This is a genomic window from Pseudomonas sp. 05N431 (assembly GCF_056397005.1).
In genome coordinates, this window is the sequence record NZ_JBFTMN010000011.1 from 1 (window position 1) to 56888 (window position 56888).

Consider the following 56888-nt stretch of genomic DNA (forward strand, 5'->3'; position numbering starts at 1 on the left):
GCCTCTGTTGCTGTCAAGTGGTTATTTTCAGAAGTTTTCAAAGTTTCCTTTGCAACTTCAACCACTTGCGCTTCCGATCTCTCGTTAGCGGGAGGCGAATTCTACAGCGTTACTCGCTGCTGTCAACACCTCTTTTTCTCCGCTTTCGATCGAGACGATCGAACCGTCAATAAGGCGAAAACACACTGCCTTACCAACTCCTTCAGGCTTCGATAAACTGAAGCGTAACCGCTGTCGAAAACTGCGTAACTCTTTGTTTACCAAGGAGTTTTCCGTTTCGACTGCGCCGGAAGTGGGGCGAATTATAGACTTCCAGAATCTGCCGTCAACACCTATTTTCATTAATCTGTCATATCAGTCAAAAAACCCCGAAAACACGAAGGCCGGTCCACCACTATAAAGAGATGGACCGGCCTTCTGCCCTTCTACTTACAAGCTAGGGAATGCGAACTGCGAGGCTTCATGGCTTGCACGTTGTGGCCAGCGCTGGGTAATCGCCTTGCGACGGGTGTAGAAACGTACACCATCCGGGCCATACGCATGCAGGTCACCAAACAGCGAACGCTTCCAGCCGCCAAAGCTGTGGTAAGCCACTGGAACCGGCAATGGAACGTTAACCCCAACCATGCCGACTTCGATCTCGTCGCAGAACAACCGCGCCGCTTCCCCGTCACGGGTAAAGATGCAGGTGCCGTTGCCATACTCGTGATCGTTGATCAGTTGCATCGCCTCTTCCAGGCTGTTGACCCGAACGACGCACAGCACCGGCCCGAAGATCTCTTCTTTATAGATGCGCATCTCTGGCGTGACGTTATCGAACAGGCAGCCACCCAGGAAGAAGCCGTCCTCATGACCGGCCACGCTCAGACCACGACCGTCGACTACCAGGGAAGCACCAGCAGAAACGCCGTCTTCTATATAGCCACTGACTTTGTCGCGAGCCTGACCGGAAACCAGTGGCCCCATGTCCAGACCACACGAAGTGCCGGCACCGATTTTCAGCGCCTTGATTTGCGGAACCAGTTTGGCCACCAGCGCATCCGCAACCTGATCGCCGACGCACACGGCCACCGAGATCGCCATGCAGCGCTCACCACAGGAACCGTAAGCCGCGCCCATCAGTGCACTGACTGCGTTATCCAGATCGGCATCCGGCATCAATACCGCGTGGTTCTTCGCGCCGCCCAGTGCCTGGACGCGCTTGCCGCGCTTGGTACCTTCGGCATAGATGTATTCGGCAATCGGCGTCGATCCGACAAAGCTCAGTGCTTTGACTTCAGGTGCTTCGATCAACGCATCGACCGCAGCCTTGTCGCCGTGAACCACGCTCAACACGCCTTTCGGCAGGCCGGCTTCGAGCAAGAGTTGAGCGATCAGCAACGTCGAGCTTGGATCACGCTCGGAAGGTTTGAGGATAAAGCAGTTACCGCAGACGATCGCCAGCGGATACATCCACAACGGCACCATCGCCGGGAAGTTGAACGGAGTGATACCGGCCACCACGCCCAATGGCTGGAAGTCCGACCAGGCATCGATGTTCGGGCCGACATTACGGCTATATTCGCCTTTGAGGATTTCCGGTGCCGCACAGGCGAACTCGACATTCTCGATACCGCGCTTCAATTCACCCGCGGCGTCTTCCAGCGTCTTGCCGTGTTCTTCGCTGATCAATTGAGCGATACGCGCTTCGTTCTGCTCCAGCAATTGCTTGAAGCGGAACATCACCTGGGCGCGTTTGGCCGGTGGCGTGTTGCGCCAGGCCGGAAATGCAGCCTTGGCCGAGTCGATGGCGTTTTGAATGGTTTCACGGCTGGCCAACGGCACTTTATGGATTGGCTGACCGGTAGACGGGTTGAACACGTCAGCAGTGCGAGCGTTATCGGTTACCAGTTCGCCATTGATCAAATGCGGGATGAGGCTCATGCGGGGCTCCTGAAAAATTGTCCACAGACGCGCATCGCTGCGCGTCCGTTGTTCGTTCTTATATAGAAGGGCTAATCAGTCGATCTTGTTCAGCACTTCGCCGACCGCATCGAACAGACGATCGAGATCCTGCGGCTTGCTGTTGAAGGTTGGACCGAACTGCAGGGTGTCGCCGCCGAAGCGCACATAGAAACCCGCCTTCCACAGCGCCATGCCCGCCTCGAATGGACGCACGATGGCGTCGCCGTCGCGCGCAGCAATCTGGATCGCACCGGCCAGACCGTAGTTACGGATGTCGATGACGTTCTTCGAACCTTTCAGGCCGTGCAGCGCATTCTCGAAATGCGGCGCGACTTCGGCCACGCTCTGCACCAGGTTTTCCTTTTGCAGCAGGTCGAGTGCCGCCAGGCCGGCAGCGCAGGCCACCGGGTGCGCCGAATAGGTGTAACCGTGCGGGAATTCCACCGCGTATTCCGGCGTCGCCTGGTTCATGAAGGTCTGGTAGATCTCCGAACTGGCGATCACCGCGCCCATCGGGATGGCACCGTTAGTGACTTGCTTGGCAATGCACATCAGGTCTGGGGTCACACCGAAGCTGTCAGCGCCGAACATCGAACCGGTACGACCGAAGCCGGTGATGACTTCGTCGAATACCAGCAGGATGTTGTGCTGATCGCAGATTTCGCGCAGACGCTTCAGATAACCCTGAGGCGGAACCAGTACACCGGCAGAACCGGCCAGAGGCTCGACGAACACCGCTGCGATGTTCGAGGCGTCGTGCAGCTCGATCAGCTTGAGCAGCTCATCGGCCAGGGCGATACCGCCCTCTTTCGGCATGCCACGGGAATAGGCATTGCTCGCCAGCAGAGTGTGCGGCAGGTGGTCGACGTCCATCATCGCCTGACCAAACAGCTTACGGTTGCCGTTCACACCACCCAGGCTGGTGCCAGCGATGTTCACGCCGTGGTAGCCACGGGCACGGCCGATCATTTTGGTCTTGGTCGACTGACCTTTCAGACGCCAGTAAGCGCGAACCATCTTCACGGCGGTATCGGCGCACTCGGAACCGGAGTCTGTGAAGAACACGTGATTCAGATTGCCCGGGGTCAGCTCGGTGATTTTCTCGGCGAGCTGGAACGACAGCGGGTGACCGTACTGGAAGCCCGGCGAGTAATCGAGGGTGCCCAACTGTTTGGCCACCGCTTCCTGGATTTCCTTGCGGGTATGCCCTGCGCCGCAGGTCCACAGCCCCGACAGCGAGTCATAGACTTTACGGCCCTTGTCGTCGATCAGGTAGCTGCCTTCAGCGGCAACGATCAGACGCGGGTCGCGCTGGAAATTGCGGTTGGCGGTGTACGGCATCCAGTGGGCATCGAGCTTGAGTTGGCTGGCCAGGGAGACCGGGGCGTTTTCAGGCACGTTCATGAGCAAAACCTCGCAGGGCAATAAGCGGCGTAGGGATTAAAAGCGTTCTTGCAGCTAAGTTGCCACGACGATAAAGTCGGTGAAATCCAACTCTTCTAACCTTCAGTCAGGCAATCACTAAACTATGAGCAGCCGCCGACCCGACCCACTGGCGCAAGTCAGTGACTTTGATATCCGTCTGCTACGGATCTTTCGCAGCGTGGTCGAGTGCGGCGGCTTCTCCGCGGCGGAAAGCGTGCTCGGGATTGGACGCTCGGCCATCAGCCAACAGATGAGCGATCTTGAACAACGACTGGGTCTGCGTCTGTGTCAGCGTGGTCGAGCCGGGTTCTCGCTGACCGAAGAAGGCCGCGAGGTCTATCAATCGGCGTTGCAGCTATTAAGCGCGCTGGAAAGTTTTCGCACCGAGGTCAACGGCCTGCATCAACACTTGCGCGGTGAATTGACCATCGGCCTGACCGACAACCTCGTCACCCTCCCCCACATGCGCATCACTCACGCACTGGCGCAGTTGAAAGAGCGTGGGCCGGACGTGCAGATTCAGATCCGCATGATCGCGCCCAATGAAGTCGAACAAGGCGTGCTCGATGGGCGCTTGCATGTCGGCGTGGTACCGCAGGCCAGCGCCTTGTCGGGTCTTGAGTATCAGCCGCTGTACAGCGAACGTTCGCTGCTTTACTGCGCGGTCGGCCATCCGCTGTTTTATGTCGACGATAAACAGCTGGACGATGAACGCCTGAATAGTCAGGACGCGATCGCCCCGACCTTCCGTTTACCGGCCGAGATCCAGGCGCATTATCAGGCGCTCAATTGCACCGCCAGCGCATCGGACCGCGAAGGCATGGCGTTTCTGATTCTGACCGGGCGCTATATCGGTTATCTGCCAGACCACTACGCCAGCCTGTGGGTGCAGCAAGGTCGTTTGCGCGCGCTCAAACCCGACGCACGTTTTTATGACCTGAGCCTGGCATCGGTGACACGCAAGGGGCGGCGCCCGCATTTGGTTCTGGAAAGCTTTCTGGAAAGCCTTGCCGCGACTCGATGATCCGCATGAAAGGCCCAGCGTTGACGCTTTTATAGCGACAAAGCTTGTCGGATTACCGTGGGTGCGCTATCAACGCACGGTGCACCCACTGACCAGCTCGGAACCGCCCATGACCTTTGAAGTCCCAGCCCACGCAGGTAAGCCTGCCAGCCGCATTCGTCAGAAGAACGAAGAGGCGATCCTCAAAGCCGCCGAAATCGAATTCGCTCGTCACGGCTTCAAGGGCACCAGCATGAACACCATCGCGCAGAATGCCGGGCTGCCCAAAGCCAATCTGCATTACTACTTCACCAACAAGCTCGGGCTGTACATCGGGGTGTTGAGCAACATCATTCAGTTGTGGGACAGCACCTTTAACACCCTTACTGCCGAAGATGACCCCGCCGAAGCGCTGACCCGCTACATTCGCGCCAAAATGGAGTTCTCCCGCCGCCAGCCACAAGCCTCGCGGGTGTTCGCCATGGAAGTCATCAGCGGCGGTGAATGCCTGACCGAGTACTTCAATCAGGATTACCGCGCCTGGTTCCAGGGCCGCGCGAACGTGTTTCAGGCCTGGATCGACGCCGGCAAGATGGACCCTGTAGACCCGGTGAACCTGATCTTCCTGTTATGGGGCAGCACCCAGCATTACGCCGATTTCGCCACGCAAATCTGCCGCGTCACCGGTCGTACCAAACTGACCAAGCAGGACATGGAAGACGCTGGCGATAACCTGATCCGCATCATTCTTAAAGGCTGCGGCCTCACTCCAGCCATTTAAGACGCTCAGCCATGCCTTTTACCCTTGCAGGCCTTTGCGAATACCGCGAAGAGATTCGCAAAAGCCGCTTTATCGCCCTCGCGGCACCGATCACCAGTGCTGCCGAGGCGCAGGCGTTCATCGAGCAGCACAGCGACCTGAACGCTTCACACAATTGCTGGGCCTGGAAACTCGCCGATCAATACCGCAGCAGTGACGACGGCGAACCGGGCGGCACCGCTGGCCGGCCGATACTCGCAGCGATCGAAGCGCAGGATTGCGATCAGGTCGCAGTCGTGGTGATTCGCTGGTACGGCGGCATTCAACTGGGCACCGGCGGCCTCGCCCGGGCCTATGGCGGCAGCGCCAATAAATGCCTGCAAGGCGCCGAGCGGATTGCCCTGATCAGCCGGGTGCCCGTCAGTTGTGCCTGTGGTTTCAGCGAGTTGGCCCTGGTCAAATTGCGCGTGACGGAACTGGGCGGGTTGGTGGTGGAAGAAACCTTCACCTCCAATGGTGTGGAACTGCAACTGGCCGTCGGTGAGGTGCAGATCGATACGTTGCAGAGCCAATTGGCGGATTTGAGTCGTGGACGGATTGTGTTGCAACGCTGAAAACAGGCTGCGATCTTTTGGGGCATTGACGCCATGCCAACATTTCCGACACTTGCCCACAACCGCTGTGCACCCGACTGTGGATAACCTGAGCACACAGCGCTGTAACCCTTCCGCCACGTGGCTTTGCGGCCATTGATCATTTTTCGTTCAACTGGCCATCCACAGGTTCAATTCCACAGCAAAACAAACAGTTAGAGCGGCATATCACCTTTAGAAGAAAGCCTTACAGTGTTTATGCCCGGGTTTTGAGCTTGCGCACAAATACTGTGGAGCAACCTGTGGATAACCCGTTCATGGCTGGCGCAGTCGCATAGCCGGCTTAGCCCGCAGCCACATGCTCATTTTTTAACCAGATTACCGTGTGCCAAATCTGCACCCGATATTGCACCTCGCCCTGAAGTAGTGCCCGATCGCAAATCAACCTTCTGCGTTGATCACCAAACGTCTGGGCTTTACGCTTGATGAGATCGGTAGCAGCGTGGCCGCGCTTTGGTAAGCCAAGGACCCGGACGGCTCGGGCAACGTTGCCCATTGAATCCATGACCCTCTTTTTTCAAGGAAGCCACTCATGTCTACGGAAAAAATCGCACTGATCATCGGCGCCTCACGCGGCCTCGGCCTGGGGCTGGTGAAAACCCTGCTGGCCGACGGCTGGCAAGTCACCGCCACGGTGCGTAACCCGCAGAACGCCGAGGCGTTGCAGGCGCTGGGCAAGGTACGGATTGAAAAACTCGACATGGACGATCAGCAAGCGGTGATCGCCCTCAGTCAACAACTCAAAGGCCAGGTGTTCGACCTGTTGTTCGTCAACGCCGGCGTCAAAGGCCCGGAAGTGCAAACACCCGGTGGCGCGACGCTGGCCGAAGTGGGGCAATTGTTCTTCACCAACGCCGTGGCGCCCATCAATCTGGCCCAGCGCTTCGTCGGGCAGATCCGCGAAGGCAGCGGCGTACTGGCGTTCATGAGTTCGGTGCTCGGCAGCGTGACCATGCCTGATGCGCCAGAACTGGCACTGTACAAGGCCAGCAAAGCGGCGCTGAACTCGATGACCAATAGTTTCGTCACACAGTTGGGCGAACAGAAATTGACCGTTTTGTCGCTGCATCCGGGTTGGGTTAAAACCGACATGGGCGGCGAAGGTGCGGACATCGATGTCGACACCAGTACCCGCGGGCTGGTCGATCAGGTGAACGCCTATGCCGGCAAGGGTGGGCATCATTTTGTGAACTACCGCGGTGAAACAATTCCCTGGTAAACACCACCCATCCCCCCTGTGGGAGCGAGCTTGCTCGCGATGACGACGGTACATTCAACGCAGATGTCGACTGTCAGTCAGCTATCGCGAGCAAGCTCGCTCCCACAGGGTCACACGTCGGTCTTGTAGTAGCGACGCTTGCCCGAAAAGCGCTTTTGTTCGAAACTTCGCACTTCGCCCCCCGCGGCGACCCTGGATCAGCAGACAGGGCAACACTGAGCTGGCGAACCTGAACCCAACTTTCAGAGGAGCCGGCAAATGCCTGCGACCCGTATCTGGTTAAAAAATCCCCTCGCGATCTTCACTGCCAACGACCTCGATGCCCGTGGCGGCCTGGTGCTGCAAGACGGTTTGATCGTCGAAGTACTCAAGCAAGGCCAACAACCCGCGACACCCTGTGGACAAGTGTTCGATGCCCGTGAGCATGTGATCCTGCCGGGGCTGATCAACACTCACCATCACTTCTATCAAACCCTGACCCGCGCCTGGGCACCGGTGGTCAATCAACCGCTGTTCCCCTGGCTGAAAACCCTCTACCCGGTCTGGGCCCGACTGACCCCTGAAAAACTCGCGCTGGCGACCAAGGTGGCCCTGGCGGAATTGCTGCTGTCGGGTTGCACCACTGCCGCCGACCACCATTACCTGTTTCCCGAGGGCCTGGAAAATGCCATCGACGTGCAAGTCGAAAGCGTCCGTGAACTCGGCATGCGCGCCATGTTGACCCGTGGCTCGATGAGCCTCGGCGAAAAAGACGGTGGCTTGCCGCCCCAGCAAACCGTGCAGCAAGGCGAAGTGATTCTCGCCGACAGTCAGCGCCTGATCGCCGAATACCACGAACGTGGCGAAGGCGCGCAAATCCAGATCGCCCTGGCCCCCTGTTCGCCATTCTCGGTCACGCCGCAAATCATGTCGGCCAGCGCCGAATTGGCGAACACGCTCGATGTGCGCCTGCACACCCACCTCGCCGAAACTCTCGATGAAGAAGACTTCTGCCTGCAACGCTTCGGTCTGCGCACCGTGGATTATCTGGACAGCGTCGGCTGGCTCGGCCCGCGCACCTGGCTGGCGCACGGCATTCACTTCAACCCCGACGAAATCGCCCGCCTCGGCGCAGCGGGTACCGGCATCTGCCATTGCCCAAGTTCGAACATGCGCCTGGCATCTGGCATTTGCCCAAGCCTGGAGCTGACGGCTGCCGGCGCACCGCTGGGCCTGGGGGTCGACGGTTCGGCGTCCAACGATGCCTCGAACATGATCCTCGAAACCCGTCAGGCGCTGTACCTGCAGCGACTGCGTTATGGCGCGCAGAAGATCACTCCGCAATTGGTACTGGGTTGGGCCACCCAGGGTTCGGCGAAATTGCTCGGCCGTAGCGACATCGGCGAACTGGCGGTGGGCAAGCAAGCCGACCTGGCGCTGTTCAAGCTCGATGAGCTGCGCTTCTCCGGCAGCCATGACCCGATCTCGGCATTGCTGTTGTGTGGCGCGGATCGTGCAGACCGGGTGATGATCGGCGGCAAATGGCGAGTGATCGATGGGCAAGTCGAGGGGCTGGACCTGAAAGGCTTGATTGCCGATCACAGCCAGGCGGCGCGGCAATTGATCGCCGGCATCTGACCGGACGCCATCGTGGGCAAGGGCTGGCCCTTGCCCACGCTTGCCGACACCCAGGCTTATGAGGTGGTTGGATGAACCGACCGGTCAGGTTTTGCTAATTGTTTCTACAGGCATCTGTAGAATGCTCACTATCTGCACCCTGATGAGAAAAGAATATGTACGACTGGCTGAACGCCCTGCCCAAGGCAGAATTGCACCTGCACCTGGAAGGCTCGCTGGAGCCTGAGTTGCTGTTCGCCCTGGCCGAACGCAACAAGATCGCCCTGCCGTGGAACGACGTCGAAACCCTGCGCAAGGCCTATGCCTTCAACAACCTGCAAGAGTTCCTGGATCTGTATTACCAGGGCGCCGATGTGTTGCGCACCTCTCAGGATTTCTACGACCTGACCTGGGCCTACCTGTTGCGTTGCAAGGCGCAGAACGTGATTCACACCGAACCGTTCTTCGATCCGCAAACCCATACCGACCGTGGCGTGCCGTTCGAAGTGGTGCTTAACGGCATCGCCAGCGCGTTGAAAGACGGTGAACAGCAACTGGGCATCACCAGCGGTTTGATCCTCAGTTTCCTGCGTCACCTGAGCGAAGAAGAAGCCGAGAAAACCCTCGACCAGGCGCTGCCGTTCCGTGATGCGTTTGTCGCCGTCGGCCTGGACAGTTCAGAGATGGGCCACCCGCCGAGCAAGTTCCAGCGCGTATTCGATCGCGCTCGACATGAAGGTTTCCTGACCGTTGCTCACGCTGGTGAAGAAGGCCCGCCGGAGTACATCTGGGAAGCCATCGACCTGCTGAAAATCCAGCGTATCGACCATGGTGTGCGCGCCATCGAAGACGAACGCCTGATGCAGCGGATCATCGACGAACAGATCCCGTTGACCGTTTGCCCGCTGTCCAACACCAAGCTGTGCGTGTTCGATGACATGTCCCAGCACAACATCCTCGACATGCTTGAGCGTGGGGTGAAAGTTACGGTGAACTCGGACGACCCGGCGTACTTCGGCGGTTATGTCACCGAGAACTTCCACGCGCTGTATACCCATTTGGGCATGACCCAGGATCAGGCCAAGCGCCTGGCACAGAACAGCCTGGATGCCAGACTGGTCAAGCCATAAGCTTCACCGCAAAACCAATGTGGGAGCGAGCTTGCTCGCGATGGCCGACTGACATTCAACATTGATATTGAATGTCATGGCCTCATCGCGAGCAAGCTCGCTCCCACATTGAATCGGTGTTTAACCGACTTGCGCGACCTCGCTCAACTCTTCCAGCGTCTTGCCCTGCGTCTCCATTCCGAACAACCAGACCACGCCCGCGGCAATGGCGAAACACATCGCGCCCAAGGCGAACACCCCGCCCTGCCCCGTTATCGGGAACACCAGCCCGGTGACCAATGGCCCGAGCAACGAGCCGACCCGGCCAATCGCCGAGGCAAACCCGGAACCGGTGGCTCGCGCTGAAGTGGGATAGAGCTCCGGGGTGTAGGTGTAGAGCACGGCCCACATACCGAACAGGAAGAACTGCATCAGCAGGCCCGAACTGATCAACAGGCTGACGTTGCCGCCAAACACCGCGCTCTGCCCATACAAAAACGCCATCACCCCACCACCGAGCAAGGTGATGATGCACACCGGCTTGCGTCCCCAACGCTCCACCAGCCAGGCAGCCATGAGAAAACCGGGAATCCCGCCAAGAGAAATCAGCACGGTGTAATACACCGACTGAGTCACCGCAAACCCCGACTGCTGCAACAATGCGCTGAGCCAGGAAGTCAGGCCATAGAAGCCAAGCAAGGCAAAAAACCAGACGCTCCAGATCATCATCGTGCGTTGGCGGTACAACGGTGACCAGATTTCATTCAAGGCCGAAAGAAAGTGCCCCGGACGACTCTCGATTCTGGGCAAACGAATCGGCTCCGGCAGATCGGCGCGCCCCAGCGAGCCCCGCACCTTGTCTTCAATACGCTGCAAAACCTTGTCCGCCGCCACATGATGTCCGGCCTGTTCCAGCCAACGTGGTGACTCGGGAATGAAGAAGCGGATCGCCAGGACAAACACCGCCGGCACCGCCAGCACCAGGAAGATGTCGCGCCAGCCAACCAGCGGTAACAGGAAGTAAGACAGCACGCCCGCCGCGACAAAACCCAGCGGCCAGAAGCCATCCATCAACGCGATGTAGCGCCCGCGCCGTTTGGCCGGGATCAATTCGGACAGCATCGATTGGGCAATCGGAAATTCCATGCCCATGCCGATCCCCAGAAGCACTCTAAACAGCGTCAGCGTCTCGACGCTTTGCGCCGTAGAACAGAGGTAACTGGCGATGCCCCACAACACGATGCTCCACTGAAACACCGGTTTGCGCCCGAAGCGGTCGGCAAGCATCCCGGACAACGACGCGCCAAGCACCATGCCGAAGAAGCTCGAACTGGCCAGCAACCCGGCCTGCGCCGTGCTCAGAGCGAACTCGGCTTTAATCGAGCCCAAGAGGAACGTCATCATTGCCAGGTCCATGGAGTCGAAGAAAAAAGCCAGGGCAATGATGATGAAAATGATCCGGTGATAACCGCTGACGGGCAGTCGTTCCAGACGTTCTGCCGCGCTATAGCCCTGCGTTTCCATACCCTACCCCCCATTCGATGATCCCCGAATCGAGTGTGCGGGATCGCCTGGGGTCACTATTGCTGGATACGACCTGGCCACAGCTCTGAGCGACGTCTGAAACCTCTGGCCACAGACGTCGATTTCAACGGTTGCTAAAGCGCCATTTCCAACTCGGCCTCTTTGGCGAACTGATCGATTTCACGCTGACCGGCCGCGGTGATCTGCAGAACACGCGTGTCGCTGGGCAGATTCAACCAGCCGGACTGCATGAACAGCTGCAATACCGCCGCCCCCAGTGTGCCGCCTAGATGCGGTCGGCGCTCGCTCCAATCCGGGCAGGCGCAGACAACGCGCGAGGTGCTGTGGGCCAGGGCCTGAATGAACACGCCGTGGGTTGCCAGCTGATTGGCGCCTTTGTGGGTCACGATGACACGCTTGTCCAGCTGTTCGATCCAGCCGGCATCGAGCATTCGCTGATACAGATCGGCTGCCAGGCTTCCCCCCAGATGGTCATCACAGAGCCTGGCCCGAAGCAATGACGAAGGCGCCGTACGCACTTTCGTCGATGGGCTGGTGCGCTTGAGCAACTCTGGAACCTTGCCTGGCAGGCTGGCCAGAGTGGCGCTGGCCAGCGCTTCAACCGCCGCACCGATTTCGGGAGCTGCAAGCCGGAAAAACCGCTTGCGCCCACGCTCCTCGACTTTCAACAGTCCACCGCTGGACAAACGCCCCAGGTGCGCATTGGCCGATGACGGCGACAAGCCTGCCAGCAAAGCCAACTCCTCGGATTGCCGTGCAGTACCGTCCATCAAGGCCCACATCATTGCGCTACGCTTCGGGTCTGCCAGCAACGTGGCTATCTGACTGATGCAAGGTGCATGTTCCATGTATTCACTCCCTGTTGAATCATTTGTCTACTGCTCTGGGACATCTTGACCAGTAATGTGCTGCCGGCCAAGGCGTGAAAACCGCCAAAAGCCGGGCGGTATAAGCAACGGATGCGACGAACCTCTTCGAAAACCCCGACCGGGCTCAACAACGATCAGCACAGCGTCCAACCGCTTTGAGCGAGACATCGCAACGTCGCCGGCAACGGTGCGACACCAGGCAGCCCCTAGTATATGCGCGATGATCTTCGGTTCCTGCCGGCCGGAAGCTTTTGGAGGTGATAGTTCCTGCCAGAATTTTCCCTATTTGCGTGCGACTACTCGCCCGCACCGATCATTGCTGGCGATTGAGCCGACAATTGGGCACATCGTGATTTGAGCATTTCACTCAGCAGGTTCACTGGCTTACTCAATTGAGCGCGATGCGCGCACAGCAAATTCAGCGGTGCACGCTCACAGCGCAGCGCCGGCATCAGCACTTTCAAGCGCCCGGCCAGGACATCGCCGGCTACATCCAGCCAGGACTTGTAGGCAATTCCGGCACCAGCCACCGCCCATAGACGCACTACGTCCGCATCATCACTGAAACGATCACCGCTGACGGTCAGGCTCACCTCCCGCTTGCCGTCATGAAAACTCCAGTGGTCGTGAACCCGACTGCCCAGCATGTACAACAGGCAATTGTGCTGGGCCAGTTGCTCCAGCTGGCGCGGTTCGCCATGCCGCGCGAGATAGTGCGGTGCAGCACACAACACACGACGGTTGTCCGGGGCGATCGGCAGCGCCACCAGGCTCGAGTCTTCCGGCTCCCCGTAGCGCAGGGCAATGTCCACCGGTTGGCGGAACAGGTCGGCAATCCGGTCGCCCAACAGCAGGCGTACCGTCAGTTTTGGATGCTCACGCTGGAATTCGTCCAGCCACGGCAGCAGCAAATTGCGACCGAAGTCCGAAGGTGCCGACAGCTGCAATACGCCGCTGACCTGATCCTGTCCGCTGGCCAGTAAACGACGTCCTTCATCCAGATTGCTCAGCGCCGCGCGGGCGTACTCCAAAAAGCCCTCGCCCTCTGCAGTCAGACGCAGACTGCGAGTCGAACGCGCCAGCAACCGCGCGCCCAATTGCTGTTCGATCCGCTTCAACGCGGCGCTGGCCACCGCCGCCGACAGGTCCATGACCCGCGCCGCCGCAGACAGACTACCCAGGTCCGCAGCCCGGACGAACAACTGCAAGTCATCGAAACGCAGCATCACCCCACCTGCATTATCAAAAAAATATTGAAAGAGACTGTTCTTTTAGCCGGTTTTATCTTCAAGAGAAATCACCAATCATCCATGCCATCGAATAACCCGTGAGAAACTCCCCATGAAATCCATTGCCTACTACCGTTCGCTGCCCATCAACGATCCAGAATCGCTGCAGGACATCGAACTGCCCGAGCCGGTTGCAGGCCCACGGGATTTGCTGGTTGAAGTCAAAGCCATCTCGGTCAATCCGGTGGACACCAAGGTTCGCCAGAATGTCGCGCCCGATGAGGGTGTCGCAAAAGTGCTGGGCTGGGATGTGGCCGGCGTGGTCAAGGCGGTCGGCAGCGACGTCAGTCTGTTCAAGGCCGGTGACAAGGTTTACTACGCGGGCTCCATCGCGCGCGCAGGCGGCAACAGTGAACTGCATGTGGTAGACGAGCGCATTGTCGGCCATATGCCCAAGTCCCTGAGCTTCGCCGAAGCCGCCGCGCTACCGCTGACCGCGATCACCGCATGGGAGTTGTTGTTCGAACGCCTGCAAGTGCGCGAAGGCAAAACCGATCAAGGCCAAAGCCTGCTGATCGTCGGGGCCGCTGGTGGCGTGGGCTCGATTCTGACTCAACTGGCCAGTCAGCTCACCGCACTGAAAGTCATCGGTACTGCCTCTCGCCCGCAGACCCAAAGCTGGGTACGCGAACTGGGCGCCGACCTGGTAATTGATCACAGCCAACCGCTGAGCGAAGAACTCAAGCGCGCCGGTCACCCTCAGGTGACTCACGTTGCCAGCCTGACCGAAACCGATCAGCACTTCGAACAACTGGTCGAAGCCCTCGCGCCTCAAGGCAAGCTTGCGCTGATCGATGATCCGAAGGCACTCGACGTGACCAAGCTCAAACGCAAGAGCCTGTCGTTGCACTGGGAATTCATGTACACCCGCTCGCTGTTCGAAACTGCCGACATGCTCGAACAGCACAAGCTGCTGAACCGGGTGGCCGAGCTGATCGACGCGGGCACATTGAAAACCACGGTCGGCGAACACTTTGGCACGATCAATGCCGCCAATCTGCGCCGTGCCCATGCACTGCTGGAAAGCGGCACGTCCAAGGGCAAGATCGTCCTCGAAGGCTTCTAGGGGTTTAGAAGACGGTGTGTTCCGCTTGCTGTTTCAGAAACGAAACGCACCGTCAGTCCGAGGAGTTGATACGCGTCACAAATCCTATTTGATTCAGGTCTACAATCGAGCCTCCCGCAGTGCAGTCTTTTAGGTGAGGAAGTCAGCAATGAAGATCCTGATAAAAGAATTGGCAAAATCCCAGTGGCAGGTCCGCCTGGACAACCACGCGGTGAACTTCCGCAGTGAAGCCGAAGCTCGCGCTTTTACCTCGACCCTCGAGGCTCGCTTGCACGCCCCTCATCAACTCCCCGAACGCCAGCAACGAGCAACCGGCTGACTCAAGTCACGGCTTGCGCTGCCCGGGCAACCTGCAGCCGGCGGGTGAGCATCGCGACGCTCACCACTAATATTCCGCACAGGCTGATGACCATCGCCATCGGCATCGCTGTGCCGTCGTGCAGCACGCCGACCAACGCCGCCGCGCCTGCTGCAACACTGAACTGCAAGCAACCGAGCATCGCCGAAGCGCTGCCTGCGCGCGCGCCCTGTCCGCTCATCGCACACGCCGAGGCATTGGGAATGATGCAACCCAGGCTTGCGATGCAGATGAACAGCGGGATCAGCAACGGCCACAAATGCTCGGTATGCAGTGAACTGACCGCCAGCAAGCTCAGGCCTGCCGCCAGATAAATCCATACGGTGCGCGCCAGCAAAAAGGCCGGGCCGCGTTTGGAGAGCAACCGGGCGTTGACCTGCGCCACCAAAATGAAGCCCGCCGCATTGGTGCCGAACAACCAGCCGAAGTGCTCGGCCGGGACACCGTATAGCTTGATGAACACGAAAGGCGAGCCGGCGATGTAGGCAAACATCCCGGCAATCGCGATGCCACCGGTCAAGGCATGACCGAGGAAGATCCTGTCAGTGAGCAGACGACCGTATTGACGCAAAGCACCCGACAACGGCTGTCGCGGCTGGTTGGCCGGCAAACTTTCCGGCAGGCCTAGCGCAACCGCCAGGGCCGACAATGCGCTGAACACCGTCAAGGCGATAAAGATCGACTGCCAGCCATACAGGTTGACCAGCAGACCGCCAAGCATTGGCGCAAGAATCGGGGCCAGGCCCATTACCAGCATCAGTTGAGAAAAGACTTTCGCCGAACCCACCGCGTCGCACTTGTCGCTGACCACCGCGCGGGAAATCACCATCCCGGCGCAGCCACCCAACGCCTGAACGAAACGGGCCGCGATCAGCCACTCAAGGCTCGGCGCAAACGCGCACACCAGCGATGCCAGGGTGAACAGACCGACGCCCACCAGCAATGGCATGCGCCTGCCGAAGCGATCGGCCACCGGGCCGTAAGCCAATTGACCAATCGACAGGCCGAGGAAATAAGCTGCCAGGGTCAACTGGACGTGTTTTTCATCCGTGCCGAAAGCTGCCGCCATGGCCGGGAAGGCTGGCAGATAGAAATCGATGGCCAGCGGCCCGAAAGCGCTCAGGGCGCCAAGAATCAGAATGGTACGGAGGTTCATCAGGCGTCCAGTTATACGTCAGTCAGCAGCCCGACAGTCTAGCCGCGCGTGGACGCCTTGAACATTCCGATAGGTCGCTAACTATTAAAAAGGTTCAGGCCAGCGTGACCGCGTAGCCTTCTTCGCTGATCAGGTTGATCACCTGCTCTGTCGACAACGCGCTCTCCACGCCGACTTCCTTCGCCGCGAGATCGACCCGGACACTGGCCGCCGGATCCTTGGCTTGCAGCGCCTCGGTAATGGCCCGAACACAGTGACCGCACGACATTCCTTGAACGTTGAATACTTGCATGAGGCAGCTCCTTTGATGAGATTGAAACCAGTCTTGAGCTTGCCACGGTGGCAAGGTCAAGTTCTGCTGTGATCTGCCGGGCTGGCAATCATCGTCGCGCTCGGCCAAGCTTCGCCATCAATGACTCAAAAGCAGGAGATGCAGCCATGCGCTGGTCAGCTTTCAGCCTATTCGGCATGCTCAGTCTTTTCGCCGCCGCGCCCTCGGCCAGCGCCGAAGACTACGGTGTGCTGATCATTTCTCGCGAGCGCCTGGAAGTCGCGACCTCGTGCGAGATTGGCGTGTACATCCAGGATCAGTTGTCGGCGCGGTTGTTCCAGGAACAAAGCACCTCGTTCAATTTGCCACCGGGCAACTACTCCTTGCGGCTAAAACTGCTGCCCGGCCAGGCGCCAGGTTGCAGTGCCGGGATGCTGGCCCCGGGTTCGCAGAACATCACGCTGCGGGCGGGTGACCTGTTGAAATTCCGCATCGCCATGAACCAGCAAGGCATGTACCTCAAGCCCGCCGCATTGGGGTATTGATCCACCCGTTTTCTGTGGGAGCGTGGCTTGCCCGCGATGCAGGCAACGCGGTGGTTCAGGCCAACCGCGTCATCGTTCATCGCGCGCAAGCCGCGCTCCCACGGTTTTGTAGTGCCCTTACGATGGCGCTTGACCTTGCCCGCGTGGCAAGGTTGATCCTGTAGGTCATCTCTACAGGGAGTAAGACCGATGTCCGATTCCACCACCTTCGATCTGCCGATATCCGGCATGACCTGTGCCAGCTGCGCGGGACGTGTCGAGCGTGCGTTGAGCAAAGTTGTTGGCGCAAGCAGCGTTAGCGTCAACCTGGCCACCGAGCAAGCGCGCGTCCAGGCCCCTCGCGACAGTTTGCCAGCGCTGATGGAAGCGGTGCAGCAAGCCGGATACAGCGTGCCCGCGCACAGCCTCGAATTGAGCATTGGCGGTATGACCTGCGCCTCGTGTGTCGGTCGGGTCGAACGTGCCTTGAAAAAAATCGCCGGGGTGAACAGCGTCAGCGTCAACCTCGCCAACGAACGCGCGCACCTCGAACTGCTCGGTCAGATCGACCCTCAAGTATTAATCGGCGCAGTCAGCAAGGCCGGTTATACCGCCAGCGTCTGGGAAACCGAGCAGTCCACTGACAACGATCAGCAACAACGGCTGCGCCATGAGCGCTGGAGCCTGCTGCTGGCAATCGTGCTGGCCTTGCCACTGGTGCTGCCAATGCTGGTGCAGCCGTTTGGCCTGCACTGGATGCTCCCGGCCTGGGCGCAGTTTGCGTTGGCGACGCCAGTGCAATTCATCTTCGGTGCACGCTTTTATGTCGCTGCATGGAAGGCCGTTCGCGCGGGCGCCGGCAACATGGACCTGCTGGTGGCCTTGGGCACCAGCGCCGGTTATGGCTTGAGCATTTATCTGTGGGCCACCGCCAGCGCCGGCAGCATGCCGCATCTTTATTTCGAAGCTTCGGCGGTAGTGATCGCGCTGGTGTTGCTCGGCAAATACCTCGAAAGCCGCGCCAAACGCCAGACCGCCAGCGCCATTCGCGCCCTCGAAGCCTTGCGGCCGGAGCGAGCAATTCAGGTGATCGATGGCCGTGAACAAGACGTTGCCATCAGCGCGTTGCGCCTAGGCGATCTGGTGCTGGTCAAACCCGGTGAACGTTTCCCGGTGGACGGTGAAGTGATTGAAGGCCAGAGCCACGCCGACGAAGCGCTGATCAGCGGCGAAAGCCTGCCGGTGCCGAAACAACCCGGCGACAAGGTGACTGGTGGTGCGATCAATGGCGAAGGCCGGCTGCTGGTGCGGACTCAAGCCCTTGGCGCGGAAACTGTCCTGGCGCGAATCATCCGGCTGGTCGAAGACGCACAGGCCGGCAAGGCACCGATCCAAAAGCTGGTGGATAAAGTCAGCCAGGTGTTCGTCCCCGTCGTGCTGCTTTTAGCACTGGCGACCTTGATCGGCTGGTGGCTGTACGGCGCACCGCTGGAAACGGCGGTGATCAACGCGGTCGCGGTGCTGGTGATCGCCTGCCCTTGCGCCCTCGGCCTGGCAACACCGACCGCGATCATGGCAGGCACCGGTGTGGCCGCGCGCCACGGCATTCTGATCAAGGACGCCGAAGCGCTGGAGCGCGCCCATGAAGTCAGCGTGGTGGTGTTCGACAAGACCGGCACACTGACGTCCGGCACACCGCGCATCGCTCACTTGAGTGCCATCGACGGCAACGAAGCGACCCTGCTGCAACAGGCCGGCGCCCTGCAACGCGGCAGCGAACACCCGCTGGCCAAAGCCGTGCTCGACGCCTGCGCCGAGCGTGACTTGCCGGTGGCCGATGTCAGCGCCAGCCAATCACTGACCGGTCGCGGCATTGCCGGCACGCTGGAAGGTCGCCAATTGGCGCTGGGTAATCGCCGTCTGCTGGAAGAAAGCGGCTTGAACGCCGGTCCCTTCAGCGAATCCGCCAACGCCTGGGAAGCCGAGGGTCGAACCTTGTCATGGCTGATCGAACAAAGCCCCGAACCCAAGGTGCTCGGCCTGTTCGCCTTTGGCGACACCCTCAAGCCTGGCGCGTTGCACGCCATCGAAGCACTCAATGAGCAACACATCGGCAGTCACCTGCTGACGGGTGACAACCGTGGCAGCGCCCGAGTGGTTGCACAAGCACTGGGCATCAGCAATGTACATGCCGAAGTGTTGCCAGCCGAAAAAGCCTCGACCGTCGCTGAGCTGAAAAAGACCGGCGTCGTGGCGATGGTCGGCGACGGCATCAACGACGCTCCGGCGCTGGCAGCGGCAGATATCGGCATCGCCATGGGCGGCGGCACCGACGTTGCGATGCACGCAGCCGGGATCACCTTGATGCGCGGCGACCCACGCCTGGTGCCGGCAGCACTGGAAATCAGCCGCAAGACCTACGCGAAGATCCGCCAGAACCTGTTCTGGGCCTTCGTCTACAACCTGATTGGCATTCCGCTGGCAGCTTTCGGCTTGCTCAACCCGGTGATCGCCGGTGCGGCGATGGCCTTGTCCAGCGTCAGCGTGGTGAGCAATGCTTTACTGCTCAAGACCTGGAAGCCGAAAGACCTGGAGGGCACGGAATGAACATCGGCCAAGCAGCCAGACACAGCGGCCTGAGCGCCAAGATGATTCGCTATTACGAATCGATCGGCCTGCTCAAGGCAGCCCATCGCACCGACAGCGGCTACCGCATCTATGGCGACGACGACCTGCACAGCCTGGCGTTCATCAAGCGTTCACGCGATCTCGGGTTTTCCCTGGAAGAGGTCGGCAAACTGTTGACCCTCTGGCAGGATCGCCAACGGGCCAGCGCCGACGTCAAGGCACTGGCCCGTCAGCACATCGACGAGCTGAACCAGAAAATCCGCGAACTCGGCCAGTTGCGCGACACCTTGCAGGATCTGGTGGAACACTGTCATGGCGATCACCGCCCGGACTGTCCGATTCTCAAGGAACTGGCGTCGGGCTGCTGCGTCGAGCCCGCTCGCTCCTGATCGCCAAAACCTTCAGCACCAGCAAGGTGCTGAGGGGGATCCCGTGAAACAGCAGTACCACCGCACCGGGTGTCCACACGTTATAGAACGGCGCGGCGATCAACATGCCGACGCCGAACCCGGTCATTTGCAGCAAGGTCAGAAAGCTGAAAATCGGCAGGCGCAGGCTGTCCGGTTCACGCTGCAAGCGCGACATCAGCCCGACCTCGGAAAAGCCATCCCCCAGCCCCGCCGGCAACGCAAACAGCAGCAAGCCGTAGAGGCTCTGTTGCTGGAACATCAGGATGAAGCCGCTGGACATCAACAACACGCCGAAAAAGAACCGCCGCTCCAGGTTCGAATTTTCCGAACCTGGCAAGCGGCTGGCCACCCGCGCCCCGATCAACTTGCCACACGCCCACACCGCCAGCATCAGGCCCAGCGTGGTACTGGCCGACTCGGGTGTCAGCAGCCTGGATATGATCGGAAAACCCACGTTGTGCGCGGCACTGCCGAGGGTGTCGGCCATCGCCAGCGCGAGCATCGCGGCGATGACCGGCGAGCCGCGCAGGCCTTGGCGTAGCGCGGTCCATTCGGCGCCCTTGTGGGTTGGCTCGGCATTCGGTGCAGATCTGGAGAACCGTAACGCCACGATGAATAGCGCCGCCAACAGATAAGTGACGACGTTCAGCGCAAACACCGTTTCGAAGCCGAAACCGGCCACCAACAGCCCGGACACCAGACTCCCACCAACCATCGCGGCGGACGACGCCGAAGTGATCCAGGCGTTGGTCTTGAGCAATTGCTCTCCAGCGATCATGTGCGGCAACTGACTGTTGAGGCCGATGGCAAACATCGAGTTGCCGAACCCCAGGCCGAAAGCGATCACCGGCAAGAGCAGCGCTTGCTGCGACACCGGCAGCACCAGCAACAGGCCTAATAGCCCGGCACGCAGCAGATCGAAGGCTATCAGCGGCAGGCGCCCGATCCAGCGACGATAAAATGTCGTGCCGATCAAACTGGCGAAAATCCCACCGGCCACGCGGCTGGCGAGAAAGATCCCGACACTCATGGCGCTGTTGCTGAGCAGGTAAACGTAAGTGGCCAGCGCCACCATATTGAGAAACGCACCGAAGTCCGAGACCAGTCGCGCCGCGATGATCAGTTGGGCGTTGCGGGTGGATTCTTCGTGCGTAAGGTCGGTGTTCACAATCATCCTTGACCGAGCGTTGCCTTGGGTGTCGTGCAGTTAACGCGATTTAACAACCTGCGGATACTCATGTGGGAGCGAGCTTGCTCGCGATAGCGGACTGACAGTCAACAATGATGTTGAAAGTAATGGCCCCATCGCGAGCAAGCTCGCTCCCACAGTGGTTCTGTGTTGAATTTCATTTTTGGGCAAGCACACACAAAAAACCCGGCCAAAGCCGGGTTTTTCGTCAACCGATCACTGCATCCACGGTGGAGGCGGTTCTTCGGTTTTGCCTGGCGGTGCGTCGTCTGCGGCGCGAACCGCTTGTCGACGTTCCTCGTCAAGGCGCGCGGCCTCGATCTCACGCATGATGCCGCCTACGTCCGCCAGCTCTTCCGGCTCGTCGAACTCACCGGTCAGGACGCTGGCCGGGTGCAGGGTGCCGGCTTCATACAGGGCCCACATTTCCTTGGCGTACTTGGTCCGCTTCAACTCCGGCGCAAAGCGCCCGAAGTACGAGGCCATGTTGCCCACATCGCGCTCCAGCATGCTGAACGCGTGGTTGTTGCCGGCAGCGTCAACTGCCTGGGGCAGGTCGATGATCACCGGGCCGTCCGGGGTCAGCAATACGTTGAACTCGGACAGGTCACCGTGCACCAGACCGGTACACAGCATCAGCACGATCTGCGAAATCAGGAAGGCGTGGTACTCACGCGCCTGATCCGCTTCCAGCACCACGTCGTTGAGACGCGGCGCGGCATCGCCGTACTCGTCCGCCACCAGCTCCATCAGCAGCACGCCTTCCAGGAAGTCGAACGGCTTGGGCACTCGCACCCCGGCACTGGCCAAACGGAACAATGCCGCAACCTCGGCGTTCTGCCAGGCGTCTTCGGTTTCTTTACGACCGAACTTGGAGCCCTTGGCCATCGCGCGAGCCTGACGGCTGTTACGGACCTTGCGACCTTCCTGATACTCGGCCGCCTGACGAAAACTTCGTTTATTCGCCTCCTTGTAAACCTTGGCGCAACGTAACTCGTTGCCGCAGCGCACCACATAAACAGCTGCTTCTTTACCACTCATGAGTGGGCGCAGCACCTCGTCAACCAGACCGTCCTCGATCAGCGGTTCAATGCGTTTTGGAGTCTTCATCAGCTTTTATTGTGGGTCCTTTATTACCAAACACGCGAATGTCATTCGTTATACGGCAATCCTCTCCTGTCGGGGAGGGGTTGCCGACCTATGAACGTTGCAGATGCACCCAATGTGCCAGATTAGTCAGGCAAATCCTGCTGAGCGACGAAGATCATAGCCGAGAGTCAGCCGCACGTTAGCGACTGGATCAGCAGGCATTTGCGACAGCGCCTGAGATCAGCCAAGCCATTCTTTGTAGGATTTTTACCAATAGCCCTTAATTTCCGCCCCAAGCAGCCGAAGTCCTAATAGAGAAAGGAATTTGTCCGACAATCCGCGAGTCATCAGCACTACGTGGGCTTAATAAGAAAAAAAATCTGGAGCGCGGATGAACATCAAACAAAAACTGACGTGGGCGTTCGCAGTCATCGCCTGCTTGCCGGTTGTGCTGGTCGCCACCCTGGTGGTCATGAACCTGCGCAGCGATGCCAAAGAAAACTTTGTCGACGGCAGCGGTCGAGAGATCCGCCAGGTCAGCAATGCCATGCAACTTTTCTTCGACGGCATCAGCCAGAACGTCAACTACCTGGCCTCCCAGCCGTTGATCAAAAACAGCGACGCCAGCCTCAAGACCTACATGAGCGCCAACGCAACGGAGATTCCGCAAGGCGAGATGGACAAGCAGGTGTTTGCCTTGCTGCAAGACCTGGGCGCCAGTCATCCGTCATACGCGTACGCCATCATTGGCACCAGTGCCGGGGGTTACGTGTCCTGGCCCGATGACCCGAAACTGGCCAACTACGACCCGCGCCAGCGTCCCTGGTACAAGGCAGCGCAAGCCAAACCGGGCAAACCGTTTCGCACCGAGGCCTATTACTGGGCCCAGGATGATGCGACTTACGTCAGTACCGTGCGCACCATTGATAACAAGCTCGGCACCAATGGCGGCGTGGTCAGCATCGACGTGACGCTCAAGCAGCTCACCGAGATCGTCAAACAGATCAAGCTCGGTGAATCCGGCTACCTGATGCTGATGGAAAACAACGGCACCGTGCTGGTCGACCCGAAACAGCCGGAGCACAACTTCAAAGCGCTGAGCAGCCTGGGCGACGGTTACGCACAACTGGCCAAGGCCGGCAAAGGCCTGGTCGAGGTCGAATTGAACGGCGAGCGCTACATGGCCAACGTCTGGCCGTCGGAGCAACTGGGCTGGACCTTCATCGGCCTGATCAAGCAAACCGACGTGATGAGCTCCGCCACTGCGCTGACCTGGTTGATCGCGATCATCGCCGCCGTACTGGCCGTATTCTTCGCCGTGGTCGGCGCCAGTTTCGCCAGCCTCATCGTGCGGCCGATCCGCAGCGTCGCCAGCGGTCTGGAAGGCATCGCCCAAGGTGAAGGCGACCTGACCCAGAACCTGCAGATCCGTGGCAGCGACGAAACCGCGCAACTGGCCAACTGGTTCAACCAGTTCCTCGCCGCGATTCGCAGCCTGATCCAGCACATCGGCGGCGCTGCGACCAAAATTCTCGCCAACTCGCAAAGCGCGACCCAGGTCTCCAGCGACATGGCCGACGCCGCCGGGCGCCAACGTGAAGCGGTGGACATGGTGTCTACGGCCTTCCATGAGATGGTCGCCACCGCCAACGAAGTCGCGCGCTCCTGCAGCCAGGCCGCCGAGTCGGCCGACAGCGGCCAGCGTCAGGCCCGTGAGGGTCAACAACAGATCGATGCCGCCGTGCACAGCGTCGACAAGTTGAGCCAGGAAATCGAACAATCGGCGCAGTCGATGCAGCAGCTGGAACGCGACAGCAATGACATTCAGTCGATCCTCGGCACCATTCGCTCCATCGCCGAACAAACCAACTTGCTGGCACTGAACGCCGCGATCGAAGCGGCCCGTGCTGGCGAGCAAGGTCGCGGTTTTGCGGTGGTGGCCGATGAGGTTCGCGCACTGGCCAAACGCACGGCCGACTCCACCGCGGAAATCGACGGACTGCTCGGCAACCTGGCCAAGCGCACCAGTCAGGTCACCCAGCAGATGCACGCCAGCCTTGAGGTATCGCAACAGTCGGTCAACCGGATCGGCGAAGCGCGCAACAGTTTCGGGCAGATTCGCGAATCGGTGGACGTGATCCGCGACATGAACACTCAGATCGCCACCGCCGCGGAAGAACAGCATCAGGTCGCCGAAGACATCAATCGGCACATCAGCCAGATCCATGGCGATGCGCAGCTGGTGGCCGAACTGGCCAACTCGGCACGGCTCGACTCGCAGAGTCTGGCGGGGTTGTCGAATGAGCTGGATGGGTTGGTGCGACGGTTCCGCACCTGACCTTCGCGGACAACACAGATCCAATGTGGGAGCGGGCTTGCTCGCGAAAGCAGACTGTCAGTCAACTGAGATGTTGAATGTGATGGCCTCTTCGCGAGCAAGCCCGCTCCCACATTAGTTTGGCGGTGTTACTGCTTGAACAACTCTCCCGGGGTAAACCCGAACAATCCTTTGAACGCTGCAATAAACGCCGACGTCGAGTCATAGCCGCTGGACAGCGCCGCCGTGGTCACGCTGTTGCCGTCTTCCAGCAAACTCAATGACGACAACAACCGCATACGCTGGCGCCAGCTGCGAAAGCTCAATCCGGTTTCACGCTGGAACAGGCGCATCAAGGTTTTCTCCGAAGTCCCCAATCGTTCGGCCCATACCTGCAACGTCACGTTCTGCCCGGGGCTTTCGATCAGTTCGTTGCACAGCCCAAGCAAACGCGGGTGACGTGGCAACGGCAGAGAGAACCCGACTTCCGGCAGGCTCGCCAACTGATCCAGCAGCACCTCGACCAGGCGTGCTTCGCGGCTGTCACCCTCCGGATAGTCCACCGGCAGCAGGCAAAAACTCTTGATCAGCTCTCGCGCCAGCGGCGTGACTTCCAGCACCCGGCAACGCTCGTCCGCCCAGGCACATGCCTCGCGCCGCACATAGAGGCTGCGCATTTCCGCACGCATCGAGGTCACCACCTGGTGTTCCAGGTCAGCCGGAATCCAGATCCCCCACTGCGGCGGCGCAAAGAAACTGCCCTCGGCGGTGTGTACGCCGAGCACGCCACTGATAGCGTAGGAAAACTGCACCCAATCGTGGCGATGAGGTGGCGTCCACGAGCCGGCGCTGAGGCTTTCCGCACGGGCAAACAGCGGGCGCGGCAACGCCGTCAGGGTCGGGATGGTCCGTTCGAGGGAAACTTGTCCGTTAGCCGGCATTGATTGGCCTTATGTCGCAAGACGGGCGGAAGTCTTGACCTTAGGCTAGGTCATCTCTTCTTACAATGCCTTCGGTGCCCGTCATGCATGCCTTCAAACACCTCAAACGCGTGGTCACCGACTGGTTCCTCTGCGGGATGCTGATCGCCACGCTGCTGTCGTACATCTTCCCGCGCTTCGGTGCGACGGGTGGCACGATGCACGCCGAGTGGGTGATCAATATCGGCGTGTTCCTGGTGTTTTTCCTGCACGGGGTCAACCTGTCGAGCGAGCAGATCCGCCACGGATTGAAAAACTGGCGCCTGCACCTGATGGTCCAGAGCTTCACCTTTCTGGTGTTCCCGCTGATCTGGCTGGTCAGCGACAAGCTGCTGGGTTCACACATTCCGTCGCTGCTGATGCTCGGGTTCCTCTACCTGTGCGCCCTGCCCTCGACCATTTCCTCTTCCGTAGCCTTGACCGGCAGCGCCGGCGGCAACGTGCCGGCGGCGATTCTCAACGCCAGCCTGTCCAGCGTGCTGGGGATTTTCCTCACGCCGTTGCTGGTGAGCCTGGTGGTGGGCAGCGGTGCCGGCGGCATCGATCTGGGCTCAACCTTGCTCGATCTCTGCGTCATGTTGCTGCTGCCGCTGGTACTGGGTCAGTTACTGCGGCCGCTGTTCGGCAAGTTTTTCAGTCGCCACAAGCGCTACACCAACATCGTCGACAAACTGGTGATCCTGCTGCTGGTCTACGCGGCGTTCTGCAACTCGATGGTTTCCGGGATGTGGCAGCAACAGGGCAACACGGTGATTCTCAGCGCATTGGTCGGCAGTGCCGTGCTGCTGGCGATCATTCTGTGGATGACCACCCGCACCGCCCGAGCCCTGAAGTTCAGCCCCGCCGACGAGATCGCCGCAGTGTTCTGCGCCAGCAAAAAGTCCCTGGCCGCCGGGGCACCGATGGCCGCGCTGATCTTCGGCGCCAACCCGGGGCTGGGTCTGATCCTGTTGCCGATCATGATCTATCACCCGCTGCAACTGGTCGTCTGTTCGGTGATGGCCGAGAGTTATGCCAATCGCAATCGGGTATTGGCCGAGCAACAAAATACGGCGGCCCTCAGCGCTCAATAATCGCCGTCACACCCTGACCGCCGGCGGCGCAGATCGAGATCAATCCGCGCCCCTTCCCGGCGGCGTCCAGCAACTTGGCAAGGTTGGCGACGATTCGCCCGCCGGTCGCGGCAAACGGATGCCCGGCCGCCAGTGAACTGCCTTTGACGTTGAGCCGGCTGCGGTCGATCGAGCCTAGCGCGGCGTCAAGGCCGAGTCGGGTTTTGCAGTAGTCCGGGTCTTCCCAGGCCTTCAAGGTGCAGAGCACTTGCGCGGCGAAGGCTTCGTGGATTTCGTAATAGTCGAAGTCCTGCAAGGTCAGGCCGTTACGTGCCAGCAAACGCGGCACCGCGTAGACCGGCGCCATCAGCAATCCTTCGGCGCCATTGACGAAATCCACCGCCGCCGCTTCGCCGTCGCGCAAGTAAGCGAGGATCGGTAAGCCGCGCTCTTTCGCCCATTCCTCACTGCCGAGCAGCACCAGCGACGCGCCATCGGTCAGCGGTGTCGAGTTGCCGGCGGTGAGCGTGCCTTTACCGCTCTTTTCGAATGCCGGTTTCAACGACGCAAGTTTTTCCAGCGTCACGTCCGGGCGCAGGTTGTTGTCGCGGGTCAGGCCGAGGAACGGGGTCATCAGATCGTTCTGCCAGCCTTCGGCGTAAGCCGCGGCCATTTTCTGGTGGCTTTCCAGCGCCAGTTGATCCTGCTCGGCACGGGGAATGTTCCAGGTCTGCGCCATCAATTCGCAATGCTGCCCCATCGATAGCCCCGTACGCGGCTCGCCGTTACGCGGAAACTCGGGGATCAAATGCCGGGGGCGCAATTGCAGGAAAGTTTTCAGCTTGTCGCCGGTGCTCTTGGCCCGGTTGGCTTGCAGCAGAATCTTGCGCAAGCCGTCGCTGACACTGATCGGCGCATCCGACGTGGTGTCGACACCACCGGCAATGCCGCAGTCGATCTGCCCCAGGGCAATCTTGTTCGCCACCAGCAACGCCGCTTCCAGCCCTGTGCCGCAGGCCTGCTGAATGTCGTAGGCCGGGGTGGTGGGTGACAACCGCGAGCCGAGCACGCATTCGCGGGTCAAGTTGAGGTCCCGGGAAAGCTTGAGCACCGCCCCCGCCACCACTTCGCCCATGCGCAGGCCATGCAGGTTGTAGCGCTCGATCAAGCCTTCGAGCGCCGCCGTCAGCATTGCCTGGTTGCTGGCGGTTGCATACGGCCCGTTGGAACGAGCGAAAGGAATGCGATTACCGCCGATGATCGCGACGCGGCGCAGCTGAGTCATGAAAAGCTCCCTATCAATATCTGAATGTAAAAACAGGACCTTGTGGGAGCGAGCTTGCTCGCGATGAGGCCGGCACATTCAAAGTTTTTGCCGGCTGACACACCGTAATCGCGAGCAAGCTCGCTCCCACAGGTACTGCATTCCCATGCCAGTTGCGCATTCACCCGAATGCCCTGCCAACCAACAAAAAACCCGGATTCAAACTAATCTGCTGTGATCAAGCGTAGGCCTTATCTCGCGGATCGAACGACTGATCGCGATTCATGGTCCACACCTTGAACCCCCACTGCCGGAGAGCCTTCCATGTCTGACCGCTATATCGACTTCGCCAATTCGGCCCTCGGCCACCGCCTGGTCGGGGCCCTTGGCCTGCCGTCGCCGGTTCGTCTGGAACGCTGGGAGGCCGGTCGCCTGCGCCCCGTCAATGGCGCGCTGCTGATCGGTGGCGGCTCGTTGTCACAGAACGTCAGCGCGTTCGCCAATAAACTCACCGAGCAGATTTACAGTTACGGATCGGAACCCTTGCTGGCCCAGGCGTGGATTCCAGGCCATGGGCCCAAGCTCAAAGCCGTGGTGTTCGATGCCAGTGACCTGATGCAGACCGGGCAACTCAAGCAACTGCGCGAGTTCTTTCAGCCGCTGATGAAAAACCTCGAGCACAGCGCCCATCTGGTGATTTTCGGGCGTGCACCGGAGACCTTGAGCGACCCGTTCGCCGCCAGTGCCCAACGCGCACTCGAAGGCTTCAGTCGCTCGCTGGCCAAAGAGTTGCGCAGTGGCGGCACCTTGCAGTTGCTGTATGTCGGGGCCGGGGCTGAAGACCAACTCGAAGGGGCGCTGCGGTTTTTCCTCTCGCCCAAAAGTGCTTATGTCTCGGGACAGGTGGTGCGGCTGAACGCTTGCGACACTCAGGTCCAGGACTGGACTCGGCCGTTGGCGGGACGCACGGCGCTGGTCACTGGTGCCGCTCGCGGGATCGGCGCGTCGATCGCCGAAACCCTGGCCCGCGATGGTGCGCAGGTGGTGCTGCTGGATGTGCCACCGGCCAAGACCGACCTCGATGCCCTCGCCGCCCGCCTTGGTGGCCACAGCATCACCCTCGATATCTGCGCCGAAGACGCCGCCACGCAAATGATCGAGCAATTGCCGAATGGCATCGACATTGTGGTCCATAACGCGGGCATCACCCGCGATAAAACCCTGGCCAACATGACGCCGGAATTCTGGGATGCAGTGCTCGCCGTGAACCTGAATGCACCGCAAGTGCTGACCAAAGCACTGCTCGACAGTGGCGCCCTGCACGATAACGGTCGGGTGATTCTGCTGGCGTCGATCAGCGGCATCGCCGGCAATCGCGGGCAAACCAATTACGCCGCGAGCAAGGCCGGGCTGATTGGCCTGGCGCAGGCCTGGGCGCCACTGTTGGCTGCGCGCGGAATCAGCATCAACGCTGTCGCCCCAGGCTTTATCGAAACTCGAATGACCGCGCAGGTTCCGTTTACCTTGCGTGAGGCGGGGCGACGCATGAGTTCACTGGGCCAAGGCGGACTGCCGCAAGACGTCGCTGAAGCCGTGGCCTGGCTTGCCCAACCCGGCAGCGGCGCGGTCAGCGGACAAGCGCTGCGAGTGTGTGGGCAAAGTGTATTGGGGGCCTGAACATGGAAACAGATTGGCATTCACAGAGCAGAACGCCGTACATGCCCGAGTTGTATTGGCGAGCGGCGACGCGGCGCAAGATCACCGGCACCACCTTGCCCGAGGATGGCTTTCGTTGCTGGGTCAACGTTGACCCCAAGCGCCTGGCCGCCTATCGCAAGGTGTGCGGGTTTACCGATAACGGCCTGTTGCCACCGACCTATCCTCATGTGCTGGCGTTCGCCTTGCAGATGCAATTGCTCACTGCCAGTGCGTTTCCGTTTCCATTGCTGGGGCTGGTTCACCTGGCCAATCGCATCCGCATTCTGCGTCCCTTGGGCGCAGTCGCTCGAGTACGGGTAAGCGTGCGGGTGCAGAACCTGCAACCCCACGCCAAGGGCGCGGTGTTTGAGCTGATCACCACGATTGACGACGCACTCGGGCCGCTCTGGGAAGCCGAAAGCCAGATGCTCTGCAAAGGCGTGAAGCTTCCCGGCGAGGTGATTGAGCCTACGACGGATTCTGCCCTGAGCATGAACGAGGTCACCCGCTGGTGGGCGCCCAGTGAAATTGGCCGGCGCTACGCCAGGGTTTCCGGTGACTACAACCCGATTCACCTGAGCGCTGTCAGCGCCAGACTCTTCGGTTTCCCCCGGGCCATCGCCCACGGCTTGTGGATCAAGGCCCGCACCCTCGCGGCCCTGAGCGGGCATCTGCCGACGTCGAACATCGAGATTGCCGTGCAGTTCAAGAAACCGGTGCGTTTGCCCAGCGAGGTCTACTTGCTGGCCAGCGCTGCCGGCTCGAGCGGTGACTTCAAGGTGATCGGCGCCGGGGATCTGGAACACATGCTCGGCACCTGGCGACCGCTTGCCTGAGGCAGCTCAGTCGCGCCGAATCAGCCGCGCCGGATAAAAAACACACCCGCCATGACCAACACCAGCCCGGCAATTTTGCCGGCGCTGACGGGGGCTTCGCGAAACCCGGCCCAGCCGAAATGATCCAGGGTCATCGCCATCCCCAGTTGCCCCGCCAGCACCAGCGCCATGAACAGCATGGCGCCAATGCGCGGCCCGGCGAAAGCGGCCGTGGTAATAAAAAATGCGCCGAGCAGACCACCGCTCCAGTGCCACCAGGTCAGGCTTTTGAGTGTCTCCAATGCCGGGGTTTCGCGCTGGATCAGGACCAGCAGCAACAACGCTACGGTGCCGACAAAAAACGAAATCAGCGCGGCGGCCAGTACGCTCGACACCTGTTTGGCCAGTTGGCCATTGATACCGGCTTGCAGCGGCAAAAACGCACCCGCGACAAAAGGCAGGCAAAGCAACCACCAGACGGGGGCCGGCATGCTGTTCTCCATTGAGTGAATGAGGCGCGCAGTATACGCCGCGCCTTATCCGCTACCGCCACAAACAAAACGACCCGCTCATGGCGGGTCGTTTGGGTGACAGTCAATCAATCAGAAGTCGTAGCGAACCTTGGCGGTAAAGGTGTCTGCATTGAAGTCGGCTCTGGTCAGGTAATCGTACGAACCGCCCACGCTCCAGGCACCAATCCGATAGGTGGCACCCAGACCCAGTTCATAACTGTCACGCGCAGGTTTCGCACCGCTGGTGGTGAACGGTGTGCCGCCGAGCACAAAGGTCGAGGTCGTGTTGGCCTGGTCACCGATGAAGTCGTGCCATGCCATGGCCTTGGCTTCGGGTTGGAGGCTGCCGGCGCCGACATCGAAGGCCGCGGCCAGGCGTGCACCGAGGCCCATCTCACCCACTTCATAACGCTGGCTGCCGACGCTCAGCGCGGCCGAACTACCTTTCTCGCGGTACGCATCGATCGCTACGTTGGCATAGCGCGCACCGATCTGCGGCTCCAGCAACACCTGCTGATTGAAGCGCAAGGTGTAACCGGCCAACGCGTTCACTCCGAAGATATCACTGTCGTAATCGCCCTTGGCACGAGTGCCGGCGATGTAGCGTTTGGACTCGTTGGTGTTCCAGCCATAGGTCAGCGAGGTGTCGACGAAGAAGTTGTCGTGGTTCCAGTTGCCGTACAGCGTCAACGCGTTACCGATGACGTCGGTCTTGCTCCCGGCGTCGGACGTCACGTTGCTGTTCAGGTAGCTGTAAGCGATACCCAGCGTGGTGTCGGCATTCAACTGACCGTCAGCCCCCACCGCGACACCCTGACTGTTGGCGCTATAACCGGCGACACCGCCGCGCGAACCTTGATCGGCGTCGCTGTTCAAGGCTTGCAGCCACACGCCTTTTTCGGCCAACACATCACCCGAGGACAAACCGCTGCGGGCACTGCTGGAGCGCGTGTTGATCGCGTTCGAGACCAGTGCCTGACCGTTGGTGGACGCCTGTATAACGCCACGGCTCACGTCCGGGCCGAGCTTTTCGGAAAGCTTCGCCAACTGCGCATCGCTGCTGGCGTTGGCGAAGGCGCTGAACACCGGGTCCTGATCGTTCAGTTGACTCATCACCGCGCTCGACACTTGCCCGACCGCCGCTGCACCGTTCGATGAACCACCGGCGTTCAGCACATTCTGTTTGACCACCTCCTCGCTCTTGGTGCTGACCAGCGCCTTCACGTCATTGCCTTCGACACCGTAGCTTTTGACTTCCAGCAACGCCGAGGACGACGACACTTTCAGGTTCTCGCCGCCTTCCAGCTTGCCCGAGCTGATCAAGGTGTAGCGGGTACCACCATCAGCCGTACGGAAGTCCTCGGAGCGCGCTTTCAACTCAAGGCGAGCACCTGGGCCGATGTCCGCCAGGCCGGTGACCTTCAGCACCGGAAGATTGGGGTTGGTGTCGTTGCCCAGGAACATATGCAACACCGATTCCGGCTCTTCCATATCAAATTCGCCGATGATCGTGGTGTGGGCTTGTTGCAGCGTCAGCTCGCCCTTTTCCACCGTGACGTAGCCGGCCTTGATGGTCGAACCGTCGAAATTCACATCGCCATTGATTTTCACGCCGGAAAGGCCCATCAGGTTGCCTTTGACGTTACCGCCATCCCAGTAGAAATAAGCTTTTCCGTCATCGACCTGAATGGCCGCGTCACCGCCCTCGATCGTGCCATAGCCTTGACCGATCGACAGGAGGCGGTCGGTGACCGGCTGGTTGCTGACATGAATGCCAAGACTTTCGCCAGAGATCAGGCCTCTGTTGTAAATGCTGTACGTTCTGATACTTGGGTCCGGCTTGAACGTAGCACCATCAAGTGTCAACGCCACGGCATTGGCGCCCGTGGCCTTCAGCGTACGGCTGTTGGACACCGGCATCCCTTGTGTGGTGCCTTGGAGCAACATCGCGCGCGCATTCGGGCCGCTGGCCGTGACGGAGCCTTCGTTGATAACCCCGTTGCCCATGCGGGAACCGATCAGGGCCACCCCCGTCGCGTTCATCCCGCTGACGGCGATATCACCTGAATTCTGGACGTTGTAGGTAACAATGCTGCCCTGATCCTTGATGCCATAAGACTCGCCGGCATCCGCCAGGCCGTTGACCTTGATCGAGCCTTCGTTGGTCAGGTTGTAGTTGAAACGTGAACCTCCCCAACGTCCCGGCTCGACGCTGATGCCGGTGCCGTGGGTTGCGCCGTCGATGCTGATCGAACCCTTGTTTTTCAGGTCGGACCCGGTCGTCACACCGATGAAGTGCGCCGCCGTGGTGGGTGTTTTCGGGTTGCTTTCAACAACGTTCGCGCTGCCAATGAGGTTGAGGGAATCGTAATACTGCTGGGTATCGGTCAACGGCCCCTTACCCAGATCGTAATTGACAGGTGCGGCGATGGCAGAGCCGTGAATGGCGGCGGCAGCCACGGAAAGCGCCAACAACGAGCGGCGCAGACAAGAGGTGTTCAATGCAGATTCCCTTCAGAAGCAGGTAGAGGATGCGTTTTCAGCACGCACGCCCAACTTCTTTCAGGCATCCATACCGGCCAACCAGCGAGGGCTGGTTCAGGCGCGGGGAATATACAGGTGCCATCATTTAGACACCACTGAAAAATGCCAAATGAATGACGTCAGTTTTTACATCAGGGAAAGACCCGAATGCTCAAGGACTGACCCTCTGAATCCTCGGCCGAGGAAAAAGATTGTCCAGGGTTTCCAGCAGGCGCACGTGATAGACAGGTTTGCGGAACAGGTCCAGAACCTGCAAACGCAACAGGTCGCTGACATCGTCCATCTCGGCATGACCCGAGGTGACGATCACGGGTAAGTGTTGGCGGGAAGTGTGTTCGCGCAGGCGCCGGATCAGCGACATGCCGCTTTCCTCAGGCATGCGCAGATCAGTGATGACCAAAGCGATATCGGGGTGGCGGGTCAGGTGGTCCAGGGCCAATTTAACCGAAGTCGCGCTGAAGCAACAAAAGCCCTCGCCTTCCAGCAGTTCCGCAAGCTCCAGCAACGCGTCCTCTTCATCGTCAACCAGAAGTAACTGTTGCCGTGGTGGTGAAGAGGAGTTCATGGCCGGTCACCTGAGTACGAAGTTTGGAACCGCGCGTAACGTGTCATCAGTAGCGCTAACCGGTGAGTCATTGCGTGACAATAACCAACGGCACCGTTTCGCCATGCCCGTCATAGTGGCGGTTTAGAAATTGCCTTACCGCCCAAAGACGTCAGAACTGTATTGAAAACAATCAGTATCTGATCACCGATCGGCCCCACGAAAGCCACCAGAACAAGGGCCACCATCGCCACTATCAGCGCATATTCAATTGCCGAGGCACCTTCCGTCCGCTTAAAGAACAGGCGGGCTCTGAGCAACAAATATTCAAGGATCATACAACTACTCCTTTGCGCCATTGGCGTTGCTGTAACGTTATTGCGGCATGATTCCGATATGCCACCAGAGCATTGTCAACAAACCTTCCTCCAGCAACTGTAATAAGCAATTAATCACAAAGTATTAGCCGGAATGTTGGCGCCTGAAATTCCACGGTTTGACCGGGGTTGTCATACGGTTGTGAGTTATTTTTTGACCAGTGATGGCATTTTGATTTAGCTGCGCTACTTTCAAATAGCCAAATAGTTGCATGTTCATAGCTGCCTGATTGCGAATTAACTCGTTGAACGTCACGAGCCGATGGTGCAGCAGGAAAGGGAGAGCCGTCATGAACAGCCGCGTCACCATGGGTCTGGCCGGGCTACTGTTGGTCGCGGCCATTATTGTCGGATACTGGGGGTTGCTGCTGAGCCGGCAACCGGTAGCGACCGCCCCTGTCACCGTTGCGGTGGAAAAAACCGTTGCTAGCGCCGAAGACCAGACGCGCCAGGCCGTCGTCGTTCTGGTGCATGATGTCCTGCCGTTTACCCCCCTCACCGCCGCCGACCTGACCCTGGAAAGACTCCGCAGCGCTCCCGTCGGCAGCTTGAGCAGCCTGGACCAGGCCGTTGGCCGCACACCCTGGCGGCGCCTGAGCGCGGGCACCTGGCTGAGCAACGAGAGTTTCGAGGCCGGCGGCGCGCTAGCACGAATGATCCACAGCGATGAACGCGCGCTGGCGGTGGCAGTAGACGAAGTAATCGGCGCTGCCGGACAACTGATCCCGGGGGACTATGTCGACGTGCTGTTGTTCCTGCGTCAGGACGCCATCAACACGCAGCAATCGGCACAAATCGTGATTCCGGCCATGCGTGTGCTCGGCGTCGGTGAACAGTTTGGCTTGACCAACGACGGCAAGCCCGCCTCCCCTGCCGCCAGCGCCGACGAAAAACTCAAACAGGATCAACGCCGCATCGCGGCCCGCAGCGTCGTGCTGGCGGTGCCCGAACAGCTGCTCAGTCGAATGATGCTGGCGACTCAGGTCGGTACCTTGCGCCTGGCCGTACGCAGCAGCGAAGAACAGCTCCTGGCCAAATACTGGGCCGGTGAAAACGACTCATCCACCCGCCTGAGTAGCGCCAACAGTCAGCTATTCCAGTTCAATCAACTGGCCCAGGGCATCGCACCGAAAACCATCGTCCACGCGCGTCCGGTGGAGGTGTCGCGGCGTGCCATCGAGGTCATACGTGGCAACCAGGTCACCCAACAAACCCCTTGAATGCGCAAGGGTGCATGGCCTCAAAAACGGCAACTTCGACACACGCAACGGACTCTCACCATGAGCCAGAATCTGAGCCAGACGTTCCTTGCGATTACTCGCAACAGTACTGACCTTGAATGGTTGCAAGGCGCACTGGCGCCCTTGGGCCAAGTGGTCGGCGCCGGTGGCGGAAGCCTCGACGAACTGCTCGCGCTGGTCGACGTGACCTTCGCCAGCCTGGTGTTCATCGGCCTCGACCGCGAGCATGTGGTGGCCCAGAGCGCGTTGATCGAAGGCGCGCTGGAAGCCAAACCGATGCTGGCCATCGTCGCGTTGGGCGACGGCATGGACAATCAGCTGGTGCTCAATGCCATGCGCGCCGGGGCTCGGGATTTTGTTGCCTACGGCTCACGCGCCAGCGAAGTCTCGGGCCTGGTGCGACGTCTGAGCAAACGTCTGCCGCCTGTCGCAGCCAATACCCAAATGGGTGGCCTGACGGTGCTCTTTGGCACCCAAAGCAACGCCGACGGTGCCCTGCTCGCCGGGCACCTGGCCCTGGTGATCCAGAAGAGTGGCCAGCAAACCTTGTTGCTCGACCTCGGCCTGCCTCGTGGTGACAGCCTGGCGCTGTTGGGGCTGGAGAGTTCGTTCCATTTTGGTGATGCATTGCGGCATCTGCGGCGCCTTGATGCGACGCTGATCGACAGTGCCTTCACCAGCGCCGAAGCCGGATTGCGAATCCTCGCCTACGCCAGTCATGACGAACCGCTGGAGCGCACCAGCGCCGCCGAGCTGTACATGTTGCTCAGCGCCTTGCGCCAACACTTTCAACACATCGTGGTGAACCTCACCGGCCAGCCTGACAGCGAAGCCCTGCGCACCTTCGTCAGCCATTGCGACAAATTACTGTGGTACACCGACCAGAGCGTGCTCGACTGCCGACGCAACCTCACGGTGCTCAACCTGTGGCGCGAAAAAGGCATGAAGCTCGAACACGCGCGATTGCTGGTCGACCGTTACCTGCGCCACTCCGCCCCGGACGCCGACACCCTGGGCAAGACCTTTGGCCTCGAAGTCATCGCCGTCCTGGCCTACAGCCCCGAGGTTCGGCTCAACGCCAAAAACCAGGGCGTGACCCTGTTCGACCTGGCCCCCCGCGAGGTCCTGACCCAAAGCTTGCGCACCTTGGGTGAACGTCTGGCCAAGCACTCTGAAACGCTGACCACCCCCAAAATCAGCTGGCTGAATCGCTTGCGAGGCCACAAATGAGCAGTGAACAACTCTTCGGCGCACAGACTCAAAGCCCGATCGGCAACACCGACCACGAGGGCCTGAAACTGGTGCTGCATCGTTATGTCATCGATGCCATCGAAGAGTCGGGGAAAAACCTGCTGGAAGGCTCGCGCCAACTCCTTTCGCAATTCATCACCGACAAGGTCGCCGAATACATTGCCCGTTTGCACCTGGCGATTTCGCGCTACGAAATGGAGCGTCTGGCGGAAGAAATCGTCGACGAGCTCACCGGTTTCGGTCCACTGGAAGTACTGCTTCGCGACCCCACCGTGACCGAAATCCTGGTCAACGGCCCACACCGGGTGTTCATCGAACGTGACGGTGTATTGCACCAAAGCGACCTGCGCTTCATCGACGCTCATCATGTCGAACGGGTCATGCAGCGGATCCTCGCGCCACTCGGGCGGCGTCTGGACGAGTCGTCGCCGATGGTCGATGCGCGCATGCCGGACGGCAGCCGGGTCAATGCGATCATCCCGCCCATTGCGCTGGACGGGCCGTGCCTGTCGATTCGTAAATTCCGCAAGGACATGCTTAAAAGCAGCGACCTGATGGCGATGCAAACCATTGACCAGGCGATTTTCGACTTCATCGAGAAAGCCGTCGGCAAACGCTGCAACATCTTGATCAGCGGCGGGACCGGCACCGGTAAAACCACACTGCTGAACATCCTCAGTCAACTGATCGATTCTCACGAACGCCTGGTGACCATCGAAGATGTCGCCGAACTGCAACTGGGCCACCCTCACGTCGTGCGACTGGAAACTCGCCCGCCGAACGCCGAGGGCCACGGCGAAGTGAAAGCCAGCGACCTGATCCGCAACGCCCTGCGGATGCGCCCAGACCGAATAATCCTTGGCGAAATCCGTGGCGTTGAAGTGCTCGACGTACTGACCGCCATGAACACCGGTCACGACGGCTCGATGAGCACCGTCCACGCCAACAATGCTCAGGACGCACTGTTGCGCCTGGAGACGTTGGTGGGCCTGACCGGACGTCAGATCGCCGAACGCACGCTACGGCAGATGATTTGCGCGGCACTCGACGTGGTGATTCAACTGACGCGCCTGCCCGATGGCCGGCGCTGCGTCAGCGAGGTGGTGGAAGTGGTGGGGATCCGCGAGGACATCTACGTCACCAACACCCTGTTTCGTTTCGATCGACGGACCGGTTTCGGCTTCCTGCGCGAGGCGCTCAACCCCGCCGGCGACAAGTTGCGCCATGAGTTGTCTCTGCCCCTTAACTGACTTGACGAGGCTTGCGCGATGATCGGCCCGATACTGCTGAGCCTGATGTTCGTGGTGTTGCTGGGGCTGTCGATGTGGCTGTTCTACCAAGGCCTGCGCAAGACCGGCAACGAACGCGTGCTGAATCGCCTTGCTCAGGGGCAACCGCAACTGATCGTCGAAAACCCGACGTGGGCCAACCTTGAGCGCACCTTTGTGCGCGCAGGCCTGGGCCGCCCGACCGAGCGTCTGCCGCTATGGCTGGGATTTTGGGTGTTTATCGGTCTGCTCGGTTTTATGCTGGACGGCTGGCTGGGACTGCTGACACTGTTAGTCCTGCAACCCTTGATTCTGCGCCTGTACATTGCCTGGCGTTATCGACGTCGCCTGAGGCGAATGATCGAGCAGTTGCCGCCGTTGCTCGATCACACCATACGCAGCCTCAAATCCGGCCGCACCCTGGCCGACGCGGTGATGGGCAGTATCGACGCCAGCGCCGACCCGCTTAAAAGAGCGATGGGACGAATTCAGCGCAACGTGCAATTGGGGATCAACCTGCCCGACGCCGTGCACGATTTTGCCGAGTTTTACGACCAGGACGAACTGCGCATGTTTGCCCTGGGATTGAAGGTCAATCACCGTTACGGCGGCAACGCCAGCGAGCTGCTGGAGAACCTGATGAAGCTGATTCGCGAACGCGAGCAAGGCGCCCGTCAGCTTCGGGCCATGACCGGCGAAACACGAATGACCTCCTGGGTACTGGGGGCCTTGCCCCTGCTCATTGCGAGTTACTTCATGCTGACCAACCCCGGTTACATGCTAAGCATGTGGCACGACCCTGCCGGCCAGCACATGCTGATCGCCGCGGTTGGCTTACAGATCGTCGGGTGCCTGGCGCTGTGGCGCATGTTACGGAGTGTCTGAGATGGCCTTACTGGTGAGCGCCTTGCTGTTTCTGGGAGCCATAGCGCTGGTGCTCGGCCATCTGCTGGAACAGCGACGACGCGCGCGGCACGTCACCCAACGCCTGCAAGGGCATGTGGCGCACGACAACACTTTCGGCACCTGGCTACTAGCACTCGGCAACAGCCGGTTTGGCCAACGCTCGCTCAGCATCGACAGTGAAACCCAGACCTTGCTCGCACGCCTGGGTTGGCGCAAATCCAGCGAGCGCTCCTTATTCGCCGCGTGCCAGGTCGGCACGCCTCTGCTGCTGCTCGGGCTGGCGGTGTTCTTTCAACAGGTGTTCTACCCCACCGTGCAAAACCACTGGCTTGCGCCGTTACTGGGCGCCGGCCTGGGTTATCTCTTGCCCAAACGGCTATTGGCCTATGCGGTAAAACGTCGGCAAAAAAACATTGCCATCGAGATCTCGACGTTCATCCCACTGCTGCGGATTCTCTTCGAATCGGGCATGGCCGTAGAGCAGTCACTGCGAGTGCTCAGCAGCGAGGCGCATAAACTGCTGCCGGAGCTGACCAGCGAACTACGGCTGATCCTGACTCGGGTCGACTCCGGCCTGGAACTCGGCCAGGAGCTGCACCAGACCGCGACACTGCTGGCGGTAGATGAACTCACCGACACCTGCGTGATCCTCCAGCAACTGATCCATCAGGGCGGCGGCGCCATGAAATCGCTGCTCACGCTCAAGCAATTGCTCGACGACCGGCGCCTGACACACCAGCAGGAATACATCTCGAAAATGTCCGCCAAAATGTCCGTGGTAATGATGCTGTTCCTGTTTCCCGCCTTGCTGATCGTTTTGGCCGGCCCGGGGTTCACTGCTATTGGCCGGGCGTTTGGGTCTTAGAATCGCGTCATAGGTTTTTATACAACGTTGAAATACGACGGGTGAGTCGCCCGTAGCAGCTGTCGAGCCTGCGAGGCTGCGTTCGGCCGCAAAGCGGTCGCTGAATCAGACAACGCGTTTTTACAGGTAATCCGCGTACGCAGGATTTGCGAGGACTTCGTCCTCGAACGCAGCCTCGCAGGCTCGACAGCTGCTACGGCGGGAGTCCTACACCGTATTTCAACATTGAAAAATCGCAGTCCCAAGCGACTAAGGTTTGACGACATACTCCGCCGGTTCTTCAGGGTCCATATTGTCCAGCGCTCGATCCACCAACAGCCGGATCCCGTCGATCATCCTGCAAATACCTAGCGCCACATTGCGTCGAGACCCTTCGATCTCGAACGCCAGGTCAGCGGCCATGGCCTTGACCGAGGCCAGGTCCTCCGAAGCGTTCGCCAGCAGGCTTTCATTGTCGATACCCGGGTTGACCGCAAACAACCGATCCGAATGCAGATCGCTGAAACGCAGCTTCGACAGGGTCGGTTTCAGGTAATGATCGAGGGCGCGATGGGCAGCGTCGTGGAGCTTTTTTGAGTCGGGGGAGTCGTAGGGGGAAACGTCGTCGTGTTCGGGGGGATTGGGAGTTTCTTTAATCATGGCGTATCTCCGAGTTTGAATGGAGCTGCCACTGATCGCCGCGACGCGATTGAAGGTGGCAGCTGTACGCAGGTTCGCGGACCGAGACTCGAATACCCGGCATACCCGAAGGTATCCCGCGCACAGCCACCATGACACGCAACAACAAGCACGTTAAAAACGCCTGCAGTTGAGCCGAGTGATTATGCATCAAGTTAACGGGCCGCGACGCCCGGACGCTGAATTGGCAGCGACGTTTGAAGGCTAGAGGTGGCGCTTCCGAGCGGCAACCCTAAAGACTTGTCGGAGATTTCTATCGTTCCCACGCTCTGCGTGGGAATGTATCCCCTGACGCTCTGCGTCAGCTCGTGAAGCGGAACGCGGAGCGTCCCTGGCGGCATTCCCACACGGAGCGTGGGAACGATCTAAAGCTGTGCACGCCCCAACCACTCAGGCCGGCTGTCAGGCCGCCGTGCTCTGCTTTTGATCCACCCGCCCCTTCGGCAGGCCGAGTGGAGGTGTTCATCAGGGGGTGGGCGCGCAGCGCCGTACGGCGCAGCCGGACACATCGAGAGGAGGTCGTCGCGAAGCAGACCGTAGGCGATGCCCCCTGATGGACACCGTAGCGAGGGAACGCCGAGCCTAAGCGAGGTGCCGTACGCTCGGGGCGAGACCTTTTGGTTCCTTTTGTGTCGTCTGACAAAAGGGACTCGCCGTAAGGGCGAAACCATAAGCAGCCGTTACCGCAGCAACGGATATGTACACCAAAACCTAGTGCGCCGTAACCCGCCCCCCAGAACTCCCCGGCGACAAAGCCAACGCCAACTGCGTCCGATTATGCATATGCGTCAACCGCAACACCTGCGACACATACAACTTCACCGTGTTCTCGGTAATCCCCAACTCACAGGCAATCTGATAATTGGTCTGCCCCTTGCCCACCAACCGCGCAACATCCAATTGACGAGGCGACAACTGATCAAAGATCGCCGGCATCTGATCAACCTCCCCACCCGACGGCACAAGCGGAGCACGACGAACTTTATCAAGGTCCTGATAAAGGTCATCGATCGATTCGGAAAGGTCTTGCAGCTTCTGAGTCAAATGCCCCAACTGCACACTTTTTTGCCGCTCCTGAAGCGCAACTTCCTGGCGCTGCAGGCCTTCCAGCAGCTCATCCAGGTCAATCGGTTTCTGGTAGTAGTCGGCGATCCCGGCGCGCAGGGCCTTGATCACATCCTGTTTGTCGGCGCGCCCGGTGAGCATGATGGCTTCGAATGCCCGGTGCTTGCCGGCAATGCGTTGCAGCTCCTGAACCAGTTGAATACCGTCGAGCCCGGGCATGTGCAAATCACAGAGGACCAGGCCGATATCGGCGTCTTCACCAAAACGTACGATGGCTTGCTCGCTGGACTCACAAGGGACGCAACGGTAGCCGCTGCTTTCAAGAAACTCGCAAAGCTCTTCCACGATCAGCGGTTGATCGTCGACCACCAGCACTTTTACCGCAGAGGTAGGCTTGTTCACGTGCGCCTCCATGCCCTGTCCGAAGACTGTCACTTCCTGTACCGACAGCGGCGAGCTGTACAGGTCTGAATTGAAAGTAGACCTACTTTCCTACTATGTACATAGCGCTAGTCGCACGCACGACTAGCGGAGCCAGGTCAGTGTCAGCAGCATGCCGATCAATACAAAGGGCGCAAAGGGTGGTTTTCTTGACAGCTCGGGAGCGAGGTATTGAAGCCGGGTCCTAAGCCCTTGACTCATATGCGGCCAGACCTTTGAAGCAATCAATAGCCACACCAGGCCAGACATTCCAGCGCCGATAAAACTGCCGAGCAAATGCAGGTTGTCGGTCGCCAGGCCGATCGTCGCCATCAGCTTCACATCGCCGGCCCCCAACTGCCCCAACCCATAACCGGGCAAGGTAAACAGCAGCGCCAGCAGCAATGCCCACCCACCCTGCACGTCAGGCGCACCCAGCCAGGTGGTGCCGGTCCACAACAGATAAATCAATGCCAACAACCCGACGCCCAAGGTCAGGCTGTTGGCGATATGCCGTTGCTGAACATCCTGTGCTGCGCAAAGCGCCAGCCAGATCAGTAGGACAAAACTCTGCATCCGGTAAAAATCGTCCGCTTTGGCTGAATGATTCTATGCTGATACCACGTAGTCGCTGTCAGGGTAGACGCACTCATGAAATCAGGCCTCCCCAAAAAGCAAAAAGGCGCGGTGGCGATTGAGTTCGCCCTGGTGTTCGTGATCTTTTTTGCGGTGTTCTACGGGATCGTCAGCTACAGCCTGCCGCTGTTGCTGGTGCAGTCATTCAATGAAGCCACGGCCGAGGCGGTCCGGCAAAGCGTCGCGCTTGATCCGAAGACGCCCAACTACCCAACGGCGATGGAGAACCTGGCAAACAGTGTTTTACAGCAGCAGCTGTCCTGGGTGCCAAGCACCTTCAACATCACCTTTGGTGTGGACGCCAAGGCGGCCTATAACGCAGGCACCGGTTTACTGACGGTCAGCGTGACGTACCCCACCAGCAAGCTGAATCAAGTCATTCCGTTCCTCGTCCTGCCAGGTGTCGGTACCGTGCCCAATCTGCCGACGAATCTGACAGCACAATCGAGTCTTCAATTTTGACACCTGGGGAAAAGCTCTTTGGCCGACTGCTCAATCGTCCGCCATTCCATGAGCCCGAAACGTCCTTCAGCCTGGTGACTCAGAACGTCGGATTGCACCTGCTGCTGAACCTTCAGGGCCAGGTACTGCAAATGAGTGGCCCCTTGCGTCATGCGTTGGCGCCGCGTCCTCACGCCGACCAACCCCCACACCTGATCGATTACCTGCTGCCCCACAGCCATTTGGTCGTCGAAGGCACACCCGCTGAATGGCAAGGCCAAAACCTGGACCTGGATTTCACCGGCCTCGGTGGCCAAACCCTGCACCTGCGCGGCTGGGTTCAGCCGACGCCTGACGGCTGGCTGCTGCAGTTGCTCGACATTGGTGATTTGCTGCACGAACGCCAACAGGCCCACAGCCGCGAGGAATGTCAGTCGTTTGCCGGGCATATGAGCGAACAGCTTCGCCTGTGCAGCCTGATGCGCCTGCCCGAGGTGCTGACCGAGCAACTTCAAGGCCTGGCCCAGCGCTGGCACATTCCCTGTGTGGCCATCGCGCTGCTCGACGATCAGGAACAAGGCTGGCTGATCCACAGCCAGTACAACGCCCACGATGCGCCGCAGTTGTGGCAAACCGGCCAACCGCTGGGCACCAGCCTGGACAGTTTGAGCGGTAATACGCCGTTGCGCTTGAACGTCGCGCATGGTTTCAGCGAGCACCCGCGGTTGCAGGGGACCTTCGGTAATACCGACGGATTTCTGGTGCCTTATCGGGACGATCACGGTGTGGCAGCCTGGTTGCTCTGTGGTTTTTACCCGGTGCAGCAACGGGCGCCGCAGCTTGGCGAGCGTGACTGGTCGCTGCTGGCCGCAGCGCTGGCCGGACCACTGCTGGGGCGTTTACGCGAGCAGCATCAACATCAACAACTGGAGCGACTCGAAGCCCTGCAAGGCTTGCTGGGCACCGGTTGGTGGGAGCTGTTCGGCAACATTGACGAGGTTCAACTGGCGCCGCAACTGGCGCTCACCCTGCACCTGGAAAGTGCCCGTTTACCGCTGGCCCAGTGGCTGACGCTGATTCATCCGGCCGACCGCCAAGAGCTGGCCAGCCGCGTGCAGGACCTGCAACAACACGGCAGGACCTTGCTGCTGTGCGTGCGCCTGCACCGCGCTGACGATGCCCAGACGCCAATCTGGTATCGCCTGCAAGGCCAAGTGCTGGGCATAGGTGAACAGCGTCGGCTGGTGGGGTTCATGCTCGACATCAGCGACATCAAGAATCAGCAACAACAAGCCGCCGCGGCCCATGCCCGCCTGGACAACCTGATAGCCAGTTCGCCGGCGGTGATCTACGTGCAGCGCTATGTCGAAGGTGCGCTGCAACCGAGCTTTTTCAGTGCCAGCCTGCTGCCGTTGCTCGGCTGGAACCTGAATGATTTAGCGGGCAACGCGTTGGTTGAGCGGGTTCATCCCGAAGACCGTGACCTGTATTTCGAGCGCAACCGCCAACTGCTGCGCGAGGGCTCGGTACGCACGCGTTACCGTCTGCGCGACCAGCGTGGCGACTACCACTGGCTGCTCGATGAAGCCCGGTTGCTGCGCGATGACCTCGGGCTGCCGGTAGAGGCGGTCGGCTTGTGGCTGGATGTCAGCGAAGCGACCCTGGCCGCCGAACAGGTCAAACAGAGCGAGGAGCGTTACCGGATTCTGGTGGAAGATTCGCCCGCGATGATCTGCCGCTACCGTCCCGACTTGACGCTGACGTTTGGCAATCGTCCGTTGGCGACGTACCTGGAATGCGCTCCCGAACAATTGCCGGGGGTCGATCTGGGCAGTTGGCTGTCGGCCGAACAGCGCGAAGCTTTTGTATTGCGTCTGCGCCAACTGACCCCGAAATTTCCGGTGAGCACTGCCGAGATCAGCCTGCAACTTCCCGGTCGTGAACACGCCTGGTGGGTCTGGTCGGATCGCGGGGTGTTCGATGAGCAGGGTCGTCTGGTGGAAATTCAGGCCGTGGGCCGCGACAACACCGAAGTCCGCCGTTCGCAACAACAGCTCACGCAGAGCGCAAAAATGGCCACCCTGGGAGAGATGGCCACCGGGCTGGCCCATGAAATCAACCAGCCACTCAACGTGATGCGCATGGCCATCGTCAACGTGCTCAAGCGCTTGAGCAACGGCGACGTGCAGATCGACTACCTGCAAGACAAACTCAAGCGTATCGACGCCCAGGTCCAGCGCGCGGCTCGGGTGGTCGATCACATGCGGGTGTTCGGGCGGCGCTCGGAAATCGAGCAACAGCTGTTCAACCCGGCACACGCGGTGGAAGGCACGCTGGCGTTGCTGGCCGAAGGCATGCGTGGCAAAGGCGTCGACTTGCGGATCAGCGAACTCGGCTTCGAGGCCAATGTTCGCGGTCATGTCGATCAGCTGGAGCAAGTGTTGATCAACCTGATGGTCAACGCTCGCGACGCACTGCTGAGCAAGCGCGAAGGCGATCCAGCGTTCAAGCCGTGGATTTCACTGTATGCCGAACGTGACGAGCACTCGATAAGGCTGTGGGTCGAGGACAACGGCGGCGGCATTGATCCGCGTTTGCTGGAGCGAATTTTCGAACCGTTCTTCACCACCAAACCGGTAGGTGTTGGCACCGGTCTGGGGTTGTCGGTGAGCTACGGCATCGTCGAGAACATGGGTGGACGGTTGAGCGTGCGCAACTCGATCCAGGGCGCGCGGTTCTGTATTGAGTTGCCGATTGCGTTGGCTGATCAGATCACCAGGTAGGCTTTGCCTTTTTGGCCGCAGGTGAGGTTGAAGCCCACATCGACCTTGTTGACGTCGATCCCCAGATTGAGCAGCAGGCTGTTCACCAGCGGATCGACCAAGGGGGCCAGCAGACCATCGATTGCGTTGACCAGCAGCGTTGTTACATCTGCCAGCAGCGATGACAGCGTGCTGAGCAGCAGTGCCGTCAGACCGTTAATCGTCGGTGTGTGCTGAATGAGTGTGATGCCACCCAAGGTTGCGCTCAAACTGCCAACCACACCCGATACCGAAACAGTGTGAAGCGGCAATGGCGATACATTGATGTCCTTGGGATTGTTGTAGGTGTAGTTCGGGTCACTGGTCCCGGCGATCGGGCTGTCGATCATGATTTCGCTGCCACCGCCCGTAAACGGCGTGCGCGCCCCACAGGTGAGGGTCAATCCCTGGCAGGTCCTGCTGCCGATATCGACCAGGGTTAACGGTGTAAGCGCTGACAACGGCGAGGAGGAGAACCAGATGGCAGGGTTGATCTGGCCGACTTTGACTTTGAGCGTGGAAATGTCCGTGGTCGCGGTAAGACTTTTACTGCTCGGACTGACGCATGAGTAATCGGTGACATAACTGCTCCCGATTCCCGCTTCGATCCCCACATCGAGGTTGAGGCCTTCAGGCGCTATTTGCAGGTCTGTTTGTGTGCAGGTTGCCAACAGGCACCCGGGTGCCAGCAATGTGTTGATAGAAACCACAATCGCGCTCAACAGCGTATTCACCAACTGCAACACCGCATTGATCAGAGAAAGGTCGACCGTTGTGAGCAGTCTTACCTGCGCCGTCTTCACATAGATCCGGTTCACGCCCAACGGGTCGGCCTTGGCCAGTTCCGGATCGCCGACGGCAGAAAACTGCGGCGGCTCAATCACTTTTACACGGGTTGTGACGCCCAGCAGCCCCAGTACGTTCACCGGTAGAACGGCAGTCACCGAACTGTTTTTATTCGCCAACTGCACAAAGCCCTGAACCAGCTGGAACAGTTGCACCGTGGCATCCAGGTCGGCCGTCGAGGTGTCTGCCTGAAGTTGCAGCACATCGCCAAGCTTGATCGGCGGTGCATTGCTGGCCCCCAGCTGCAAACTGGCCAAGGCCGTCGTTACATCGGCCGAGGCACCGTTCTGACCTGCAACCGTTGCAGCGGCGTGGATGAACTGAGTCACCGTTCCTTCTGTGCTGAGCAATGTAGTGTAGTCACCTGCGGTTACCCCCAGTTCGATGGCCAACTGGTCCATGAACTTCAGCAGGTTGATATCGGTATTGACCAGTCCATTCCAGCCCACGGCTGTCAGGTTCACGCTGCCACCCAGAAGGCTCGAGAACAGCGGATTCAAGAGATTCGACCTGGCGGTGTCGACGCTGGCGACCGAACTGCGAATGCTTAGCTGTGCCAGCGTCGGATTGGGCGCCGCGGCCACTGCCGTGGCGGTCAGCGTGGTATTGGCACTTAGCGAAGCCCCACTGAACAATGCCTGAATACCCGCCGCGGCACTGGTCGCTACCACGTTGGTGGCAACCACCTGAATGGCCAGCGATTGCGCGGCATTGGGGACGAAGGTGCGCAGGTTGGTCGGCGCTGTCGCCAGCGAACCGCAGGTGGTAGTCAAGGTGCTGGTGGGGCTGACGATGAACGCATTACGCACCGCGCTTTGCCCGGCATAACTGGCCGCCGTCAGGCCCGGCAGACAGGTACCGCCACGGCTGACCGCTTCCAGCGCGGCGTTGTCCACCACCCGTTGCAACTTGCGCTGCTCCAGATAGAGCCGGCCACTGTCGACCACCAACAGCGCAATCAAAAGCGCAAGGCCAAAGGTCATTGCCGCGAGCAAACCAATAGCGCCACGTTGTCCCGCTGGGCCTCGAAACTGCAAACGGGGAGACATCGAGCACTCCTTTGCCGGCGTACTGCCGAGCGCTACCTCCGGTGGTGCAGGCAGTGTAGTCAAGGCTCGAGCGCGGCGCTGGCAACTTGCCAGCGCCGATGATTCAAGTGCTTTATTTCGGTGGGTAATTGCTCAATATCCGCCCTACCGTCGCGTGAATCGCGGCGCTGCGGTCGGCGGGCTGCGGCGATCTGCTGAGCAACTGCTCATCGCTGCCACGCCAGACCAGCTTGCCATCCTTGCCATCGAGCAGGTCAATCTGAAGTGTCGCGACCTTGTAGGAGACGTTGCGGGTTTCGTTGTACATCGGTGCGCCCCAGTAGCCGTTCCAGGGGCCACCCCAAGCACCACCATAATTGGTGGTGATTTGCTGCTGGCGATCCTCGACGATCAGGTAGGTCCGCACATTGACGTCAGCCTTGGCACCGGTAGCGGCCGGGCGCAGGCCACGCTGGTCGAGTTGATCGGCAACCGCCTGGCGAATGCGTTGTTCGGTGAGGTCGCTCTTGATCCGCGGATCGTCGGGACGGTATTGCACGGCAGGCTCTTTCCAGGCCCAGCTGCGATAGGCGGCGAAGTCGCGGCTGGCGTCAAAATCGTGATTGACCTGGGTCGTTTGGCAGGCGCTGAGCAGTACGGCGAAAGCCAGTAATGAGAGGCGGCGGGACATGATTTTTCTCCGGTCCTAGGCAGGGAACCTAACTAGGAGGATACGCCGCTACCGCCCTTTCTACAGCTGTTCGTAACGCATCACCACGCTCTATTTCGTTGCCCTGAAGGCTCGTTTCAGCGCTGGCACTCCAGACCGGTTGCCCGGTGCTGGCGTCAAACAGATCCACCCGAATCACCAGCACTTGCACCTGATAGGTACGAACGATCGGCACCGTGTTGTACATCCCGTAACCATTGCCATAACGGTTATAACCGCCGTAGCCGCCATAGCTGTAATCCTCCTGAACCTGCTTCAGGCGGGTTTCCTGGTGCAGGTCGGCGCTGACCCACAGATCGGCCGGACGATTGTCGTGCAGCGGACGCAAACCCCGTTGATCCAGCGCATTGCTGATCGCTTCGGCGATCTGCGCCGAGTCGGCCAAGGCCGAGCCGTTGGGTAACCGGCCGTTGAGCCAGGCCCAGCTTTGGTAACGGCTGTAATCACGCGGAGCCGCCGGGTAGGCACTGCGGTCAAAGGTGTTGGCGGCTTGCGGCGGTGCCGGCGGTAACGGATTGGAGCTGGCGACATACGGATTGCTGCCCTGGCAGGCACCCAGCCCCAGACACAGCGTGATCAATCCCAAACGGCGTTTCATTGTCCTCTCCACAGAAGCGTCAGCATATACACGTCTTTTCGTTCTACCCCTTGTAGCAGCTGCCGAGCCTGCGAGGCTGCGTTCGAGGACGAAGTCCTCGTAAATCCTGGACCAGGAACGCGTGGCCTGATTCAACGACTGCTCCGCAGCCGAACGCAGCCTCGCAGGCTCGACAGCTGCTACGGGAGCCACGGTTCAGACCGGGCGACAGATCCAGTGCAGGTAACGCCCCAATCCCGCAAAACTCGGGTGACGACGGTGTGCCAGCTCCATTTCCAGCAAGTCGATCAGTTCGGCTCGGGCCTGGAACTCCAGCGGCATGTAGTCGTGAAAAACCCGCACTCCGCTCTGGGTTTCGACCTGCCACAAGCCTTCCAGTTGCGTCGCCAGTTCTCGCGGATCCAGAGGCATCTGCGGGGTCAGGCTCTGCTTCTCGCCAGCCATGTCGTTCTTGCGCATCTTGCGGAAATGGCCCTTGAGCAAGTTGCGATAAATCAGCGCGTCACGGTTATAGAACGCCAGCGACAACCAGCCGTCTTTAGTCGTCAGTTGATGCAGCACCGGCAGAATCGCATGGGGTTCGGCCAACCACTCCAGCACCGCGTGGCACAGCACCAGGTCGTAAGGTTCGGTGAGTTGACCGAGCAGCTCTTGCCACGGTGCCTGGATAAACGTCGCCGCTTGCCCTGCCTCGGCGAAGCGCTGGCGGGCGCCTTCGAGCATCGGTGCGGCAGGCTCGGCCAGGGTCACCTGATGGCCGCGCTGGGCCAGCCATAACGACATGTGCCCAAGACCTGCGCCGATATCCAGCACCCGCAACGGGCGATCCGGCAGGGTTTCGGCCAGGTCGGCCTGAAGCACCGCCAGACGGATTGCGCCTTTGGCACCGCCGTAGATTTTTTCGGCGAAACGGGTCGACAACTGATCGAAATGACGGTCGCTCATCAGCTGAACCGCCGTTCGCTGTCAGCCAGCTTACTGCGTACTACCTGTTCCATGTCCAACCCCAGCTCGCTGCACAGCAGCAGTAGATAAAGGACGATGTCGCCGACTTCCTGACCGGCATGCGCGAGTTTGTCCGCCGGCAACTGCCGCGACTGGTCTTCGCTCAGCCATTGGAAAATTTCCACCAGCTCAGCCATTTCGACACTGGCGGCCATGGCCAGGTTCTTCGGGCTGTGAAATTGCCGCCAGTCGTTGCGGTCACGGATGCAGTGTAGGCGTTCGGTCAGTTCAACAAGGTTCATCGGGCTCTCCTGAAGGCGTATAGCTTCGGGCGGATGGCGGATGAAGGCAAGCGCCGAACACTGCTGTCGCTTCGTGACAGTTCGCGAGCAAGCCCACTTGTATGTTGAGACTTGAAGGGGTGGGTGGGACTAAAAGCCCGATTCCGACTCTAGCCAGTACAGAGCGCAGAAGCTTGCCCAGTGGGCGCAGGCGTTCAGTTACTATTCGCGAATTCAAACCACCAAACCTCTATGCTTCAAGGGCGCTCGCCAGCCCTGACAATGGTCAAAGAGCTCAGCTCCGGCACCCACTCTTTCATCAGGACGTACACATGCAGGTAGATAGCTTTTTCGAATGGCTCGGTCAGGCGTTGGGTTCGGTCATCCGGTTCATCGTCGATACGCTCAGTGGGTTGTTCAGTGCCTTGACTCACGCCAGCGGCAATTTTGTCGACGGGCTGTCACGAGCACTGGGCATGGAGCCCTCGATCATCAGCATTCTGGTGCTGATCATCGGCTTGATGCTGCTGTACTCGGCGGTCCGCGCCTTCATGCGTGCGTCGATCATCGCCGGGATTATCTGGCTGGTGCTGGGGTTGTGGGTGTTGAGCTGGGTTGTTCACTGAACAACACCTCGCTCGCTCACGCACAACCTGTAGCAGCTGCCGAAGGCTGCGTTCGGCGGCGAAGCCGTCGTGAATGGCATGCCAAGGTCCCTCTGGATGACCGCGTCGTCAGCTTGGCGAGTGCTTCGCTCTCGAACGCAGCCTTCGGCAGCTGCTACAGGGGAGGTGCCGAGCCCGAAATCCCTTGAATTACCGGCATCAGGGCAAGCTCCCTCTTCACCAAAAGCCCGCTTTCACAAGACCGCTGACGCTTGGATCTACCGCTACAATGCCCGTTCTCGAAAGGAGCCTGAATGTCTACGTTGATCACCGACTGGCGCGATCGTGCGACCCATCGCCGCGTCTGGGCGCTTGCCGCGCCGATGATTCTTTCGAACATTTCCGTGCCGCTGGTGGCGCTGGTCGACAGCACGGTGGTCGGCCACCTGCCTCACGCGCATCAGCTCGGCGCGGTCGCGGTGGGCGCCAGCCTGTACACCTTTCTGGCCTGGGCCATGGGTTTCCTGCGCATGGGCTCCACCGGCTTTGCGGCGCAGGCGGCCGGGCGCGGTGATGGCGCGGCATTGCGGCAGATCCTGCTGCAAGGCTTGCTATTGGCGATGGGGCTGGCGCTGCTGCTCGGGATGCTGGGTGTACCGCTCAGTGGCGTGGCGTTGCACTTCATGCAGCCATCGGCCGAGCTCGATCAACTGACCCGCGAGTTTTTCCATACCCGGCTGTTTGGCTTACCGGCGGCGCTGGCCAGTTATGCACTGGTCGGCTGGTTCCTCGGTACCCAGAACGCCCGCGCACCGCTGGCGATTCTGCTGACCACCAACCTGGTGAATATCGCTCTGAACCTGTGGTTCGTCATTGGCCTGCAATGGGGCGTTGTCGGGGCGGCTCGCGCGTCAGTGATCGCCGAATGGACCGGCGCCCTGCTCGGCCTGGCCATGACCCGTCATGCCCTGCGCGCCTACCCCGGGCATATCGCCTGGGCGGCACTGGCGCTGTGGCAGAGTTGGCGACCGCTGCTGGCGGTCAATCGCGATATCTTCATTCGCAGTCTGGCGCTGCAATCGGTGTTTTTCATGGTGACCGTGCAAGGCGCACGGCTCGGCGATGCGACCGTCGCGGCCAATGCGCTGCTACTCAATGGTTTGCTATTAACGGCCCATGCCCTGGATGGCCTGGCCCATGCGGTGGAGGCCCTGTGCGGCCACGCCATCGGTGCTCGTGACCGTCAGGCCTTGCGTCGGTCCCTGGTGGTCGCCTGCGGCTGGTCATTGATCGCCAGCCTGGGTTTTGCGCTGCTGTTCTTCTGCGCCGGACATTTGTTCATCGAGATGCAGACCAACATCCAGGGCGTGCGCGACACGGCGTTCGTCTATTTGCCGTATCTCGCCGCACTGCCGCTGATCGCCGTCTGGAGCTACTTGCTCGACGGCCTGTTCATCGGTGCGACCCGTGCCCGGGAAATGCGCAACGGCATGCTGCTGACGGTCCTGCTGTTGCTGCCATTTGCCTGGGCACTGCAAGGGTTCGGCAACCATGGACTGTGGCTGACCTTTCTACTGTTCATGGTGCTACGCAGCCTGACGCTTGGAGCATTCGCCTGGATCCTGCGCAAGAACGATGGCTGGTTCACATTTCAGCGCTCGTAGCAGCTGCCGAGCCCGCGAGGCTGCGTTAGAGGCGGGCCGCGTTCGGACGAAGTCCTCGCAAATCCTGCGTACGCGGTTTACCTGACAGAACGTGTTGCCTGATTTTACGACCGCTGCGCGGCCGAACGCTGCCTCGCGGGCTCGACAGCTGCTACGAGTGCCGTTCTTCGTCGTGATTTATGAATTCAGGAGCGATAGTTTTGCCAGCGGTTGCGCAGGCTGTCGAGCCGCTCTTGCTGAGTGCGCCCCGGCAGGTGTTCTATGGGTGTGGCCGACGGGTATTGCAAACGCAATCGCATCCAGCCATCGAGCACCGTGCGCTCGCTGAAACCCTGTTCGAGTCCTTCCTGCACAAAAGACCAGATCGCTTCAAAGTCATGGCCCGTCGAGCGACTCCAGTGCCACGCATGGCGCTCCAGCAGGCAGGCTTGCAACTTGTTCTGCTGGTGAAGACTGAGGTTGTCTTCGATGGCCAGCTCGCTGACGGTCAACCGTGGATTGACCAAATGCAACCACCCCAGACTGCCAATCGCCCGGTCCGCCCAGGTCCCGCCGTGCCAGTAAAGCCTATCGATCGGCCCTAGCCAACGGCTCAACTCGTGGGCATCGCAGGCATCAAAAAAGTAACTGGCGATAAAGGGGTTGTAATAGCTGAGCAAGCCTTTGTAATGAACTCCGAACGTGACCGTGAGCATACGTCGAAGGTGCCCGAGCAATTGCTCCGGGGATGCGGAGCTGACCAGCAACAACCCCGGCCAGTCCATCGGCTCGTCGTGACAACATTGCATCAGCGACGATTGCGCCGACAGCTCGATCAACTGCGGCCCCTGGTCGCGCAACGCATGCAAATCAGTGCTCTCGAACAACGCATAACGCGGTGCGTCGGCAAACCGCTGCTGCACGCTCCACCCTGCCTGCGGTGCGCCCGGCACATCCAGCAAAAGCCATTGAGCCGACTGGGCAGCAATCATGCCGCACCACTTTGGCCGAGCCCTGCCACTGTGCGGCAGGCGCAGATCGCTTGCCGGCAATGCATGAAGCTTCCCCCTCCGGGTATCAGACACAGCAACACCAAGGGCTGACTGCTCTGAACCAATGCCAACAAGTCTTGGCGATCCTCGGGCGATAAATCTTCCAGTGCCGGGCGCGCCTCCCCGATCGCTGAGGGCGGGGAGGTTTCGGCCGACAACACGCTGTCGACGTTCAACGCCGTCCCCCGAAATATGCCGGTGATCAATGGCTGGTCCGGGTCGCCCTCGATAAAGCTTACGCAGACTTCTACCCCCGCCGTTAAACCGGAATCCGACTCTACAGACACTTGGGGCGAAACCGGCAGCCAGCAATGGCTGGGCCGTGCCCCCTCACCCTGATAAAGCCAATCGAATTGAACGGGGATCCGTAGCGCCGAGTCGCTGCGGAGTTCATCGACGTTGACCACCCAACCACGCTGCACGCTGCTCATCCGAGGCTTGACGCTTGGACAAAACGCTACGAACGGTGCCTCCCAGGGAATCGCATCAATGCGGTTGTGGTAGTACGGCACCTGCGCCTGGCTGCCCGAATGCTCGACCCGGGTCAGCAGCCACAGGTGATTCCAGTCAGCAAACGGATGGCCCGACAACGGCATCAGCATGCCGCTACGCAGGTTCGGCAGGTCCGTTTCACCTTCTGCGACGGGTTGGGGCGACCGATCCTGAGCGGCCACATCAACCTGGGCACGAACCTTGAAACGCCTGACTGCCGGTACAGTGCCCAGCGCATCGAAGGTTGCGCTGTCACCTGGGCGCAAGTTTCGTCGAGAGTCAGTGAAGATCAGGCAATGACCCTGCTTGCGGTGCTGAAAGTGGTAGTGAATCCGCTCCTGCTCGCACAGACGCTGAAGAAACGCCAAATCCGACTCACGGTACTGGGTGCAAAAATCCCGCACGGGGTAGTCGTTCCTGAGCTCGAATCGACAGTTTTTTTCATCTATGCCGTGCTCCTTCAATACCTGAACCAGAATCTGCGGGACTGACAGCCCGGTGAAAATTCGCTGGCTGCAGCGTTGCGCCAGACAGGCCAGCCTCGGCCCAAGGCACAGACGCCAGAGCGCCGGCACCGCTTCGTCATGAAGCGGAGTGAGGTCATGAATCTGTCCGTGGATACCGGTGCCCGCGCCCCCGAACCCCAGGTACGCCGAGCGAAACATCAGGCTCGCGATATCCAGCCGCAGCTCATCGAACTGCAGATCCAGCTGGAAAGCAAAGGGCTGGCTGATGGACTCGTAGCCGGTAAAGCCGACAACGACAAAGGGTTGGGGCTGACCCGCTATCTCCAGACGAAATGACGGCTCGTTGACGGGATCGAACATCGGCGTTTCTCTACAGGAGGGACGGCCGGGGATTCTCGCTGAGAGACATGGCCGAGTAGAGTGCCGAAGTACAACTTAGGAAATGACCTACGCGAAATGAAGACCACACAGCGTTGAAAGTGCGTGGGCACGGCAAATCGCTACAAAAATAAAGAAATGCCGTACCAGGTTCTCCGAAAACTCCGCACTACGCGGAGTATTTTCCGACAACCTGGTCACAGCGGTTCGCTACCTCAAGAAGACAGGTAAGACGAACGAGTCAGACCCAGGCGCAAGGCATCGAGGTACTGAGTACGCTCGGTGGCACTGATTCGGGCGCTGGCCACCTTGTCGCGGTAGTGCGTCATCAGCTCTTCCGGCGACAAGTGCACGTAACGCAGCATGTCTTCGATGGTGTCGTGGGTTTCGATACCAGCGTGGTAAACACTGCCGTCAGCATTCTGGTAGATGTTCACCGAGTCGGTGTCACCGAACAGGTTGTGCATGTCACCGAGAATTTCCTGGTAAGCGCCCACCAGGAAAATCCCCAGCAGGTAGTCTTCGCCATCATTGAGCCCGTGTACCGGCAGGCTGGTTTCGATGCTCTGCTCGTCGACGTACTGCTTGATCTTGCCGTCGGAGTCGCAGGTCAGGTCTTGCAGCACGGCACGGCGCATCGGCTCTTCATCAAGACGGTGCAGCGGCAGAATCGGCAGGACCTGGCCGATGGCCCAAGTGTCCGGCAGGCTCTGGAATACCGAGAAGTTGCAGATGTACTTGTCGGCCAGCTTGTCGTTGAGTTCGTCGAGCACCTGACGGTGCGAGCGCTGACGGGCTTTCAACGAGTTGTGCAGGCGACGGCAGACGGCGAAGTAGCATTGCTCGGCCAGGGCTTTCTCGGCCAGGGTCAGCTTGCCATCGGCGTACTGGCTCGCCACGTCGCTCATGTAGTGAGTCGCGCGCCAGTAAGTTTCGGTGACCATCTCGATATCGGTCGGACCGAGCAGGTCGACCAGCCATTGCACGGTTTCCGGCAGTTCTTCCTTGTTCTCGATCATCGGCACGTCGTCGTTGTGTTTCTCGACGTCGGTGACCTGTACCACCAGCATGGCGTGGTGAGCGGTCAGCGAACGACCACTCTCGGAGAAGATATTCGGATGCGGCAGGCTCTGCGCGTCGCAGAATTCCTTGAGCATGCCGACCACGACACCGGCGTAATCGTCCATGTCGTAGTTGATCGAGCTGGCGTTACGCGAGTGAGTACCGTCGTAGTCGACACCCAGGCCACCACCCACGTCGATGTGATCCACCGGCAGACCAAGGTTGCGCAGTTCGCCGTAGTAACGGATCGCTTCCTTGAAGCCGTGCTGGTAGTCCGCCAGGTTGGCGATCTGCGAGCCCATGTGGAAGTGCAGCAAACGAATGCCTTGATCCAGACCGGCTGCACGGAAGCGCTCGACTACCGACAGCAACTGGGCAGCAGACAGCCCGAACTTGGACTTTTCGCCACCCGTGTCAGCCCATTTGCTCGATGCCAGGGACGACAGGCGAACCCGCAGGCCGACTTGAGGCTTGACCTTCAGCGAGGCTGCTTCTTCGATCACCAGGCCGACTTCGGATTCTTTCTCGATCACGATGAACACGTTGTGGCCCAGCTTCTGGCCCATCAGCGCCAGACGGATGAACTCACGGTCCTTGTAACCGTTGCAGACGATGGTGCCGCCCTTTGGCGCCAGGGCCAGCACGGCCAGCAGTTCCGGCTTGGAACCCGCTTCCAGGCCGATGGACACGTTCTGGGTGGCGATGATGTTCTCGATCACCGCTTCCTGCTGGTTAACCTTGATCGGGTACAGGGCGGTGTACTTGCTCTGGTATTCCAGACGCTCGATGTTCGCGTCGAAGGCGCCGGTCAGCTGACGGACACGGTCTTGCAGGATGTCCGGGAAGCGCACCAGCAGAGGCAAGGACAGGCCGCTTTTGCGCAGCTGTGCGACTTGCTCGAACAGATCGATAGGCGAGCTGTTCGGGCCGTTCGGACGAACTTCTACGCGACCGGCGTCACTGATCGCGAAATACCCGGCCCC

Annotated in this window: 51 protein-coding genes and 1 pseudogene (1 of these 52 running past the window's edge); 25 read left to right on the top strand and 27 right to left on the bottom strand. The window is 59.9% G+C overall.

Features of this window, described 5'->3' with window-relative positions; all coding sequences use genetic code 11:
- Nucleotides 1–429: 429 nt before the first annotated feature.
- Together AC1DIG_RS19340 and aptA are read right to left on the bottom strand one after the other, a co-directional pair.
- Entirely contained in the window at nucleotides 430–1923 is a 1494-nt protein-coding gene (locus AC1DIG_RS19340) for a CoA-acylating methylmalonate-semialdehyde dehydrogenase (RefSeq protein WP_477768588.1), read from the bottom strand.
- Between the two features lie 75 nt (nucleotides 1924–1998).
- On the bottom strand, nucleotides 1999–3348 hold the full coding sequence (gene aptA, locus AC1DIG_RS19345) for an omega-aminotransferase AptA (protein ID WP_477768589.1): 1350 nt from the start codon (nucleotides 3346–3348) through the stop codon (nucleotides 1999–2001).
- A gap of 124 nt (nucleotides 3349–3472) precedes the next feature.
- On the opposite strand from aptA, the gene AC1DIG_RS19350 reads away from it, so the two are divergent.
- The 6 genes from AC1DIG_RS19350 (at nucleotide 3473) to AC1DIG_RS19375 (ending at nucleotide 9730) form a co-directional block, all read left to right on the top strand.
- Entirely contained in the window at nucleotides 3473–4393 is a 921-nt protein-coding gene (locus AC1DIG_RS19350; RefSeq protein ID WP_019693711.1) for a LysR family transcriptional regulator, read from the top strand.
- A 109-nt stretch (nucleotides 4394–4502) separates the two neighbouring features.
- Complete coding sequence (locus tag AC1DIG_RS19355; RefSeq protein ID WP_477768590.1) at nucleotides 4503–5153, top strand: TetR/AcrR family transcriptional regulator; 651 nt, start codon at nucleotides 4503–4505, stop codon at nucleotides 5151–5153.
- 11 nt (nucleotides 5154–5164) lie between these two features.
- Entirely contained in the window at nucleotides 5165–5746 is a 582-nt protein-coding gene (locus AC1DIG_RS19360; RefSeq protein WP_477768591.1) for an IMPACT family protein, read from the top strand.
- A 571-nt stretch (nucleotides 5747–6317) separates the two neighbouring features.
- A complete protein-coding gene (locus AC1DIG_RS19365; protein WP_477768592.1) occupies nucleotides 6318–7004 on the top strand; it encodes an SDR family oxidoreductase in 687 nt (228 codons plus the stop codon).
- Nucleotides 7005–7262: 258 nt separating this feature from the next.
- Nucleotides 7263–8621: an 8-oxoguanine deaminase gene (locus AC1DIG_RS19370; RefSeq protein WP_477768593.1), complete on the top strand. Its 1359-nt coding sequence runs from the start codon at nucleotides 7263–7265 to the stop codon at nucleotides 8619–8621.
- A 155-nt stretch (nucleotides 8622–8776) separates the two neighbouring features.
- Entirely contained in the window at nucleotides 8777–9730 is a 954-nt protein-coding gene (locus tag AC1DIG_RS19375; RefSeq protein WP_477768594.1) for an adenosine deaminase, read from the top strand.
- Between the two features lie 120 nt (nucleotides 9731–9850).
- Here AC1DIG_RS19375 and AC1DIG_RS19380 read toward each other — a convergent pair whose 3' ends face one another.
- From AC1DIG_RS19380 to AC1DIG_RS19390, 3 genes are all read right to left on the bottom strand, one after another.
- A complete protein-coding gene (locus AC1DIG_RS19380; RefSeq protein ID WP_477768595.1) occupies nucleotides 9851–11233 on the bottom strand; it encodes an MFS transporter in 1383 nt (460 codons plus the stop codon).
- Nucleotides 11234–11367: 134 nt separating this feature from the next.
- Nucleotides 11368–12102: an ArsR/SmtB family transcription factor gene (locus AC1DIG_RS19385; protein WP_477768596.1), complete on the bottom strand. Its 735-nt coding sequence runs from the start codon at nucleotides 12100–12102 to the stop codon at nucleotides 11368–11370.
- Between the two features lie 317 nt (nucleotides 12103–12419).
- Nucleotides 12420–13349 (bottom strand): LysR family transcriptional regulator, encoded by a 930-nt coding sequence (locus AC1DIG_RS19390; RefSeq protein ID WP_477768597.1) that lies wholly within the window; start codon nucleotides 13347–13349, stop codon nucleotides 12420–12422.
- Nucleotides 13350–13464: 115 nt separating this feature from the next.
- On the opposite strand from AC1DIG_RS19390, the gene AC1DIG_RS19395 reads away from it, so the two are divergent.
- Together AC1DIG_RS19395 and AC1DIG_RS19400 are read left to right on the top strand one after the other, a co-directional pair.
- Entirely contained in the window at nucleotides 13465–14478 is a 1014-nt protein-coding gene (locus tag AC1DIG_RS19395) for a zinc-binding alcohol dehydrogenase family protein (protein WP_477768598.1), read from the top strand.
- Between the two features lie 148 nt (nucleotides 14479–14626).
- Nucleotides 14627–14797, top strand: a complete 171-nt coding sequence (locus AC1DIG_RS19400) for a hypothetical protein (RefSeq protein WP_019693720.1) — start codon at nucleotides 14627–14629, stop codon at nucleotides 14795–14797.
- Between the two features lies 1 nt (nucleotide 14798).
- Here AC1DIG_RS19400 and AC1DIG_RS19405 read toward each other — a convergent pair whose 3' ends face one another.
- Nucleotides 14799–15992 carry a multidrug effflux MFS transporter gene (locus AC1DIG_RS19405; RefSeq protein WP_477768599.1) on the bottom strand — a complete coding sequence of 398 codons (1194 nt, stop codon included), beginning with the start codon at nucleotides 15990–15992 and terminating at the stop codon, nucleotides 14799–14801.
- A 94-nt stretch (nucleotides 15993–16086) separates the two neighbouring features.
- Nucleotides 16087–16284: a heavy-metal-associated domain-containing protein gene (locus AC1DIG_RS19410; RefSeq protein ID WP_477768600.1), complete on the bottom strand. Its 198-nt coding sequence runs from the start codon at nucleotides 16282–16284 to the stop codon at nucleotides 16087–16089.
- Nucleotides 16285–16430: 146 nt separating this feature from the next.
- Here AC1DIG_RS19410 and AC1DIG_RS19415 point away from each other — a divergent pair, with 146 nt between their 5' ends.
- The 3 genes from AC1DIG_RS19415 to cueR all read left to right on the top strand — a co-directional run bounded on the left by AC1DIG_RS19415 (nucleotide 16431) and on the right by cueR (nucleotide 19804).
- Complete coding sequence (locus tag AC1DIG_RS19415) at nucleotides 16431–16808, top strand: hypothetical protein (protein WP_054594155.1); 378 nt, start codon at nucleotides 16431–16433, stop codon at nucleotides 16806–16808.
- Nucleotides 16809–16997: 189 nt separating this feature from the next.
- Nucleotides 16998–19394, top strand: coding sequence for a heavy metal translocating P-type ATPase (locus AC1DIG_RS19420; protein ID WP_477768601.1), 2397 nt, complete (start codon nucleotides 16998–17000; stop codon nucleotides 19392–19394).
- Complete coding sequence (cueR, locus tag AC1DIG_RS19425; protein WP_477768602.1) at nucleotides 19391–19804, top strand: Cu(I)-responsive transcriptional regulator; 414 nt, start codon at nucleotides 19391–19393, stop codon at nucleotides 19802–19804. Before AC1DIG_RS19420 ends, cueR begins: the two co-directional genes overlap by 4 nt.
- On the opposite strand, the gene AC1DIG_RS19430 is transcribed toward cueR, so the two are convergent.
- Together AC1DIG_RS19430 and AC1DIG_RS19435 are read right to left on the bottom strand one after the other, a co-directional pair.
- Entirely contained in the window at nucleotides 19758–20993 is a 1236-nt protein-coding gene (locus tag AC1DIG_RS19430) for an MFS transporter (protein WP_477768603.1), read from the bottom strand. The genes cueR and AC1DIG_RS19430 overlap by 47 nt on opposite strands.
- 237 nt (nucleotides 20994–21230) lie before the next feature.
- Complete coding sequence (locus tag AC1DIG_RS19435; protein ID WP_054595482.1) at nucleotides 21231–22124, bottom strand: PA4780 family RIO1-like protein kinase; 894 nt, start codon at nucleotides 22122–22124, stop codon at nucleotides 21231–21233.
- Nucleotides 22125–22650: 526 nt separating this feature from the next.
- Between AC1DIG_RS19435 and AC1DIG_RS19440 the strand changes: the two are divergent.
- Nucleotides 22651–23583 (top strand): annotated as a pseudogene (locus AC1DIG_RS19440) (cache domain-containing protein); the annotation flags it as partial.
- A 129-nt stretch (nucleotides 23584–23712) separates the two neighbouring features.
- A complete protein-coding gene (locus AC1DIG_RS19445; RefSeq protein ID WP_477768699.1) occupies nucleotides 23713–24441 on the top strand; it encodes a methyl-accepting chemotaxis protein in 729 nt (242 codons plus the stop codon).
- A 128-nt stretch (nucleotides 24442–24569) separates the two neighbouring features.
- Here AC1DIG_RS19445 and AC1DIG_RS19450 read toward each other — a convergent pair whose 3' ends face one another.
- Nucleotides 24570–25361 (bottom strand): AraC family transcriptional regulator, encoded by a 792-nt coding sequence (locus AC1DIG_RS19450; RefSeq protein WP_477768604.1) that lies wholly within the window; start codon nucleotides 25359–25361, stop codon nucleotides 24570–24572.
- An 83-nt stretch (nucleotides 25362–25444) separates the two neighbouring features.
- Between AC1DIG_RS19450 and AC1DIG_RS19455 the strand changes: the two genes are divergently transcribed.
- Nucleotides 25445–26473: a bile acid:sodium symporter family protein gene (locus AC1DIG_RS19455; RefSeq protein ID WP_477768605.1), complete on the top strand. Its 1029-nt coding sequence runs from the start codon at nucleotides 25445–25447 to the stop codon at nucleotides 26471–26473.
- Here AC1DIG_RS19455 and AC1DIG_RS19460 read toward each other — a convergent pair.
- Nucleotides 26460–27737 carry an acetyl-CoA C-acetyltransferase gene (locus AC1DIG_RS19460; protein WP_477768606.1) on the bottom strand — a complete coding sequence of 426 codons (1278 nt, stop codon included), beginning with the start codon at nucleotides 27735–27737 and terminating at the stop codon, nucleotides 26460–26462. The two genes, AC1DIG_RS19455 and AC1DIG_RS19460, sit on opposite strands and share 14 nt — an antisense overlap.
- Before the next feature lie 303 nt (nucleotides 27738–28040).
- On the opposite strand from AC1DIG_RS19460, the gene AC1DIG_RS19465 reads away from it, so the two are divergent.
- Together AC1DIG_RS19465 and AC1DIG_RS19470 are read left to right on the top strand one after the other, a co-directional pair.
- Nucleotides 28041–29393: a 3-oxoacyl-ACP reductase gene (locus AC1DIG_RS19465; RefSeq protein ID WP_477768607.1), complete on the top strand. Its 1353-nt coding sequence runs from the start codon at nucleotides 28041–28043 to the stop codon at nucleotides 29391–29393.
- Between the two features lie 2 nt (nucleotides 29394–29395).
- On the top strand, nucleotides 29396–30250 hold the full coding sequence (locus tag AC1DIG_RS19470) for a MaoC family dehydratase (RefSeq protein ID WP_477768608.1): 855 nt from the start codon (nucleotides 29396–29398) through the stop codon (nucleotides 30248–30250).
- A 20-nt stretch (nucleotides 30251–30270) separates the two neighbouring features.
- On the opposite strand, the gene AC1DIG_RS19475 is transcribed toward AC1DIG_RS19470, so the two are convergent.
- The 5 genes from AC1DIG_RS19475 to AC1DIG_RS19495 all read right to left on the bottom strand — a co-directional run bounded on the left by AC1DIG_RS19475 (nucleotide 30271) and on the right by AC1DIG_RS19495 (nucleotide 34498).
- Complete coding sequence (locus tag AC1DIG_RS19475; RefSeq protein WP_477768609.1) at nucleotides 30271–30720, bottom strand: DMT family transporter; 450 nt, start codon at nucleotides 30718–30720, stop codon at nucleotides 30271–30273.
- A gap of 111 nt (nucleotides 30721–30831) precedes the next feature.
- Entirely contained in the window at nucleotides 30832–33243 is a 2412-nt protein-coding gene (locus AC1DIG_RS19480) for an autotransporter family protein (protein ID WP_477768610.1), read from the bottom strand.
- A gap of 193 nt (nucleotides 33244–33436) precedes the next feature.
- The gene (locus AC1DIG_RS19485) at nucleotides 33437–33850 is read right to left on the bottom strand and encodes a response regulator (RefSeq protein ID WP_477768611.1); all 414 of its coding nucleotides are present in this window, start codon (nucleotides 33848–33850) and stop codon (nucleotides 33437–33439) included.
- 110 nt (nucleotides 33851–33960) lie between these two features.
- Nucleotides 33961–34167 (bottom strand): Flp family type IVb pilin, encoded by a 207-nt coding sequence (locus AC1DIG_RS19490; RefSeq protein WP_477768612.1) that lies wholly within the window; start codon nucleotides 34165–34167, stop codon nucleotides 33961–33963.
- A gap of 124 nt (nucleotides 34168–34291) precedes the next feature.
- Nucleotides 34292–34498, bottom strand: a complete 207-nt coding sequence (locus tag AC1DIG_RS19495; RefSeq protein WP_477768613.1) for a hypothetical protein — start codon at nucleotides 34496–34498, stop codon at nucleotides 34292–34294.
- Here AC1DIG_RS19495 and cpaB point away from each other — a divergent pair.
- The 5 genes from cpaB to AC1DIG_RS19520 are packed head-to-tail and all read left to right on the top strand — an operon-like array spanning nucleotide 34497 to nucleotide 39737.
- The gene (cpaB, locus tag AC1DIG_RS19500; protein WP_477768614.1) at nucleotides 34497–35426 is read left to right on the top strand and encodes a Flp pilus assembly protein CpaB; all 930 of its coding nucleotides are present in this window, start codon (nucleotides 34497–34499) and stop codon (nucleotides 35424–35426) included. The genes AC1DIG_RS19495 and cpaB overlap by 2 nt on opposite strands.
- A gap of 60 nt (nucleotides 35427–35486) precedes the next feature.
- Nucleotides 35487–36677, top strand: a complete 1191-nt coding sequence (locus AC1DIG_RS19505; protein ID WP_477768615.1) for a CpaE/TadZ family protein — start codon at nucleotides 35487–35489, stop codon at nucleotides 36675–36677.
- Entirely contained in the window at nucleotides 36674–37948 is a 1275-nt protein-coding gene (locus AC1DIG_RS19510) for a CpaF family protein (protein ID WP_477768616.1), read from the top strand. The genes AC1DIG_RS19505 and AC1DIG_RS19510 overlap by 4 nt, the downstream gene beginning before the upstream one ends.
- 18 nt (nucleotides 37949–37966) lie before the next feature.
- On the top strand, nucleotides 37967–38851 hold the full coding sequence (locus AC1DIG_RS19515; protein WP_477768617.1) for a type II secretion system F family protein: 885 nt from the start codon (nucleotides 37967–37969) through the stop codon (nucleotides 38849–38851).
- Between the two features lies 1 nt (nucleotide 38852).
- The gene (locus tag AC1DIG_RS19520) at nucleotides 38853–39737 is read left to right on the top strand and encodes a type II secretion system F family protein (protein ID WP_477768618.1); all 885 of its coding nucleotides are present in this window, start codon (nucleotides 38853–38855) and stop codon (nucleotides 39735–39737) included.
- A 249-nt stretch (nucleotides 39738–39986) separates the two neighbouring features.
- Here AC1DIG_RS19520 and AC1DIG_RS19525 read toward each other — a convergent pair whose 3' ends face one another.
- The 3 genes from AC1DIG_RS19525 to AC1DIG_RS19535 all read right to left on the bottom strand — a co-directional run bounded on the left by AC1DIG_RS19525 (nucleotide 39987) and on the right by AC1DIG_RS19535 (nucleotide 42476).
- Complete coding sequence (locus tag AC1DIG_RS19525; RefSeq protein ID WP_427529436.1) at nucleotides 39987–40376, bottom strand: DUF6124 family protein; 390 nt, start codon at nucleotides 40374–40376, stop codon at nucleotides 39987–39989.
- A 750-nt stretch (nucleotides 40377–41126) separates the two neighbouring features.
- Complete coding sequence (locus AC1DIG_RS19530) at nucleotides 41127–41882, bottom strand: response regulator transcription factor (protein WP_477768619.1); 756 nt, start codon at nucleotides 41880–41882, stop codon at nucleotides 41127–41129.
- Between the two features lie 123 nt (nucleotides 41883–42005).
- A complete protein-coding gene (locus tag AC1DIG_RS19535; RefSeq protein WP_477768620.1) occupies nucleotides 42006–42476 on the bottom strand; it encodes a prepilin peptidase in 471 nt (156 codons plus the stop codon).
- A 75-nt stretch (nucleotides 42477–42551) separates the two neighbouring features.
- Between AC1DIG_RS19535 and AC1DIG_RS19540 the strand changes: the two genes are divergently transcribed.
- Complete coding sequence (locus AC1DIG_RS19540) at nucleotides 42552–42998, top strand: TadE/TadG family type IV pilus assembly protein (protein WP_477768621.1); 447 nt, start codon at nucleotides 42552–42554, stop codon at nucleotides 42996–42998.
- Nucleotides 42995–45760: an ATP-binding protein gene (locus AC1DIG_RS19545; RefSeq protein WP_477768622.1), complete on the top strand. Its 2766-nt coding sequence runs from the start codon at nucleotides 42995–42997 to the stop codon at nucleotides 45758–45760. The genes AC1DIG_RS19540 and AC1DIG_RS19545 overlap by 4 nt, the downstream gene beginning before the upstream one ends.
- Here the strand turns inward: AC1DIG_RS19545 and AC1DIG_RS19550 are convergent.
- The 5 genes from AC1DIG_RS19550 to AC1DIG_RS19570 all read right to left on the bottom strand — a co-directional run bounded on the left by AC1DIG_RS19550 (nucleotide 45745) and on the right by AC1DIG_RS19570 (nucleotide 50227).
- On the bottom strand, nucleotides 45745–47673 hold the full coding sequence (locus AC1DIG_RS19550; protein ID WP_477768623.1) for a pilus assembly protein TadG-related protein: 1929 nt from the start codon (nucleotides 47671–47673) through the stop codon (nucleotides 45745–45747). The two genes, AC1DIG_RS19545 and AC1DIG_RS19550, sit on opposite strands and share 16 nt — an antisense overlap.
- 112 nt (nucleotides 47674–47785) lie before the next feature.
- Entirely contained in the window at nucleotides 47786–48343 is a 558-nt protein-coding gene (locus tag AC1DIG_RS19555; protein WP_477768624.1) for a DUF4136 domain-containing protein, read from the bottom strand.
- Between the two features lie 28 nt (nucleotides 48344–48371).
- Nucleotides 48372–48980 (bottom strand): DUF4136 domain-containing protein, encoded by a 609-nt coding sequence (locus tag AC1DIG_RS19560; protein ID WP_477768625.1) that lies wholly within the window; start codon nucleotides 48978–48980, stop codon nucleotides 48372–48374.
- A gap of 195 nt (nucleotides 48981–49175) precedes the next feature.
- Nucleotides 49176–49925, bottom strand: coding sequence for a methyltransferase domain-containing protein (locus tag AC1DIG_RS19565; protein ID WP_477768626.1), 750 nt, complete (start codon nucleotides 49923–49925; stop codon nucleotides 49176–49178).
- Complete coding sequence (locus AC1DIG_RS19570) at nucleotides 49925–50227, bottom strand: MazG-like family protein (protein WP_054595452.1); 303 nt, start codon at nucleotides 50225–50227, stop codon at nucleotides 49925–49927. The genes AC1DIG_RS19565 and AC1DIG_RS19570 overlap by 1 nt, the downstream gene beginning before the upstream one ends.
- 311 nt (nucleotides 50228–50538) lie before the next feature.
- Here AC1DIG_RS19570 and AC1DIG_RS19575 point away from each other — a divergent pair, with 311 nt between their 5' ends.
- The gene (locus AC1DIG_RS19575) at nucleotides 50539–50832 is read left to right on the top strand and encodes a hypothetical protein (RefSeq protein ID WP_054595451.1); all 294 of its coding nucleotides are present in this window, start codon (nucleotides 50539–50541) and stop codon (nucleotides 50830–50832) included.
- A gap of 293 nt (nucleotides 50833–51125) precedes the next feature.
- Nucleotides 51126–52475: an MATE family efflux transporter gene (locus AC1DIG_RS19580; RefSeq protein WP_477768627.1), complete on the top strand. Its 1350-nt coding sequence runs from the start codon at nucleotides 51126–51128 to the stop codon at nucleotides 52473–52475.
- Nucleotides 52476–52660: 185 nt separating this feature from the next.
- Here AC1DIG_RS19580 and AC1DIG_RS19585 read toward each other — a convergent pair whose 3' ends face one another.
- From AC1DIG_RS19585 to speA, 3 genes are all read right to left on the bottom strand, one after another.
- Nucleotides 52661–53446, bottom strand: a complete 786-nt coding sequence (locus AC1DIG_RS19585; RefSeq protein WP_477768628.1) for a DUF4123 domain-containing protein — start codon at nucleotides 53444–53446, stop codon at nucleotides 52661–52663.
- Entirely contained in the window at nucleotides 53443–54825 is a 1383-nt protein-coding gene (locus AC1DIG_RS19590) for a contractile injection system protein, VgrG/Pvc8 family (RefSeq protein ID WP_477768629.1), read from the bottom strand. Before AC1DIG_RS19590 ends, AC1DIG_RS19585 begins: the two co-directional genes overlap by 4 nt.
- 233 nt (nucleotides 54826–55058) lie before the next feature.
- Nucleotides 55059–56888: the 3' portion of an arginine decarboxylase gene (gene speA, locus AC1DIG_RS19595; RefSeq protein WP_477768630.1), read on the bottom strand. Its footprint extends 84 nt past the window's final position; the window shows 1830 of its 1914 coding nt (coding positions 85–1914); its start codon lies beyond the right edge, outside the window; its stop codon occupies nucleotides 55059–55061.

Bases quoted from the DNA above. Each gene is read 5' to 3' on its own strand.
- AC1DIG_RS19570 (WP_054595452.1), bottom strand. From the start codon at position 50,227: ATGAACCTTGTTGAACTGACCGAACGCCTACACTGCATCCGTGACCGC.
- AC1DIG_RS19405 (WP_477768599.1), bottom strand. From the start codon at position 15,992: ATGAACCTCCGTACCATTCTGATTCTTGGCGCCCTGAGCGCTTTCGGG.
- AC1DIG_RS19360 (WP_477768591.1), top strand. From the start codon at position 5,165: ATGCCTTTTACCCTTGCAGGCCTTTGCGAATACCGCGAAGAGATTCGC.
- AC1DIG_RS19580 (WP_477768627.1), top strand. From the start codon at position 51,126: ATGTCTACGTTGATCACCGACTGGCGCGATCGTGCGACCCATCGCCGC.
- AC1DIG_RS19575 (WP_054595451.1), top strand. From the start codon at position 50,539: ATGCAGGTAGATAGCTTTTTCGAATGGCTCGGTCAGGCGTTGGGTTCG.
- AC1DIG_RS19520 (WP_477768618.1), top strand. From the start codon at position 38,853: ATGGCCTTACTGGTGAGCGCCTTGCTGTTTCTGGGAGCCATAGCGCTG.
- AC1DIG_RS19475 (WP_477768609.1), bottom strand. From the start codon at position 30,720: ATGCCGGCCCCCGTCTGGTGGTTGCTTTGCCTGCCTTTTGTCGCGGGT.
- AC1DIG_RS19435 (WP_054595482.1), bottom strand. From the start codon at position 22,124: ATGAAGACTCCAAAACGCATTGAACCGCTGATCGAGGACGGTCTGGTT.
- AC1DIG_RS19505 (WP_477768615.1), top strand. From the start codon at position 35,487: ATGAGCCAGAATCTGAGCCAGACGTTCCTTGCGATTACTCGCAACAGT.
- AC1DIG_RS19400 (WP_019693720.1), top strand. From the start codon at position 14,627: ATGAAGATCCTGATAAAAGAATTGGCAAAATCCCAGTGGCAGGTCCGC.
- AC1DIG_RS19415 (WP_054594155.1), top strand. From the start codon at position 16,431: ATGCGCTGGTCAGCTTTCAGCCTATTCGGCATGCTCAGTCTTTTCGCC.
- AC1DIG_RS19510 (WP_477768616.1), top strand. From the start codon at position 36,674: ATGAGCAGTGAACAACTCTTCGGCGCACAGACTCAAAGCCCGATCGGC.
- AC1DIG_RS19565 (WP_477768626.1), bottom strand. From the start codon at position 49,925: ATGAGCGACCGTCATTTCGATCAGTTGTCGACCCGTTTCGCCGAAAAA.
- AC1DIG_RS19450 (WP_477768604.1), bottom strand. From the start codon at position 25,361: ATGCCGGCTAACGGACAAGTTTCCCTCGAACGGACCATCCCGACCCTG.
- AC1DIG_RS19550 (WP_477768623.1), bottom strand. From the start codon at position 47,673: ATGTCTCCCCGTTTGCAGTTTCGAGGCCCAGCGGGACAACGTGGCGCT.
- AC1DIG_RS19485 (WP_477768611.1), bottom strand. From the start codon at position 33,850: ATGAACTCCTCTTCACCACCACGGCAACAGTTACTTCTGGTTGACGAT.
- AC1DIG_RS19365 (WP_477768592.1), top strand. From the start codon at position 6,318: ATGTCTACGGAAAAAATCGCACTGATCATCGGCGCCTCACGCGGCCTC.
- AC1DIG_RS19375 (WP_477768594.1), top strand. From the start codon at position 8,777: ATGTACGACTGGCTGAACGCCCTGCCCAAGGCAGAATTGCACCTGCAC.
- AC1DIG_RS19560 (WP_477768625.1), bottom strand. From the start codon at position 48,980: ATGAAACGCCGTTTGGGATTGATCACGCTGTGTCTGGGGCTGGGTGCC.
- AC1DIG_RS19515 (WP_477768617.1), top strand. From the start codon at position 37,967: ATGATCGGCCCGATACTGCTGAGCCTGATGTTCGTGGTGTTGCTGGGG.
- AC1DIG_RS19355 (WP_477768590.1), top strand. From the start codon at position 4,503: ATGACCTTTGAAGTCCCAGCCCACGCAGGTAAGCCTGCCAGCCGCATT.
- AC1DIG_RS19380 (WP_477768595.1), bottom strand. From the start codon at position 11,233: ATGGAAACGCAGGGCTATAGCGCGGCAGAACGTCTGGAACGACTGCCC.
- AC1DIG_RS19590 (WP_477768629.1), bottom strand. From the start codon at position 54,825: ATGTTCGATCCCGTCAACGAGCCGTCATTTCGTCTGGAGATAGCGGGT.
- AC1DIG_RS19340 (WP_477768588.1), bottom strand. From the start codon at position 1,923: ATGAGCCTCATCCCGCATTTGATCAATGGCGAACTGGTAACCGATAAC.
- AC1DIG_RS19465 (WP_477768607.1), top strand. From the start codon at position 28,041: ATGTCTGACCGCTATATCGACTTCGCCAATTCGGCCCTCGGCCACCGC.
- AC1DIG_RS19370 (WP_477768593.1), top strand. From the start codon at position 7,263: ATGCCTGCGACCCGTATCTGGTTAAAAAATCCCCTCGCGATCTTCACT.
- AC1DIG_RS19490 (WP_477768612.1), bottom strand. From the start codon at position 34,167: ATGATCCTTGAATATTTGTTGCTCAGAGCCCGCCTGTTCTTTAAGCGG.
- AC1DIG_RS19495 (WP_477768613.1), bottom strand. From the start codon at position 34,498: ATGACGGCTCTCCCTTTCCTGCTGCACCATCGGCTCGTGACGTTCAAC.
- AC1DIG_RS19525 (WP_427529436.1), bottom strand. From the start codon at position 40,376: ATGATTAAAGAAACTCCCAATCCCCCCGAACACGACGACGTTTCCCCC.
- AC1DIG_RS19420 (WP_477768601.1), top strand. From the start codon at position 16,998: ATGTCCGATTCCACCACCTTCGATCTGCCGATATCCGGCATGACCTGT.
- AC1DIG_RS19445 (WP_477768699.1), top strand. From the start codon at position 23,713: ATGGTGTCTACGGCCTTCCATGAGATGGTCGCCACCGCCAACGAAGTC.
- AC1DIG_RS19390 (WP_477768597.1), bottom strand. From the start codon at position 13,349: ATGCTGCGTTTCGATGACTTGCAGTTGTTCGTCCGGGCTGCGGACCTG.
- AC1DIG_RS19460 (WP_477768606.1), bottom strand. From the start codon at position 27,737: ATGACTCAGCTGCGCCGCGTCGCGATCATCGGCGGTAATCGCATTCCT.
- cpaB (WP_477768614.1), top strand. From the start codon at position 34,497: ATGAACAGCCGCGTCACCATGGGTCTGGCCGGGCTACTGTTGGTCGCG.
- AC1DIG_RS19585 (WP_477768628.1), bottom strand. From the start codon at position 53,446: ATGATTGCTGCCCAGTCGGCTCAATGGCTTTTGCTGGATGTGCCGGGC.
- AC1DIG_RS19410 (WP_477768600.1), bottom strand. From the start codon at position 16,284: ATGCAAGTATTCAACGTTCAAGGAATGTCGTGCGGTCACTGTGTTCGG.
- AC1DIG_RS19350 (WP_019693711.1), top strand. From the start codon at position 3,473: ATGAGCAGCCGCCGACCCGACCCACTGGCGCAAGTCAGTGACTTTGAT.
- AC1DIG_RS19470 (WP_477768608.1), top strand. From the start codon at position 29,396: ATGGAAACAGATTGGCATTCACAGAGCAGAACGCCGTACATGCCCGAG.
- AC1DIG_RS19385 (WP_477768596.1), bottom strand. From the start codon at position 12,102: ATGGAACATGCACCTTGCATCAGTCAGATAGCCACGTTGCTGGCAGAC.
- AC1DIG_RS19395 (WP_477768598.1), top strand. From the start codon at position 13,465: ATGAAATCCATTGCCTACTACCGTTCGCTGCCCATCAACGATCCAGAA.
- AC1DIG_RS19555 (WP_477768624.1), bottom strand. From the start codon at position 48,343: ATGTCCCGCCGCCTCTCATTACTGGCTTTCGCCGTACTGCTCAGCGCC.
- aptA (WP_477768589.1), bottom strand. From the start codon at position 3,348: ATGAACGTGCCTGAAAACGCCCCGGTCTCCCTGGCCAGCCAACTCAAG.
- AC1DIG_RS19535 (WP_477768620.1), bottom strand. From the start codon at position 42,476: ATGCAGAGTTTTGTCCTACTGATCTGGCTGGCGCTTTGCGCAGCACAG.
- AC1DIG_RS19540 (WP_477768621.1), top strand. From the start codon at position 42,552: ATGAAATCAGGCCTCCCCAAAAAGCAAAAAGGCGCGGTGGCGATTGAG.
- AC1DIG_RS19455 (WP_477768605.1), top strand. From the start codon at position 25,445: ATGCATGCCTTCAAACACCTCAAACGCGTGGTCACCGACTGGTTCCTC.
- cueR (WP_477768602.1), top strand. From the start codon at position 19,391: ATGAACATCGGCCAAGCAGCCAGACACAGCGGCCTGAGCGCCAAGATG.